This window comes from Sphingomonas sp. RS6 (assembly GCF_054489705.1).
Genome location: NZ_JBTMWM010000005.1, coordinates 54,879 through 112,549, shown reverse-complemented (window position 1 = coordinate 112,549; position 57,671 = coordinate 54,879). Strand labels below are relative to the sequence as shown.

The window sequence follows — 57,671 nt, the reverse complement described above, 5'->3', positions numbered from 1 at the left end:
GGCGGGCACGGCGCGCATATCCATCCGCACAGCGTCGTCTCGGGCACCGTCTATATCGCGCTGCCCCCCGGCGCGCGCGGGCTGAAGCTGGAGGATCCGCGGCTCGCGATGATGATGGCCGCGCCCACCCGGCTCGCCGACGCGCCCGAGCCGCTCCAGCCCTTCATCGAGGTCACGCCCGCCCCGGGCACCGTGCTGCTGTGGGAAAGCTGGCTCCGGCATGAAGTGCCGCCGGGCGCCGCGCGCGACAAGCGGATTAGCGTCAGCTTCAACTATCGCTGGTAAGCGGACGCCGGTGATCGGCGCAGGGAGGATTTGAATGGGTCTGCAAAGCATGGTCGACAAGGCGTTGACGAAGCTGGTGCGCAACCATGAGGAAAGCGCGTTCCTCCGCCGCCGCTTCGCGCGGCTCTACGGGATCGAGATCGGCGACTATAGCTATGGCGTGTTCGATCGCTGGCGCATCCCGCCGGGCACGCGCATCGGCCGCTATTGCTCGTTCGCGGGATCGGCGCTGATCATCTCGGCCAATCATCCGATGGATGCGCTGTCGACCCACCCGATCTGCTACCTCAAGGCGCGCGGGGTGATTGATCGCGATCGTGTCGTCGCGCAGCCGACGATCGTCGAGGACGATGTGTGGCTCGGCCATCACGCGATCATCACGCCGGGCTGCAAGCATATCGGGCGCGGCGCGGTGATCGGGGCAGGGGCGGTGGTGACGCGCGACGTGCCGCCCTATGCGATCGTCGCCGGCAACCCCGCCAAGCTGATCCGCCACCGTTTCGAACCCGAGGTGATCGAGGCGATCGAGCGCACCCGCTGGTGGACGTTCGATCGCGTGGCGCTGGCACAGGCGGCGCGGCTGGCGCCCGATTTCGCGATTCGCCCGACGGTCGACAATGCGGCGGCGTTCGGCGCGGCGCTCCCGGCCACCTAAGCCGCCGGGTGGCGCGCGAGCCAGTCGGCGATCCGCGCGGCCACGCCCGCATCGGCCCTCAGCCCCAGCTTGCTGCGCCGCCACAGCACATCTTCGGCGGTTCGCGCCCATTCCTCGCCCTGCAGCCAGTGCAGCTCGATCTCGTTCAGCCCCAGGCCCAGTTCCTCGCCGAGCCCCGGCGCATCGGTCACGCCGTCCAGCATCTCGGCGAGCCGCGTGCCATAGGCATGCGCCATTCGTGCCGCCCGCGCGTCACCCAGGAACGGCCAGCGTGTGCGGCACTGCTCGACGAACGCGTCGATTCCCGCGATCGCTCCGCCGGGAAACACGCGCGCCCGCGTCATCGGCTCGGCCGCAAGGCCCAGCGCCGGCGCCAGCCGCGCCACCGCCTCCTCGGCCAGCGCGCGCGCGGTGGTGATCTTGCCGCCGAATACCGAAAGCAGCGGTGCGCCCGCCGCGTCGAGATCGAGATGATAATCGCGCGTCACCGCCTGCGCTGCGGCCTTGCCGTCGTCATACAACGCACGCACGCCCGACCAGTCGCTAACGATGTCGCCGCGCCCGATCCGCGCCCGGAAATAGCGATTGGCCGCATCGCACAGATAGTCGCGCTCGGCATCGGAACAGACCGCATCCTCGGGCCGGTCGACCGGCACGTCGGTGGTGCCGATCGCGGTGAACCGATCGGCATAGGGGATCGTGAAGACGATGCGCCGGTCGGGCTGCTGGAGGATGTACGCATGGTCGCCGTCGTACAGGCGGGGTACGACGATATGGCTGCCCTTCACCAGCCGCACCTGCGCAGCGGTGGCGACGCCGATCCGGTCGAGCAGCGCGCGCACCCATGGCCCGGCGGCATTGACCAGCGCGCGCGTCTCGATGCGGCCGCCGTCCGACAGCGTCGCCGTCCAGCCGCGCTCGGTCCGCGTCGCGCCGGTCAGCGCGGTGCGAGTGGCGATCCGCGCGCCGTTCGCGGCGGCGTCCACCGCGTTGGCGATCGTCAGCCGCGCATCGTCGACCCAGGCGTCGAAATAGACGAAGCCGCGCGGCCTCCCGTGCAACGGGCCTGCCAGCGCGTGCTCGCCGCGCCGCAGCGATCGCGAACGCGGCAGCGACGATCGCCCGGCGAGCAGGTCATAGAGCCACAGCCCCGCGCGGATCATCCACCACGGACGCACCGCATGGGCGTGCGGCAGCACGAACGCCATCGGCCGGATCAGGTGCGGCGCGGCGGCGATCAGCCGTTCGCGCTCGTGCAGCGCCTCGCGCACCAGCCGGAACTCATATTGCTCCAGATAGCGCAGCCCGCCATGGATCAGCTTGCTCGACGCCGACGAGGTGTGCGCGGCAAGATCGTCCTTCTCCACCAGCATCACCCGCCAGCCGTTCAGCGCCGCCTCGCGCGCGATCGCGCAGCCGTTGATTCCGCCGCCGATGATGAGAAGGTCCAGGTCCACAAACCCATCCTAGGGCGCGCGCAGGGGCCATGCGAGTCCGCGATTGGTTTGCGTGGGCCGATTCCCTATGTTGGGGCTACATGGCAAAGAACAGAACAAGCGCAGGGCTGCCGTCGCGGCAACAGATCCTCGATTTCATCACCGCGTCGGATACGCCCGCCGGCAAGCGCGAGATCGCGCGCGCCTTTGGCCTGAGCGCGCAGGACAAGATCCGGCTCAAGGCGCTGCTCAAGGACATGAGCGACGAAGGGCTGATCGACATCGCCCCCGGCCGCGCCTTTCACAAGATGGGCGGCGTGCCCAAGGTGACGGTGCTGCGCATCACCGATGCCGATGGCGATACCACCTGGGCGGTGCCCGAGAAATGGGAGGCCGAACACGTCCCCGCGCCCCGGCTGCGCGTGCGCGAACCGCGCGGCAAGCGTTCGGCGCTGGGCGTGGGCGACCGCATCCTCGCGCGCACCGAAGAAGCCGGCAATGGCTGGATCGCGCATCCGATGAAGAAGCTCGCGCGCGGCGAGGAACTGATGCTCGGCGTGCTCCACGAAGAGGGTGGCAAGCTCTGGCTCCAGGGCGTCGAGAAGAAGGAACGGCACAGCTGGCCGGTGTCCGATGCCGGCGCGGCCGAGGTCGGCGATCTGGTGCTTGCCGAAAAGAGCGGGCGGCCGCCGCGGATCAGCGCGAAGGTGGTCGAACGGCTCGGCGATCCGTTCGCGCCGCGCAGCTTCTCGCTGATCGCGATCCACCGCCACGGCATTCCCAACGTGTTTTCGGAAGAACTGCTCGACGAGGCGGGCCGCGTCGCCGCCCAGCCGCTTGGCGACGAGCGCGAGGATCTGCGCCATCTGCCGATCGTCGCGATCGATCCGGCCGATGCGCGCGACCATGACGATGCGGTCTGGGCGATGCCCGACGACGATCCGGCCAATGAGGGCGGGTGGAAGGCGATCGTCGCGATCGCCGACGTCTCCTTCTACGTCCGGCCGGGGTCGGAACTCGACCGCGAGGCGCGCAAGCGGGGCAATTCGGTCTATTTCCCCGATCGCGTCGTGCCGATGCTGCCCGAAATCCTCTCGGCCGATGTCTGCTCGCTCAAGGAAGGCGTCGATCGCGCCGCGCTCGCCTGTCATCTTCAGGTGACGAAGAACGGCGCGCTCAAGCACTGGCGGTTCAGTCGCGCGCTGGTTCGCATCGCCGCCAACATCGCCTATGAAGACGCGCAGGCGGCGATCGACGGCACCGTCGATCACCCGCTCACCGAAACCGCGCTGCGGCCGCTCTGGGGCTGCTGGGCCGCGCTCAACACCGCGCGCGAGAAGCGCGAGCCGCTCGATCTCGACCTCCCCGAACGCCGCATCGTCCTTGACGAAAAGGGCCGCATCCTCTCGGTCGCCCCGCGCGAGCGGCTCGATGCGCACAAGCTGATCGAGGATTACATGATCGCCGCCAATGTCGCGGCGGCCAAGGCGCTCGAGGCGAAGAAGACGCCGGTGATGTACCGCATCCACGAGCCGCCCGCGCGCGAGAAGCTCGTCGCGCTCAAGGAATATCTCAAGACCTTCGGCGTCGAATTCGCGCTCGGCCAGGTAATCCGCCCGGGCACGTTCAACAACATCCTCGCCCGCATCGAGGAGGAGGATTTCCGTCCCCAGGTGATGGAACAGGTGCTGCGCAGTCAGACCCAGGCCTATTACGGCCCCGAAAATGTCGGCCATTTCGGGCTGTCGCTCGGCTCCTATGCGCATTTCACTTCGCCAATCCGGCGCTATGCCGATCTCGTCGTCCATCGCGCGCTGGTCGCCGCCTATGCGCTCGGCCCCGGCGGGCTGACCGCCGAGGAGGCCGGGTCGATGGACCGGATCGGCGACGCGATCTCGAAGCTCGAACGCCGCGCGATGGAGGCCGAGCGCGAGACGATCGACCGCTATGTCGCCGCCTATCTCGCGACGCATGTGGGCGAGGTGATGCCGGCGCGGATCACCGGCGTCCAGAGCTTCGGCTTCTTCGCGACGGTGGAGGGCGTCGGCGGCGACGGGCTGGTGCCAGCGCGTGACCTCGGCAGCGAATATTTCCACTTCGACGAGGCGGGCAAGCGGCTGGTCGGCGAACAGAGCGGCGAGGCATTCACGGTCGGCCAGCACATCGACCTCCGGCTGGTCGAGGCCAATCCGGTCACCGGCGCGCTGCGCTTCGAACTGCCCGACGGCAAGGGTTCGGCCGGCGGCCGTGCCATGCCCGATCGGCGCGGCAAGGCGGTGCCGCGCAACCTCAAGCGGCGCGGTCGTCCGGCCAATATCCGGCATCAGGGGCGCAAGCGCTGAGGACGAAGGCGAGACAGCGCTGTCGAAATCGGTACAATAATGGTTGTATCGCGCTAAAAGGCGCATCGCCCAGCCGAGATTTCGGCTGCCAACCAGACCGGTGCGAGAGGTAAATCGATGGCTAACCGTCCGACGATCAAGGAAGTTTCGAAGATCGCGGGCGTGTCGTTCAAGACCGTGTCGCGCGTGCTCAACAATGAAAAGCACGTCAGCGAGGAAACCCGGCGCCGCGTCGAGGAGGTTGTCGCCCGGCTCAATTTCCGGCCGAGCCATGCCGCGCGCACGCTGGCGGGGCGCAAGTCGTTCCAGGTCGCGCTGCTCTATGACAATCCCAGCCCCTATTATGTCTTCCACATCCAGGCCGGCGCGCTCGAACGCTGCACCGAACTCGGCTATCGCCTGCTGATGCAGCCGCTCGACAGCGGCTCGCCCGGCGTCGTCCAGGACGTGCTGGCGCTGGTCGATGAAGCGCATCTCGACGGGCTGATCCTGTCGCCGCCGCTCACCGAATCCTCGGCGCTGCTCGATGCGCTCGATGCGCGCGGGCTGCCCTATGTCCGCATCGCGCCGGGCGTGCGAAAGGGGCATGGGCTGGCGACCGGCATGGACGATATCGCCGCCGCGCGGGAGATCGTCCGCCATCTGATCGATCAGGGGCATCGCTCGATCGGCTTCATCAGCGGGCCGGAAAGCCATGTCTCGTCGGCCGATCGTCTGGCCGGCTATCGTGCCGAATTGGCGGCGCATGGCATCGCCTTCGATCCCGCGCTGGTCGTCGCCGGCGATTACAGCTTCGCCTCGGGCGGGCAGGCGGCGCGCGCGATGCTCGCGCGCGATCCCCGGCCGACCGCGATCTTCGCCGGTAATGACGACATGGCGGCCGGCGCGCTGGCGGCCGCGCACGAATCGGATGTCGCGGTCCCCGATGCGCTGTCGATCGCGGGCTTCGACGATTCGGATCTCGCCCGCGCGGTGTGGCCGCCGCTCACCACGATCCGCCAGCCGGTGCGCGAACTCGCCTATGCCGCCGCCGGCCTGATGCTCGACGGCACGCCCGGTCGGACGCAGCTGACGCTGGGGCACGAACTGATGGTCCGCGCCACCACCGGGCCGGCGCCCACGCGCTGACCGGCGGCGGACGAGTCCCGATCGGGGACGCCGTTAACCATGTTTTTCAATGGTCCGATTTCTAAACAAAGCGTTAACATCGGGCCATGCAACGCCAACTCGTCATCGAGGGCACGCCTCGTCGCCACCCGTTCCGCCAGCACGTTCGCCGGGCGAGCGCCCGTCAGCGCCGCGCGAGCGAGGACAGCGATCTGCGCCTGTTCGTGCTGAGCTTCACTGCCTTTTTCGTGTGCTTCTACACCTTCCTGCTCTGAGCTTCCCGCCGCGGTAACGGCGCCGGCTCAGTCGGGCAGGTGTTCCAGCGGCTCGCGCGGCACGTCGCCCGCCAGGTGCAGCCGATGCGCGCACCAGGCAGAGGCGAGCGCCAGCCCGACCACGACCCAGATCGCATCCTCGACTGCGATGCCCGGTATCTTGGTGAGGCCCAGGATGCCCACCGATCCCAGCACCATCGCGCCCGAATTGACGATGTTGTTCGCTGCCACCGTGCGTGCCGTCTGCGATTTTTCCACCGTGGTGGTGAGGAACGCATAGAGCGGCACGACGAACATGCCGCCGGTGATCGCGATCATCGCCAGGTCGGCCAGCACGCGCCACGCCGCCGGATGCTCGATGAACAGGATCGTCTTGAGCAGCGGCCCGTCATGCACCGGCCAGAAGCGCGCCGCGAAGTGGAAATCGACGACGAACACCGCCATCGCCAGCACGGACGGCACCGCATAGCGCGCCGAGACATGGCCCTTGAGCAGCCGGTTGATGACCACCGATCCGATCGCGATGCCGACCGAGAAGATACCCAGGAACACGCTCGCCACGTCCTTCTGCGCGTGGAACACGTTCTTGACCAGCGGCGGGAACAGCACTGCCAGCACCGCCGCGATCGACCAGAACACGCTGATCGAGACGATCGCGAGGAACAGGCGGCGGATGTGCATCGTGCCCGAGATCAGGTGCGCCGAGGATCGGAAGATGTTGTAGTCGATCTTCAGCTTCACCAGCGGCGGGGCAGGGGGGATGCGAAGCGACGCGAACCACCCGGTGATCGCCACCAGGATCACGCCCACCGCCGCGGCATGCGCGCTGATCAGCCCGCCGGCGATCGTGCCGCACAGGATCGCGATATAGGTGCCCGCCTCGATCATGCCGGTGCCGCCCAGCACGTCGTCCTCGTTCAGGTGCAGCGGCAGGATCGCGTATTTGATCGGCCCGAAAAAGGTCGAGTGGATGCCCATGCCCACCAGCGCGGCGAGCATCAGCGGCAGGTTCTTCAGGAAGATGCCCGCCGATCCGACGATCATGATGACCACTTCGGCGGCCTTGATGATCCGCATGATCCGCGCCTTGTCGTAACTGTCGGCCAGCTGGCCGGCGAGCGCGGAGAACAGGAAGAAGGGCAGGATGAAGATGCCGGTGGCGATCGCGCTGAACTGCGTCTCCGCCTCGACCGAATTGTAGATCTGGTAGGTCGCGAAGAAGATCATCGCGTTCTTGAACAGATTGTCGTTGAACGCGCCCAGGAACTGCGTGACGAACAGGGGCAGGAACCGGCGCTCCTTCATGAGCCCGAGCGCACCGATCATCCGATAAAAGCTCCCACCAGCGGCTGCGCCGCCCATTGGGGTGCGGCATAGCCGAGCCGGGCCGCGTCCATCAATGGCTTATTCCGGTACGCCGCATCGTCGAACCCCGCGCGGCGGTCGCGCGTTGACCCCTCCCGCTGGCCGCTGGAGGATGCTACGGCTCTGATATGTTGACGCTTCCCAACATCCTCACGCTGTCGCGCATCCTCGCGGTGCCGCTGTTGGTCGGCTTTCTCTGGTGGCCGCACTGGGCGCCGGGTTTCGCGATCGCGTTCGCGCTCTACTGCCTGATGGGGGTGACGGACTATTTCGACGGCTATCTGGCGCGCGCGCAGGGCACGGTGTCGAAACTGGGGGTGTTCCTCGATCCGATCGCCGACAAGATCATGGTCGCCGCAGTGATCCTGATCCTGGTGGCAAAGGGCGCAATCGCCGATTTCCACGTCATCGCCGCGCTGGTGATCCTGCTGCGCGAGATCGCCGTGTCGGGCCTGCGCGAGTTTCTGGGCGGGCTGCGCGTGTCGGTGCCGGTCTCGCGCCTTGCGAAGTGGAAGACGACGTTCCAGCTCGTCTCGCTCGGCGCGCTGATCCTCGCCGGCGCGGTGCCCGAATGGCCATTGGTGCTCGTCACCGGGCTCGTCACGCTATGGGTGGCGGCGGCGCTCACCGCGATCACCGGCTGGGACTATCTCCGCGTCGGCCTGCGGCATATGGACAGCTGATGGCGATGCAGTTGCTCTATTTCGCCTGGGTGCGCGAACGGATCGGCTGCGGCGAGGAGCGGATCGACCCGCCTGAGGACGTGCGCAGCGTCGCCGATCTGATCGCCTGGCTGGCCACGCGCAGCGACGGCCATGCCGCCGCGCTCGCCGAGCCCGATCGGCTGCGCACCGCGATCGACCAGCGCTTCGTCCCGCTCGACGCGCCGCTGGCCGGCGCGCGCGAAGTGGCGATCTTCCCGCCGGTGACGGGCGGATGATCCGCGTCTCGGTCGATCCCGCGCCGATCGAACTGTCGGTCGAGATCGCGGCGCTCGAGGAGCGCGGGGCGGGCGGCGTCGCCAGCTTCACCGGCGTCGTCCGCGGCGATGACGGCGTCACCGCGCTCGAACTCGAACATTATCCCGGCATGACCGAAGCGTCGCTGTGTGCGCTCGCCGAAAGCGCGCTCGCGCGCTGGGATCTGCTCGGCGTCACGATCGTCCACCGCGTCGGCCGGATGGCGGCGGGTGAGCGGATCGTATTCGTCGGCACCGCCGCCAGCCGCCGCGCCGCCGCGCTCGATGCCTGCGCCTTCCTGATCGACCGGCTCAAGACCGAGGCGCCGTTCTGGAAGCGCGAATGGCGCGGCCAGGCGGCAAGCTGGGTCGAGCCCCGCGCCAGCGACGATGCCGCCGCCGCGCGCTGGGGCGAGGGCGAGGACGGGGGTCAGGGCGCGGCATAGCCGCCGAAGGCTACCCGCTTTGGGATTGCCGCCGGCCCCGGGAGGGGGCGTCGCTTGGCGCAACGGGGCGTTTGATGTATGAAGCTAGCTCCAGCAGCAACCTCGCCTGCGCCGCTTGACAGGGTGGCCGCTGGCGCATATGTGCCGCATCTTCCGAAACAGTGATGTCCGGCGACGCTGCTGCGCGTGCGTCGTGCCACCGCATTTCGGATGCAACGCTACGAGATGGGGTGTCTGCGGCCATGCGGCGCCCCGTGGAGCTGGGAGAATAAACTTCATGGCACGTATTGCGGGTGTCAACATCCCGACCAACAAGCGCGTCGTTATCGCGCTGCAGTATATCCACGGCATTGGCGCGGCCAAGGCCAAGGAAATCACCGCCAAGCTGGAAATCGCCCCCGAGCGTCGCGTGCAGGACCTGAGCGATCAGGAAGTGCTGCAGATCCGCGAAGCGATCGACGCCGGCTACACCGTGGAAGGCGATCTGCGTCGCCAGACCGCGATGAACATCAAGCGTCTGATGGACCTCGCCTGCTATCGTGGCCTGCGCCACCGCAAGGGTCTGCCGGTCCGTGGCCAGCGCACGCACACCAATGCGCGCACCCGCAAGGGCAAGGCCAAGCCGATCGCCGGTAAGAAGAAGTAATTCGCGCGGGGCGCCCGTCGCTCCGCCGAAGCCGGTGCTTCCGCGAGTGACCGCTCCACGGATTAGGGATAAAGGTCCAGAAAATGGCACGTGAACCGCAGCGCATTCGCCGTCGCGAACGCAAGAACATCACCGCCGGCGTCGCCCATGTGAACGCCAGCTTCAACAACACCATGATCACCATCACCGATGCGCAGGGCAACGCGATCTCCTGGTCGTCGGCCGGCATGATGGGCTTCAAGGGCTCGCGCAAGTCGACCCCGTATGCGGCCCAGGTCGCCGCCGAAGACGCCGGCCGCAAGGCCGCCGAGCACGGCGTGCGCACCCTCGAGGTCGAGGTGAAGGGTCCGGGTTCGGGCCGCGAATCGGCGCTCCGTGCGCTGCAGGCGGTCGGCTTCCAGATCACCTCGATCCGTGACGTGACGCCGATCCCGCACAACGGCGTGCGTCCCTCGAAGCGCCGTCGCGTCTGATACGTCCTGCTTGTGCCGCGGGCCCTGAGGCGGGCCTGCGGTCTTGCAGTAGTTACCTGGCGGGGGAAGCCTCACCCCCGCCCAACATGAGGAAAGCCCGTGTCGGTCAACGCTAAGAACTGGCAGGAACTCAAGAAGCCCAACGGCCTCGAGAAGAAGCCCGGGGGCGATTCCAAGCGCAAGTCGACCTTCGTCGCCGAACCGCTTGAGCGCGGCTTCGGCCTGACGCTCGGCAATGCGCTGCGTCGCGTGCTGCTTTCGTCGCTTCAGGGTGCCGCCGTCACCTCGATCAAGATCGAGAATGTGCTGCACGAATTCTCGTCGCTCGCCGGCGTGCGTGAGGACGTCACGGACATCGTCCTGAACGTCAAGCAGATCGCGCTGCGCATGCAGGGCGAAGGCGCCAAGCGGCTCCAGCTGTCCGCCACCGGCCCTGCCGAGGTGAAGGCTGGCGACATCGCCGTGTCGGGCGACATCGAAGTGATGAACCCCGAGCTGGTGATCTGCCATCTCGACGACGGCGCGACGCTCAACATGGAACTCACCGCCGACACCGGCAAGGGCTATGTCCCGGCCGTGGCGAACCGTCCGGCCGATGCGCCGATCGGCCTGATCCCGGTCGACGCGCTGTTCAGCCCGGTGCGTCAGGTGTCGTACAAGGTCGAGAACACCCGCGTCGGGCAGGAACTCGATTTCGACAAGCTCACGCTGACGCTCGAAACCGACGGCACCGTCACCCCGGAGGACGCGCTCGCCTATGCCGCGCGCATCCTGCAGGATCAGCTGGCGCTGTTCGTCCATTTCGACGACTCCTCGATCACCCGTGCGGCCCCGGTGGGCGGCATGGCTCCGGCGGCAGCGCCGGCGGAAGGTGGCGCGGGCGATGCCGCGCAGATCAACCGCTATCTGCTCAAGAAGGTCGACGAGCTCGAACTGTCGGTCCGTTCGGCCAACTGCCTCAAGAACGACAACATCATCTATATCGGCGATCTGGTCCAGAAGACCGAGGCCGAGATGCTGCGCACGCCGAACTTCGGCCGCAAGTCGCTCAACGAGATCAAGGAAGTCCTCTCCAGCATGGGCCTGCGCCTGGGCATGGAAATCCCGGGCTGGCCGCCTGAGAATATCGAGGAAATGGCCAAGAAGCTCGAGCAGGAGATCATGGGCTGAGCCTCGCGTCCGGGATTGGCGTTGCCGATCCCGGGCTGATCGCGAGGTGCGGCTGACGACGCGGTTCTGCCGCGTCGGCCATGTGTGAAGTTTGCGACGTTGAAGTTCGCACGAGTGTGAACTTTGGCAACTTTGGGTTTTGGGCGGTGGCCCATATTCGCACCGCCTGGCTGGGGGTACCGTCAAACGGCCCCCTGACGAACGAAGGGAAGATATCATGCGTCATCGTTACGGCGGCCGTAAGCTGCAGCGTACCTCGGCTCACCGCCAGGCCCTGTTCCGCAACATGTCGGCCGCGCTGATCAAGCACGAGCAGATCACCACCACCGTCGCCAAGGCGAAGGAACTGCGCCCCTACGTCGAAAAGCTGATCACCCTCGCCAAGAAGGGTGGCCTGTCGAACCGTCGTCTGGCGCATGCCCGTCTGCTGGACGACGCTCAGCTGGTGAAGCTGTTCGACGTGCTGGCCGCCCGCTATGCCGATCGCAACGGCGGCTACACCCGCATCATCAAGGCCGGCATCCGCGCGTCGGACGCCTCGCCGATGGCGATCATCGAATTCGTCGATCGCGACGTTTCGGCCAAGGGCCAGGATTCGGGTCCGGTGATGACCGATGAGGATTTCGACGAAGCCGCCTGATCGGGCGCGCATCGCTTGCGAAGTAGGAAAGGCCGGGCCATCAGGGCTCGGCCTTTTTCGTTTGTGGAGCCGTCATGCGCCGATCGTCCTTCGTCCTCCCCATGATCCTCGCCGCGGCCCCGGCCTTCGCCCAGACCCAGGAGACCCAAGTGAAGCTCGCCTATCCCGAGACGCGTCGTGTCGACGTGGTCGACGAACAGTTCGGTGTGAAGGTCGCGGATCCCTATCGCTGGCTCGAAAACGATGTCCGCAACGATGCGGAGGTCGCCAACTGGGTCGCGGCGGAAAACAAGGTCACCGACGCCTATCTGGCGACGCTTCCCGGTCGTGACGCGCTGAAGGCGCGGATCAAGCAACTGTTCGACTATGAACGGTTCGGCTTGCCCGAGCGCAAGGGCGGCCATTATTTCTACGCGCACAACAGCGGCCTGCAAAATCAGGCGGTGCTGTTCGTCCGCGATTCGCTCGATGGTCCGGGCCGCGTGCTGATCGATCCCAATGGCTGGTCGCAGGACGGCGCGACGGCGCTCGCCGAATGGCTGCCGAGCGAGGATGGCAAGCTGCTCGCCTATTCGGTGCAGGATGGCGGCACCGACTGGCGCACGATCAAGGTGCTCGATGTCGCCACCGGCAAGGATACGGGCGATACCGTCGGCTGGGCAAAGTTCACGATGGGCGCATCCTGGGCCAAGGACGGCAGCGGCTTTTTCTATTCGCGCTATCCCGAGCCGCCCGCCGACGCCAAGTTCCAGGCGCTGAACGAGAATCACCGCGTCTATTTCCACAAGCTCGGCACGCCGCAATCGGCCGACCGGCTGGTCTATGAAACGCCGGCGCAGCCGAAGCAGAGCCACTATGCCGGCATCACCGATGACGGCCGGTATCTGGTGGTGAGCACCAGCGAGGGGACCGACAACAAGAACCTCGTTCACATCATCGACCTGACCGACCCGGCGTGGAAGGCGCGCACGATCATCGGCACGCTGGCCAATGAATGGTCGGTGGTCGGCAATGTCGGCACCAAATTCTGGTTCGCGACCGATGCCGGCGCGCCGCGCCAGCGCATCGTGACGATCGACCTCGCCGATCCCGCGCTCACGCCGAACGAAGTGGTGCCCGAGCAGAAGGAAACGCTGGCCGGTGCCTCGATCGTCGGCGATCGGCTGATCCTCAGCTACATGGTCGACGCCGCCACCGAGGTGCGCCGCTACCGGCTCGACGGCACGCCCGATGGCAAGGTTGCGCTGCCCGGCATCGGCACGGCCAGCGGCTTTGGCGGCGAGCGCGACAATGGCGAAACCTTCTTCGCCTTCACCAGCTTCAACTATCCGACGACGATCTTCCGCTACGAAGTCGCCAGCGGCAAGGCGACGCCGTGGGCGAAGCCCAAGGTCGCGTTCAATCCTGACGATTATGCCGTCGAACAGCGCTTCTACGCCTCGAAGGATGGCACCCGCGTGCCGATGTTCATCGTCCGCAAGAAGAGCGTCACCGGGCCGGCGCCGACGATCCTCTACGGCTATGGCGGGTTCAACATTCCGATCACGCCGGGCTTCTCGGCCGGGCGGCTCGCCTGGCTGGAGCAGGGCGGGGTGTTCGTCGTCGCCAACATCCGTGGCGGCGGCGAATATGGCAAGGCATGGCACGACGGCGGGCGGCTGGCGAACAAGCAGAATGTGTTCGACGATTTCATCGCGGCGGGCGAGTTCCTGATCGCTGAGGGCTTCACCGGCAAGGGCCAGCTCGCGATCCAGGGCGGCTCCAACGGCGGCCTGCTGGTCGGCGCCGTCACCAACCAGCGCCCGGACCTGTTCGCCGCGGCGCTGCCCGCGGTGGGGGTGATGGACATGACCCGCTTCGATCGGTTCACCGCCGGCCGCTACTGGGTTGATGATTATGGCTATCCGTCGAAGGAAGCCGATTTCAGGCGGCTCTACGCCTATTCGCCCTATCACAATATCAGGAGCGGCATGGACTATCCGGCGATCCTGGTGAGCACGGCGGACACCGACGATCGCGTCGTGCCGGGCCACAGCTTCAAATACACCGCCGCGCTCCAGCATGCGGCGATCGGCGACAAGCCGCACCTGATCCGCATCGAAACCCGCGCCGGCCACGGCTCGGGCAAGCCTACGGACAAGGTGATCGAGGAAACGGCCGACCTCTGGGCATTCGCCGCGAAGTGGACGGGGCTGGCGATCAAGTGAGGGCAAGGCGCGGGTCTTTTCAGGCCCGCGCCCCTTTGACAGCCAGGCGTGCGCTGCCTATCGGCCAGCCATGACGCTCCAGCACACCGACTCCATCCTGATCGTCGATTTCGGCAGCCAGGTGACCCAGCTGATCGCGCGCCGCGTTCGCGAGGCCGGGGTCTATTCCGAGATCGCCCCCTTCACCACTGCTGCCGAGGCTTTCGCCCGCATGCAGCCCAAGGGCGTGATCCTTTCCGGCTCGCCGGCCTCGGTGCTCGACGAGGGCAGCCCCCGCGTGCCGCAGGAAATCTTCGACAGCGGCCTGCCGGTGCTCGGCATCTGTTACGGCGAGCAAGTGATGATGCACCAGCTTGGCGGCGAAGTGGTGCAGGGCGATAGCGGCGAATTCGGCCGCGCTTTCATTGAGATCGCCGATGGCTGCGCACTGTTCGACGGGCTGTGGCAGACCGGCGAGAGCCATCAGGTGTGGATGAGCCACGGCGACAAGGTGGCGAGCCTCGCCCCCGGCTTCCGCCCGGTCGCGGCCAGCCCCGGCGCGCCCTATGCGGTGATCGCCAATGACGAGCGCCGCTACTATGCAATGCAGTTCCACCCCGAAGTGGTCCACACCCCCGATGGCGCGAAACTGCTGGCGAACTTCGTGCGCCATGTCTGCGGCTTGTCGGGCGACTGGACCATGGCCGAGTTCCGCGCCGCCAAGATTGCCGAAATCCGCGCGCAGGTTGGCGACGGCAAGGTGATCTGCGGCCTGTCGGGCGGCGTCGATTCCGCGGTGGCCGCGGTGCTGATCCATGAGGCGATCGGCGACCAGCTGACCTGCGTGTTTGTCGACCACGGCCTGATGCGGGCGGGCGAGGCGGACCAGGTGGTCAGCCTGTTCCGCGGCCATTACAACATCCCGCTCGTCCATGTGAATGCCGAGACGCTGTTCCTGAACGGCCTGGCCGGCGTCACCGACCCCGAGGCGAAGCGCAAGTTCATCGGCAAGACCTTCATCGATGTGTTCGAGGAAGAGGCGCGCAAGATCGGCGGCGCTGATTTCCTCGCTCAGGGCACGCTCTACCCGGACGTGATCGAAAGCGTAAGCTTCACCGGCGGCCCGTCGGTGACGATCAAGAGCCACCACAATGTCGGCGGCCTGCCGGCGCGGATGAACATGAAGCTCGTCGAACCCTTGCGCGAGCTGTTCAAGGACGAGGTCCGCGCGCTGGGCCGCGAACTGGGCCTGCCGGACGTGTTCGTCGGCCGCCACCCGTTCCCGGGGCCGGGCCTGGCGATCCGCATTCCGGGCGAAGTCACCAAGGAACGCTGCGACATCCTGCGCAAGGCCGATGCGATCTACCTCGAGGAGATCCGCAATGCCGGCCTCTATGACGCGATCTGGCAGGCGTTCGCGGTACTCACACCGGTGCGCAGCGTCGGCGTGATGGGCGACGGCCGCACCTATGACAGCGTGCTGGCACTGCGAGCGGTGACCTCGATCGACGGCATGACCGCCGAGGCGTTCGAGTTCCCCGGCGGCTTCCTGCCGCGGGTGGCGACCCGCATCGTCAACGAGGTGCGCGGCGTGAACCGGGTGACCTACGACTATACGAGCAAGCCGCCCGGCACGATCGAGTGGGAATGATCCCACGTCCGCGTCAGGCGCATCCTTAGCGGTGACGGTTGCGTGCGCTGCGTTCTTGTGTGAACGTTCACTCAAGAACGCAGGGAGAGGTTAATGGGCGGTGAGCCGAACGGGTGTCAGCCGGCGCGGAGGCGGTTCCTGGCGGGTATGGGCGGCGTCGGTGTTGCGGCCGCGTTTGGCGCGCCTGCCGGGGCGAAGGCAAGGGGTGGTGCCGACCCCGATTTCGGTCCCAATGTGCTCGTAATCAACCCCGATCTGCCGCGTGAATTGGTGCAGCCGCGCCTCGACGCTATCTTTACTATGCAGGAGCGCGCGCATTTCACTGACCGGCGCTATGCCGTGCTGCTGAAGCCAGGATCCCATGCGCTGGACATTAATGTCGGCTTTTTCACGCAGGTCGCAGGACTGGGGCTGCTGCCGGGCGCGGCGACGGTCAACGGCCACGTCCATGCAGAGGCTGACTGGCGAGACGGAATGGCCCTTGTCAACTTCTGGCGCGGCGTCGAGAATGTCGCCGTACGCCCGCCGGATGGCTCGGATCGCTGGGCCGTGTCGCAGGCAGCTCCCTATCGTCGCGTCGATCTGGCCGGCGATCTGATGCTTGACGATGGCGGCTGGTCGAGCGGCGGGTTCATTGCCGATTGCAGGGTTTCCGGTTCGATACGCTCGGGAACCCAGCAGCAATGGTTCACCCGCAACAGCGCAATCGGCGGCTGGGACGGCAGCAACTGGAACATGATGTTCCTGGGAACGGAAGGCGCACCGCCGACCCGATTCCCGGAGCCACCCTATACCAGCATCGCGCGGACCCCCCGCAGTTGCGAAAAGCCGTTCCTGCATGTCGATGACGACGGGCAATGGGGTGTATTCGTCCCTAAACCGCGGGACGACACGAGCGGGCCAAGCTGGACGGACGCGACACCTTCCGGACAGACGCTGCCGCTAGAGGATTTCCTGATCGCAACACCCGACATGCCGGTGGCGCGGATCGACGCGGCCCTCGCTGCTGGCCGGCATCTGCTGCTTACCCCCGGGATTTACTCGCTCGCCCGGCCGCTACGCGTCACACGCCCGGGAACCGTGGTGCTGGGCCTAGGCCTTGCGACGCTGCACGCGGTGGCGGGAACGGCGGTGCTGCTGGTCGACGACATCCCGGGCGTGCGGATCGCAGGTTTGCTGATCGATGCGGGGGCAAGGCAGTCGCCACTGCTGATGCAGGTCGGCGAAGCCGGCGCAGGCGGCGATCATCGGGGCGATCCGATTGTGCTGTCGGACGTGTTTTTCCGTGTCGGCGGCGCGACGCCGGGTCGCGCCGAGACCTGCCTCGAGATCAACAGTCGGGGCGTGATCGGCGATCATTTGTGGATTTGGCGGGCCGATCATGGCGAGGGGCCCGGCGTGCGCAACCATGTCGGCTGGACCGAGAACGTCGCCGATCACGGGCTCATCGTGAACGGCGACGACGTTACCATCCACGGCCTGTTCGTAGAGCATTTCGAAAAATGGCAGACCTGGTGGCGCGGCGAGCGGGGGCGGACTTATTTTTACCAGAACGAACTGCCCTATGATCCGCCGAGCCAGGCTGTGTGGATGGCGGGCGATGTGCGGGGCTATGCCGCCTACAAGGTCGCCGATGATGTCACCGATCATTTTGCAGTTGGGTTGGGAATCTACGCCAACCTCACTGCGGACCCGCTGATCGTGCTCGATCATGCGATTGAAGCGCCAAAGACACCGGGCGTGCGCTTCGAATCGGTAACGACGATTTCGTTGGGCGGCGGCAAGGGCACGATCGCCCATCTGGTGAACGAAGCGGGCGACGCAGCGCGACCGGGCGCGATTCGCCAGACGCTGCGTCACTACCCGGCAGGAGAGTGAGATGCTGATACTGACCGCATTGCTGCTGCAGACGACGACTCTGGGCGATACCAGCTACAAGGTCGATGTGCCGATGAGCGCGCCGTCCACGGCGCCGACCCGCGCCGACGAGTTCGATGCGCCGAAGGTCGATACGAGCATCTGGCGTTATGAGACCGAGCGCAACGCCCAGGGCTGGTTCAACAACGAAAAGCAATATTATTCGGCCGGCCGGCCCGAGAATGCGCGGATCGAGAACGGGGCGCTGGTGATCGAGGCGCGGCGCGAAGCGTTGAAGGACGCCGGCCTCCCCGATTGGGGCGGCCAGGCCTATAGCTCGGCGCGGCTGATCTCGCGCGAGGGCTTTGGCTATGGCTTCTACGAGATCCGGGCAAAGCTGCCGTGCGGTCGCGGGAGCTGGCCGGCGATCTGGATGCTGCCCGATAGCGGCCAATGGCCGGAGATGGGCGAGATCGACATCATGGAGATGGTCGGCTGGGATCCGAACATGGTCCACGCGACGCTTCACACCGGCTTGTACAACCATTCGCGCGGAACGCAGCGCGGGGCACAGATCGCCATCCCGACGGCCTGCACCGAATTTCATCGCTATCAGATGCGCTGGACGCCGCAGGAGATCGTGATCGGAGTCGACGGCCGGGGCTATATGCGCGTCGCCAATGATCGGCCCGGCGGCGCGGGGGCGTGGCCGTTCACGCGCCCGTTCCACATGATCCTGAACGTCGCGGTGGGCGGCGACTGGGGCGGGGCGAAGGGAATCGATGATGCCGCGCTGCCGCAGCGGATGACGATCGACTATGTCCGATACTGGGCGGTCCCGGACGAGGCGTCGGCGCCGGTCAGCGCCAGCCGCGCACGCCCAGCACGGTAACGCCACCGAGTGCGGTGAGCGCAGCCAGCGCGAGCAGCGCCGCGCCGAAATCCCCTGGCGTTGCCAGCAGCCAGGTCAGCAGCGGGCCGGCAAGGATCGGCAGCGTGTTCGTCAGGTTGAGCAGGCCAAGGTCGCGCCCGCGGTGGCGCGGATCGGGCAGCAGTTGCATGGCGAACGCGGCATGCAGCGAGCGGAAGGCCGAACTGCCGACCGCATAGACGCAATAGGCGGCTGCGCCTGCGACCCAGTCGCGCGCCAGCGTCATGCCCACGAGCCCGAGCGCGGCGACCAGCGCGGCGGCGAGCAGGAACGGCTTGCGACGGGCCCGCCGGTCGGAAATCCGGCCGAGCCCGACGGTCACCGGCACCGCCACCAGAAAGGCCACCGTCAGCAGCGCCGAAACACGCGGCGCGACCTGGGCCGCGGGCGCCGAGGCGATCGCTTCGAACATATAGACGAGGTAGAGCGACAGCACCGCCGCCGAAACCTGGATGAGGATGCGCGACGTCCATGCGATGACGAGGTCACGCCGGAGCATCGCTTCCTGCGCTGGCGGTGGGGCGGACAGCGGCAGCGGCGTCGGTCGGCGTGAAAGTAGCGGCGCGAAGGCGGCGCAGACCAGAGCGAAGACGAGCAGCAGCCGCGATCCGAAACCGAACATCGCGGTGCCGAGGATCAGCGCGGCGACCAGCCCGGCGAGCGGCTCGCCAAGCGAGATGAGGCCGCCGAGCGTGCCCTTCTGCGCGTCCGGCACTTCATCGGCCATCATCGCGAATAGCGGCGCGAGGACGAGGTTGATCGCGGCCTGGAACAGGATGACGCCCAGGATCAGGGCGACCGCGCTGTTCGCCAGCGTGATGAAAGCATAGGCCGGCGCAAGCGAGGTGAGGCCAACCAGCGCCAGGCGGCGGCGGCCGCGTCCGCGCGCGGAATCGCGGTCGCTGAGCCAGCCGAACAGGATGTTCGACAGGCTGGCCGCGATCCCGCCGCCGATCACCGCTGCGGTGAAGATGCCCAGCGACGCATGCCCGGCCACGGCCTCGACCTTGCCCGGGAGCATCAGCGACAGCAGCGGCATATAGGCGATCACGCCACCCGCGTGGGCAATGCCGAATGCGAGCAGGGCAGGCGACAGCCGGCGCGAGACGCCGGGCGACACCGTTGGCGGGGCGGAACGGCCGGCGGTCATCGGCGGCACCCTGCCAGCAAGCGTGCCGCACGGGAACCATATTCGGCCGCCATTTGCCGCGCCGCTGCACGGCGGACGCGGGCGCGACGGCAAGTGCCGGTGACCAGTGTCGGAGCAACGCGTTCGAAGCGACTGCACTGCGTCAACATTCCCCTCCGTGTTATCATCTGCAGCGCCGTGAAGAAACCGGTTCCAGCCTGCTTGACACTCCACCGCAAACTGATCAAGTGAACGTTATCTCGAAAAATCGACTTACTGGCTAATGGCCATTCAGAGGGGAGGAGTTCATGCGAAAATTTTCGTCACGCCGTGCTGCGTCCTTGATTCTGGGCGCTTCGACGCTCGCACTCGCCGCGCCCGGCATCGCCTGGGCACAGGACGACTCGGCGCCCGTCGCTGCCGATGGGCAGGGTGAAGCGTCGCAGGAAATCGTCGTCACCGGCATCCGCGCCAGCCTTCGTGAATCGATGAACATCAAGCGCGATGCGCAGGGTGTCGTCGATGCGATCTCGGCCGAAGACATCGGCAAGTTCCCCGACACCAACCTCGCCGAATCGCTGCAGCGTATCACCGGCGTGTCGATCGATCGTTCGAACGGCGAAGGTTCCACCGTCACGGTCCGCGGCTTCGGTCCCGAATTCAACCTGGTGCTGCTCAACGGCCGCCAGATGCCGACTTCGTCGCTGGGCGACGGCGCCAGCCCGCCCTCGTCGCGCTCGTTCGACTTCGCGAATCTCGCTTCGGAAGGCGTCGCCGCGGTCGAGGTCTACAAGAGCGGCCGCGCATCGGTGCCATCCGGCGGCATCGGTTCGACGATCAACATCAAGACGCCGCGCCCGTTCGACAATCCCGGCCTGCACGGCAGCGTTGCCGTCAAGGGCGCCTGGGATACGTCGCAGAATGATGGCGCCGACCTGACCCCGGAAGTGTCGGGCATCATCAGCGACACCTTTGCCAATGATGCGATCGGCATCATGGTCAACGGTATCTACCAGAAGCGCAAGGCGAGCAACAACCAGGCGTCGGTCGGCTGGCTCGACGGCTATCTCGGGTCGAACCCGGCCGGTCAGCTGCCGCAACCGGGCGGCACGGGCTATGAAAACATCACCAACCCGCCGGGCGCGAATGACGTCTATGCGGTGCCGCAGAGCGCGTCGTACAATCTGAACGACATCAATCGCGAGCGTATCAACGCGCAGGCCGCATTGCAGATTCGGCCCATCGATTCGCTCGTCGCGACGATCGACTATACCTATTCGCAGAACACCGTCGAAGTTCGCAACAACAGCGTCGGCATCTGGTTCAACAACGGCAATGATTCGAGCGAATGGGGCGACGGCCCGGTTGCCGCTCCGATCGTCTATTCGGAAGCGTTCGGCGCCACGCAGGGCAAGGATCTGTCGTACAGCGGTTCGCTGACCGCTAATCGCACGATCAACCGCTCGATCGGTGGCAATCTGAAATGGGAAGCGCCGGGCGGCGTGACCGTCGAACTCGACGCGCACCATTCGACCGCCGAATCGAAGCCAACCAACAAATATGGCTCGAGCACGTCGATCGGCACTGCGGTGTTCGGCGTTGCCAACCAGTCGATCGACTTCACCCAGGATCTGCCGATCATCTCGGTCGCGATGAACCCGGGCATCGATGCGCTGGACGCATCGCTGATCACCCCCACCGGTAACTCGTTCCGCAACGCCTATTTCCGCGACGAGATCAACCAGGTTCAGCTGTCCGGCCATTATGATCACGATGGCGGTGTGCTCGACGCTCTCGATTTCGGCTTCACCTATACCGAAAACGATGTCCGTTCGGCCTATGGCTATATCCAGAACGACACCTGGGGCGGCGCCGGCCCGGCGTCCGACATCCCCGACGACATCTTTGAGCTGGCAACGTTGCCAGACAAGTTCAAGGGCGTTGGCGGCGCCGGCGATCCGGCGATGATCCAGCAGTTCTACCGCTTCGATTTCGAGCGGCTGGCCGATCAGCTGAACGATCTGTACGGCATCTGCTCCAACCCGGCGACCGGTTCCGCCCAGGCGAATACCTGTCTTGCGAACTACACCGTCGATCGCCGGATCAAGGAAAAGACGATCGCCCCGTTCGTCCAGGCGCGCGGCCATTTCTATGCGATGGGTGCCGAGGCGCACGTCATCGCCGGGCTTCGCTATGAGCAGACGATCGTCGATTCAAAGGCGCTCGTGCCGATCCCGACCGGTACGGCATGGGTTTCGGCGGGCGAGTTCAACATCCGCTATTCGAACGAAAGCGACTTCACCCAGTTCAAGGGCAGCTACGACAACTGGCTGCCCGCGATCGACTTCGACATCGAACCGATCCGCAACGTGAAGCTGCGCGCGTCGTACAGCCACACCATCACCCGCGCCGATTACGCCAGCCTGCAGGGCGGGCGCACCATCGACTCGCTGTTCCGCATCACCAACGGCACGGGCAGCCAGGGCAATCCGGGGCTGGAGCCGTACAAGTCGAAGAATATCGATCTGTCGGCCGAGTGGTACTACGGCCCGTCGAGCTATATTTCGGTCGGCTATTTCAACAAGAACGTGTCGAACTTCATTTCCTCGACGCGCGTCGACACGTCGGCGTTCGGGCTGACCAACCCGGCATCGGGCCCGCGTTACAACGCCGCGGTCGCGGCGCTTGGTGCCGATGCAACACCGGAGGCGATCCGCAACTATATCTTCGCCAACTATCCGGACTCGGTGATCGTCACCGGCACGGACAGCAACGGCAACACCACCGGCCAGATCCTTGGCCTGCCGGAAGACGACCCCGTCACCTTCCAGATCACCACGCCGGTCAACAGCGACCAGACGGCCAACCTGCACGGCTGGGAGTTTGCGGTTCAGCACAGCTTCTGGAACACGGGCTTCGGCGTCATTGCGAACTATACGATCGTCAATGGCGACGCGACCTACGACAACACGCTGCCCGCCACCGCCACCCAGTTCGCGCTGGTCGGCCTGAGCAACAGCGCGAACGTGGTCGGCTTCTTCGACAAGTATAACATCCAGGCGCGCGTGGCCTATAACTGGCGCGACAAGTTCCTGTCGGGCAGCGGCCCGAACCCGTTCTATGTCGAAGCCTATGGCCAGGTCGATGCGAGCGCGAGCTACGAGTTCATGCATGGGCTCACCGTGTTCGTGGAAGGCATTAACCTGACCGGCGAAAGCCGTCGCGGGCATCGTCGCTCGGACAACACGGTCACCTTCGCCGCGCCGGGCTATGCCCGCTACACGGCAGGCGTGCGGTTCAACTTCTGAACCGTTCCGTCCTTTCTCCTGTGCCTTGCGGAAGCCACGCTCGTCGTGGCGTGGCTTCCGCGCTATTTCGGCCGGGAACAAACATGCGATCCACGGGAGATACGATCTGATGGAGCGGCCGGTTACCCGCGTCACGATCGTCGGCGGGGGTACCGCCGGGTGGCTGGCGGCGTGCGTGATCGCCGCCCGCGCCGATCCGAAGGCGGCAGCGCCGTTGGCCGTGACGCTCGTGGAATCGCCCAATGTGCCGACCATCGGCGTTGGCGAAGGAAGCTGGCCGACGCTGCGGCGCACGCTGGCCCGGATCGGCATCGGCGAACGCGAATTTCTCTGCGCGTGCGATGCCGCGTTCAAGCAGGGCTCGCGGTTCGATGGCTGGCGCACCGGCGCAGCCGACGATCGCTATCATCATCCCTTCACGCCTCCCGCCAGCAGCGACGCGCGGCGTCTGGTGGCCGCCTGGGCGGCGAGCGGCGACACGCCCTTTGCCAGCGCCGTCTGTCCGCAGCCGGCGATCAGTGACCGGCGGCTCGCGCCGCGTCAGCGGGCGATGCCCGATTATGCGGGGGCGTTGAACTACGGCTATCACCTCGATGCCGGCAAGCTCGCGGCGCTGCTGATGCGCCATGCCGAGCGGCTGGGCGTTCATTACATCTGCGATCATGTCGATGGCGTCGAACGGGCGCCCGATGGCGATATCGCGGCGCTGCGCACGCGCGCGACCGGGCGGATCGAGGGTGATCTGTTCATCGATTGCACCGGCCATGCGGCGCTGCTGATCGGCGGTGCGCTCGACGTGCCGTTCGTCGACCGTGGCGACGTGCTGTGCAACGATCGCGCGCTGGCGGTGCAATTGCCCACCGCGCCCGATGCGCCGATCGCCTCGGTCACGGTGGCGACGGTGCATGATGCCGGCTGGATCTGGGACATCGGCTTGCCGACGCGGCGCGGGATCGGCTGCGTCTATGCCTCGGCCTTTTGTGACGAGGCGACGGCGGAGGCGACGCTGTCCGCCTATCTGCGTGCGGCGGGCGCAGAAGGGCCATTGCCGCCGTTCCGTGAACTGCGGTTCCGCTCGGGCCACCGCGCGCGCTTCTGGGAGCGCAATTGCCTCGCCATCGGCTTGTCGGCCGGCTTTCTGGAGCCGCTGGAGGCCTCGGCGATCGTCCTCATCGAATTGTCGCTCGGCTGGCTGCTCGACAATTTCCCGGCCGATCGCGCGGTGATGGAGATCCAGGCAGCGCGGTTCAACGACCTGTTCCGCTATCGCTGGGATCGGACCGTCGAGTTCCTAAAGCTCCATTATGTCCTGAGCGAACGCCAGACGCCCTATTGGCTGGCGCAGCGCGACCCGGCGAGCGTGCCCGCCCGGCTGCGCGAGCTGTTGCAGCTATGGCGTCATCAGCCCCCGTCCGACGCGGATTTCCCGATGGTCGACGAGATATTCCCCGCTGCCAGCCATCAGTTCGTGCTCTATGGCATGGGCTTTCCCCCACCTGCGGCGGGGGCGCTGCTGGGGCCGGAAGCTGCCAGTGGGGCGTCGCTTGCCGGCGAGGTGCGCCAGCGTGCGCGGGCGCTGGCCGCCGGGCTGCCCGATCACCGTGCAACGCTGGACGCGCTGCGCGCGGACGGCCATGATCTGCCAAAAGAAATGACCCATTGATATGTCAAACCATGTTTCGCTGACCGCCGAAGCCCATCGCGACCTGCGCGTCCGGACCGATTGCGGTGCGGATCTGGGCGATGCGGTGATGCATTGCCTGACCGTGCCCGACGAATTTCGGCGCGTGCAGAACGAATACCCGATCCTGTTCCGCTATGATGCCGTGCGCGACAGCTATGCCGCCTTCGCGATCTTCGGTTTTGCGGCCGGCGAGAATCTGTTTCTTCAGGGCGATCGGTGGGACGCGCGCTATCGGCCACTGGCGATCGACATCCAGCCGTTCCTGATCGGCCGCGCCGCGCCCGATGCCCCCGGCAGCCAGGTGCATGTCGATATGGCCAGCGCGAGGCTCACCACCGGCGAGGGCATCCGCGTGTTCGACGAAGACGGTGCGCCGACGCCCTATCTGGAGCGCGTTGCGGCACAGCTGGGCGAACTGGAGGTCGGACTTCGCGGTGCCGATGCGTTTTATGCTGCGCTGCGACGCCACGAACTGCTCGAGCCACTGTCGGTCGATGTGACGCTGGCGGATGGCTCGACCAACCGGCTGGTCGGCTATCATGCGATCGACGAGGATCGGCTGCGCGCGCTTGATGGTGCGGCGATGGCCGAGCTGCACGATGCCGGCCATCTGATGCCGCTGTTCATGGCGCTGGCGTCGCTGTCGAATTTCGATGCGCTGGTGGCGCGCAAGAACCGCCGGATGGCGCATGGCTGAACGCGATCCGGGCATATTCGAGGCGATGCCCTGCGTGCGCGAAGTGGTGGCGGGCGATGCGGGGGCGCTCGACGCCGAGTTGCGCGCGGCGCGCGAGCCGATCGTGCTGCGCGGACTGGTGGCCGATTGGCCGCTGGTTGCGGCGGCGCGGGACGGCGGCGCCGCGGCGCGCGCCTATCTGCTGCGGTACAGCCGGGACGTGCCCTTTGCCGTCTCGGTGGGAACGGCGGGGACCGACGGGCGGTTGTTCTACGAAGGCGACGCCACCTCGATGAACTTCCGTAGCTATCGCGGCCCGCTTGCCAAGATCTTCGGCCAGATCGACCAGGTCGAGACGATGGACGATCCGCCGCCCATTTATCTCGGCTCGATCGACGTCCAGCGCTTCTTCGACGGGCTCGATACCGCCAATCCGCTCGATCTCGGCGGGCGGGACGCGCCGCCGCGTATCTGGATCGGCACCCGCACGCGCATCGCCGCGCACAACGACGTGCCGGCCAATCTTGCCTGTGTCGCGGCGGGGCGTCGCCGCTTCACGCTGTTTCCGCCCGAACAGTTCCGCAACCTCTATCTCGGTCCGCTCGACCATACGCCTGCCGGCCGATCGATCAGCATGGTCGATTTCCACGCACCCGATTTCGCGCGGTTCCCCCGGTTCCGCGAGGCGCTCGCCCATGCCCGCACCGTCGAGCTGGCGCCCGGCGATGCGTTGCACATCCCGCCTTTGTGGTGGCACCATGTCGAGGGGCTCGACCGCTTCAACATCCTCGTCAACTATTGGTGGCGCGAAACGCCGGGGTTCCTGGGCGATCCCCAGGATGCGCTCAACCACGCCATCCTCGCGATCCGCGATCTGCCGGCGGAGGAGCGCCGATATTGGCAGGATGTTTTCGACCACTATGTGTTCAGCGGCGGTGATGATGCAGCCGCGCACGTACCGCCGCCGGCGCGCAGCGTGCTTGCGCCGCTGACGCGTGAAACCGCCGGGCGCATCCGTGCCTTTCTCTTGCGGCAGCTGACGCGGTGAGCGGCATGGCACCGGCGCGGCGGATCGTCATTGCCGGCGGCGGCACGGCCGGCTGGATGACGGCGGCGGCCATCGCCCATGCGATGGGCAGGACGGCCGCAGTGACGCTGGTTGAATCCGACGCAATCGGCACGGTGGGCGTGGGGGAATCGACCATTCCGCCACTCGCGACCTTCAACCGCGCGATCGGCATCGACGAAGCCGATTTCATGCGCGCCACCAATGCCACGTTCAAACTGGGCATCTGGTTCGAAGGCTGGCGCACCGGCGGCGCCCACGACCGCTATTTCCACTCGTTCGGCCTCACCGGCAAGGATCACTGGTCTGCCGGCTTCCAGCATTTCTGGCTCTATGGCCGCGAACGCGGGCACATGCAGCCCTATGACGATTATTGCCTGGAACTGATGGCGGCGCGCGCCGGGCGGTTCGCCCACCTGCCCGACGGCCGGATGAACTATGCCTATCAGCTCGACGCCACGGCGTTCGGCCGGTTTCTGCGGCGCCATGCGGAGGCGAACGGCGCCACCCGCATCGAAGGCAGGATCACCGGCGTCGCGCTGGACGGCGAGAGCGGTGACATCGCGGCACTCCAGCTTGAATCGGGCGAGAGGATCGAGGGCGATCTGTTCGTCGACTGCACCGGCTTTCGCGCCCTGCTGATCGACGGCGCGCTGCACGCCGGGTTCGAAGACTGGACGCACTGGCTTCCCTGCGATGGCGCCGTCGCGGTGCAGACCGAAAGCGCCTGTCCGCCGCCGCCCTATACCCGCGCGATGGCGCACGATGCCGGCTGGCAGTGGCGCATTCCGCTCCAGCACCGCACCGGCAACGGTCTGGTCTATTGCGAGCGCTATCTGTCGCGCGACGCGGCGCTCGATCAGCTGCTCGGCAAGCTGGCGGGCGCGCCGATCACCGAACCCAACTTCCTGCGCTTCGCCGCGGGCGCAAGGCGGCGGCAGTGGCACCGCAATTGCGTTGCGGTCGGGCTTTCCGGTGGCTTCCTCGAGCCGCTTGAGTCGACCAGCATCCATCTGATCCAGCGCGCCGTCCTGCGGCTGATCCGAATGATGCCGGCCGGCCCGGTGAGCGAACGCGACATCGCCGAGTTCAACGATCAGCAGCGGCAGGACATGGAGCAGATCCGCGACTTCCTGATCCTGCATTACAAGGCGACCGAGCGGCGCGACAGCGGCTTCTGGCGGCAGTGCGCGGACATGGAAATTCCCGACACGCTCGCGCACCGCATCGCCCTGTTCCGCGAAACCGGGCGCGTCTTCCGCCGCAACGAGGAACTGTTCGCCGAAAACAGCTGGGTACAGGTGATGATGGGGCAGGGGATCGTGCCGCAGACCCATCATCCGATCGCGGCCAAGCTGGGCGACCAGGAACTGGACAGGCTGCTATCCGGGCTACGTACGCAGGTGCGCCAGACTGTCGACGCGCTGCCGCCGCATGCCGATTATGTCGCGCGCTATTGTGGTGCCGGCGACGGTGGGGCAGGCTGACGCGATGGCGAGGCGCAAGCAGGCTGTCACGATCCGTCATGTCGCCGCCGATGCGGGGGTTTCGCTGCAAACGGTGAGCCGCGTCGTCAACAAGGTGCCGACGGTCAGCCCGGAAATCGCCGAACGCGTGCGAGGGGCGATCGCGCGGCTGGGCTATGTCCCGTCGATCGCCGCGCAGCGGATGAGCGGATCGCGTTCGTACCTGATCATGGCGCTCAACGACCGCGAACGCACGATCGCGGACTGGCGGAAACAGGACGGGCGCGACTGGGTCGATCAGATGCTGCTGGGCGGCATGCTGAAATGCGCCGAGAATGGCTATCGCATGATCGTCGAGCTGATCGACACGCACAGCGACCATATCGAGCGCGAGCTGCGTGCGGCGATCGCGGCGCTGCAGCCGGACGGCGTGATCCTGACGCCGCCGCATTCGCAGAACCAGACGATCCTGCGCGTGCTGGATGACCAACGGATCAGCATCGCGCGCATCGGGTCGCTGGAAGCGGGGCCGGGTTTCCAGCTCACGATGGACGATGAACGGGCAGCGCGACTGGCAACCGAGCATCTGGCCGGGCTGGGCCATCGCCGCATCGGCTTTATCGGCGGCGATCCCGAATATGAACTGAGCGGCTGGCGCGAAAGCGGCTGGCGGGCGGCGATGGAGGCCGCCGACCTCGACACCGACGGGCTCTTCGCGCCGGGTGATTTCGGCTATACAAGCGGCTGCGATGCGGCAGTCCGCCTGCTGGCGGGCGACGAACCCGCCACCGCGATCATCGGCAGCGCCGATGCGGTGCTCGCCGTTCGCGACGTCGCACAGGCGCGAGGGCTTTCGGTGCCGACGCACCTGTCGCTGATCAGCTTCGATGACACGGCGATCGTGCGGTTTGCGCATCCGCCGATCACGGCCGTGCATCAGCCGATCGCCGAGGTGTCGGAGCGCGCGGTAGAACTCATCATCGGCGCGCGGTCAGGTGACGATAGCCCCGCGTTGCCGGTGGTGGTTCCGGCACGCCTCGTCACACGCGCATCGGTCGCACCTCCGTCCGGCCCTTGTTCTATCCGGCCGTGAGTGCCGCCCCCTCGATCCGCAACGATCGGCCGGCGATGAGCGGCAGCGTTCGTTCGGTTCGGCCATATCGCAGAAGCCGGCTGCCGCTGTGTTCCGGCGAGAGCACTGCATGGGTAAGCAGACCGTTTCGCCACGCGATGTCGACGGTGCAGGCGCCGCGCGTCCGCAGTCCCCTTACGCTGCCGTGTGGCCAGGCAGCGGGCAGCGCCGGCAGCAGTTCGATCGTATCGCCGCGGCTGTAAAGCAGCATCTCCACGATTCCGGCCGCACCGCCGAAATTCCCGTCGATCTGAAACGGCGGATGCGCGTCGAACAGATTGGGATAGGTTCGCTCCGGCCCGAGCAGGAAATTGAGGATGGAGTGGGCTCGATCGCCATCGCGAAGCCGGGCCCACAGGTTGATCCGCCACGCCGTTGCCCAGCCCGTCGCCTTGTCGCCCCTGATTTCCAGCGTGCGCTTCGCGGCGGCCGCGAGGTCCGGCGTCGCGTCGACGCTGATCTGGTGCGATGGGTACAGCCCATAAAGGTGCGAGACGTGGCGATGCTGTTGTTCTGTCGCATCCGCATCCCAGTCCGCCTGCCATTCCTGAAGCTGGCCCTGGCGCCCGATTTGATAAGGCGCGAGCCGCGCCGATGCCGCCTGCAGTTCCGTTACTAGCTCGGCGTCGGTGCCAAGGATCGTCGCTGCCTCGGCCGTCTGCGCGAACAGGTCGCGCAGGATTGCCATGTCCATCGTCGGGCCGGCGCACAGCGCGCCGCCATGCCCATGCTCGTTCTCGGGGCTGATCGAAGGATTAGTGACGAGATGGCCGGTGCGTGGATCGGGCATCAGCGTGTCGAGAAAGAAGCGCGATGCGCCCGCCATCAGCGGATAGGCAGAGGCGAGAAAGGCTCGATCGCGGGTATAGTCATATTGCTCCCAAAGATGGGTGCAGAGCCACGCGCCCCCGGTCGGCCACATGCCCCAGCGCGCACCATCAATCGGCGCAGTGGCGCGCCAGCCATCAGTGTTGTGATGGCACACCCAGCCGCGCGCGCCATACATGTCACGCGCCGTCCTCGTGCCGGTCAGCGCCAGTTCGCGTATCATCGTCGCCAATGGGGCGGCGCACTCGCTGAGATTGGTGCTGTGGGCGGGCCAATAGTTCATCTCGGTGTTGATGTTCACCGTGTATTTCGAGCCCCAAGGTGGATTGAGGCTGTCATTCCATAGGCCTTGAAGCGTGGCCGGCTGCCCGCCCGGTTGCGAACACGCGATCAGCAGATAGCGGGCATAGGCGAAATAAAGCGCAGCAAGCGCCGGATCGGCCCGCGCCTGCGATTGTTGCACGCGTAGGTCGGTGGGCTCGCTGGCCGCGGGCGTGGTGCCCAGATCGAGCGACACCCGCCGGAACAGGCGGTGATGGGCGGCGCTCGCTTCGTCGGCGATCTGCGCGAACGGCTTGCGGCGCACCGCCGCCAGTGTTTGCGCGACCAGTGCCTCGGGGTCACCGGAGACGTCGTCGAACCGGCGATAGCTCGTAGCCATTGCGATCAGCAGCGTCACGGCGTCGGCGCCTCGCACGCTCAGGCCGCCGGTAGCGTTTGGCATGATTTTACCGCCTTCGGGCAACACCAGCAGCTGTGCTGCAAAACGAAGCGCGCTCGCTACGTCCGCGGCACTGCCGTTGCGGCCGGTGAGCAACAGCTGGTTCGCGCCAAATGGCCGCGCGATCGCGTCGGCATGTTCGCTTTCCAGAGCGAAATCGGCATCGACCCTGCCCCGCGCCGACGCTTCGATGCGCACGGCAATGACCTGATCGGGAGTGGAAGCCACCACCCGCCTGACATGCTCGACACTGTCCGCGAGGAATCGGGTTGTCGCCACAGCGGAGTCGAGGTCAAGCGCGCGACTATAGTCGTTCGCTTCCGTGAGGCCGGGAAACAGGATGACCAGGTTCCCGAATGCCTGATACGGCATCTGCGTCTTGGGCGTGCCGAGCAGCGCTTCATTGGTCAGAGCTTCGGCTTCGGCGATCTTGTCGGCGAAGACCAGTTCGCGGACGCGGGGTAGCGCTTCGCGAGCCTTGGGGTTAACCGGATCATAGGGCCCTCCCGCCCAGAGCGTCGCCTCATTGAACTGGAGCCGTTCCCTGTCGGTGCCGCCAAACACCATCGCGCCGATCCGCCCGTTCCCCACGGGCAGCGCCTCGGTCCATTTGGCGGCGGGCTGACGATACCAAAGCGTCGGATGCGCTGCCTGGGCCTTTGCTGCCCGAGCGCTCTGTAATGAGAGCGCCAGCGGGCCGGCAGCGATCGCGCTCATCGTTTCACGGCGGGTCCAGTCGGGCATCATCCGCTCCAGCAAAGGGGGGCGCCGCCGGTGCGTCGGCGGCGAAGGATCAGCGGTGTCGGTGGCGCGTCACTGCGCCCAGGCCATCGGGCCGATGATCGTGCCGACGAAGCCGCCGGCTTCATGCGTGCTGAGGAAGCGGCCATCGAGATCGCGCTTTAGCGTGCCGGAGGCAGCGCCTGTGGCATAGTCGAACGTCATGCTGCCGCCGTTGATCCGCAGCGTCAGCGTCACCGGCGCGTCGCCCGGCAGCGTCGTTGCCGCGATCAGCCGCTCGTCGCCCTTGTCGCGCGTGTAGAGCGCCAGCGTCCGCGCGCCGCCGACTGTGGTCAGGCCATAGAACAGATAGTTCGCATCGCTTTGCACCGCGGCCAGCCCGGCGCGGTCGCCATCCCTTGCCGGCGTGTAGCGCACCGTCACGCTGACCGTGGCGTTGGCATGTTGCTGGCGGCGGCCGACAAAGCCCGGCACTTGGTCAAGATCGCCCAACCGTCCGCCGCCGGTGATCACCAGCGCGCCATTTTCGACGCGGTAAAAGGGCGATTTGGGCGTGCGAATGCCCACCCACTGCATCGACAGCGCATCGCCGGCGAACTGGTCGACGTAGCTGAAATCGCCGCTGGTCGGCAGCACGGGCCGGGGCTGGGCGGGCAGGGCCGGGGCCTTGGCGACCAGCGGCACCGGCTTGCCCTTGGGCAGGATGATCGGCCAGCCGTCCTGCCACGTGACCGGCAACAGGAACGTCTCGCGCCCGATATTGTAGAAATCGTCGGCATAGGGGCGCACGCCGAGGAACGTCGCCCACCAGTCGCCATTCTGGGTCTGCACCAGCTTGGCGTGCCCGGTCGACGACACCGGGTTTCGACGGCTCGGATCGAGGTCGCGCTGGGTGAGGATCGGGTTGCCGGCAAAGGGAACATAGGGGCCGCGCAGTGCCTTCGACCGGAATACCACCTGCGAATGGTTGACGCTGGTGCCGCCCTCTGCGGCGGTGAGATAATACCAGCCGTCCTTGCGGAAGATATGCGGCCCTTCGATCCAGACCGGCTTCTGGCTGATATCGACGCCGCCGTTGATCAACTGTGTGCTCGGGCCGACCATCTTGCCCGCGCGCCAGTCATATTCCTGCACCCAGATCGCGCGGTGGCCGTCATAGCGGGGCGTTTCGTCCGGCGCGCGATTGTTGACGATATAGGCCTTGTCGCCCTCCCAATAGATCGACGGGTCGATCCCCTCGAAGGGCAGCCAGATCGGATCGGACCAGGGGCCGCGCGGATCCTTGGCCGTGATGACGAAATTGCCTTTGCAGCCGACACAAGTGTTGACGATGTAGAAAGTGCCGTCGTGCCAGGAAATGTCCGGCGCGAACACGGCCTGCGAGGTGCGCATGCCGGTGAAATCGAGCTGCCCCGGCCGGTCGATCGCGTTGCCGATCTGCGTCCAGTTCACCAGATCCTTCGAATGGAAGATCGGCAGGCCCGGATAATGGGCAAAGGACGACAGCACGAGATAATAGTCGCTGCCCACCCGCGTCACCGACGGATCGGGATAATAGCCGGAAAGGATCGGATTGCGGTACTCGCCGGGGCGTGCCTGAACCGGCTCCAGCGCCCGGCCGGCATAGCGGAAATCGCTGAATCGTGCCGGTGTCTGCGCCCATGCCGGCGCGGCAAGGCCGGCGACCAGCGCCAGCGCTGCCGTGAAACGTGCAATCATGCCATCCTCCCTGCCTCGCCCGGTTGCTCGAGCCGTCGGCTCGGGGACAAGATCGCCGCTTACCATAAGGATAGCGGCGGGGATGACCACCCCGAACCTGCGCAAGCCGGCCGGGGGGCGGTTCAGATCACCATGCGCCCGCCATACAGCAGCAGGGCGAGCCCGAGCGAGGCCCATAGCGCCAGCCGCCACAGCCGCGCATGGGCAGCGGGACCGCCGCCTCGCCAGAGCGCGGCACCCGCGATCGCCAGCACCGTCATCCCGAGCCACGCCTGCGTCAGCGGCGCGCCCGGCGCGAAAAAGGCGAGGATGGTGGTGAGCGTCAGGATCACCGGCTGCCCCCAGCAGACCGCCGCCCATATCCGCTCCCAGCCCGGCGCCGCCCGTCCCCGATCGCGGCGACGCGCGAGCCAGATCGTCACGCCGCTCGACGTCACGACGCACAGCGCCAGGCCCAGCAGGCCATAGCCGATCCGGACCGGCCAGCCGCCGAACCAGCCGAAATGCAGCTGGCCGATGCCAGCCAGGATGCGGGTGCCGACAACTAGGTCGCGGGGATGCTCCTCTTCGACGATGTGGCCGCGCGCATCGAACTGCACCTCGTCCTGCACCACCAGCAGCGGCGCGCGGCGCCCGTGCACGGTGATCCGCATGTCCGAGCGGGCGGGGCGCTGGATCTGCACGCTGTCGATCGCCGCGCCGGGCATGCGCGCCTGCGCGCGGGCGATCAGCGTGGCGAGATCGGGCATCGGGGCGGCGCGCGCGTTGACCGGCGGCGGCTGATCGATGAACATGGCATAGACCTGCGCCGTGTCGCCGCGATAGAGCAGCAGCGCCAGCACCGCGACGATGAGCGTGCTGAGACCGAGCAGCGCACCGGTCAGCGCCAGCGTGAAGTGGAACGGCAGCGCCCAGATGCCCAGCCGATTGTGCAGATCGGCCTCCTGCAATCGCCGCGAGCCGCCAAGCCGCAGATGGAATGCGTCGCGGATCACCCGCGGATGCGCGAGAATGCCCGAAACGAGCGAGGACAAGAGCGCCACGCCGGTGAGCCCGACGATGAACCCGCCCCAGGTACGTGGCAGATGCAGCGCGATATGGAGGTCGATCAGGAACTCGGTCCAGGCTGCCTCGACGGTAGAGAGCGAGCCGTTCTCGGCGATTGCCCAATGCCGCTCATAGTCGCGTTTGTATGCGACGATGCTCGCGCCCTCGTCCGCCGAACCCGGCATCGCCAGATGGATCGAGACGTCGTTCGGCACTTCGGCGGCGGCGGTGCTGAGCGCGCGCGCGGCGGCACCCGGCGTCAGCGTCGTCGCCATTGTCGCGCGGGGCGACTCCAGTCGTCGCAGATCGGGCGTGAACACCGCGATCGTGCCGGTGAGGCAGACCAGATAGATGATGGCGGCAAAGGCGAGCCCCAGCACCGAATGGCTGCTGAGCACCGAGCGCACCGTGTCGGCCGAAATCGGCCAGCGCCACTGCTTCCTGCGCGTATTGCTCATGCGCCCACTCCCAAGATCGTTCCGCCCGCGAACGCCATGCCGAAGCCGATCACGCTGGTGCCGACGAGCACGGCGGTGGCGCGCAGCAGCCGGCGATCGGCCAGCGTCCAGGTCATTGCCAGCCCCCAAAGCACCGGCATCAGCAGCCCGCCGGTGACGATGCGCGTGCGCGGATCGCCGGGCATATAGACGGTGACGCAGAAAGCGACCGCCATTGCCGCCAGCATGCCGAGCGGCCCCGCCAGCAAGGTCCGCAGCACGCCGCGCCACAGCTTGCCCGGTTCGTCCAGCGGTTCGGGGGCGACATCGCCGCGTTCGCGAGCTACCTTGCGCCGCACCCGGCCTTCATAGACGACCAGCAGCACGCCGATCGCCTCCATCGCCAGCGCCAGCGCGACGCCCTTTACCGGGCCGATCCACCACGCCGCGCCGAGCAGCAGGGCGAGCAGCACCGCCCAGCCGCTCCACAGCAGCACCGGCACCGCACCGTCGCGCCGCCGCCATGAACGCCGCAGCAGCCACGCGCCGGCGCCGCCGCCCGCGACCAGGATCAGGCTGGCGAGCGCAATCACCAGTGGATGCCCGCGCCGACGCCAAAGGTCTGCGGTTCGCCAAGGATCGCCTGGTTCACCGCCGTATACTGATACTGCTTGTACTTCTCGTCGAACAGGTTGCGGGCGAACACGAACAGCTTCCAGCTGCCGGTCTCATAGCCGATCTGGCCGTTGACCAGAGTGCGACCGGAAACGGCGTAGCTGCTCTGATCCTGACCGACGCCGGTGAACATTGACGAACGGTAATTGGCGTTCAGATTGGCGGTGAAGCCGCCGCCGAACCGCACATTGGCGCCGCCCGCCAGCGTCCAGCTGGGCGCATAGGGGAATTGCGTGTCGGTCAGGTCGATCGTGCTGGTGGCGCCGCTGGGCAGCTGGAACTCGTCGTATTTGGTGCGGACATGCCCGATCGAGGCATAGGCGTCGATCGCGGGCGTGATCCGCGCATTCGCCTCGACCTCGAAGCCATAGAGGTGCGAGCCCGCCGCGTTGACGGTGTTGTAGTCATAGGAATTCAGCCCGAAATAGGCCGTTACCTGCTGGTCGCGCCACTTCATGTAGAAGGCGTTGGCGTTGATCGTCAGCCTGCCGCCGAACCATTTCGATCGCAGCGCGCCTTCATAGTTCCAGCTATATTCGGGGTCATAGGGCACCAGTTCGGCCCGCGCCGGATTCTGGCTCGATCCGCCCGAGCGATAGGCACGCTGCACCGTGAAGGTGGTGATCAGGTCCGGCGTCCATTCCATGCTGATGCCCATCTTGGGCAGGAAGGCGTTGAACGTCCGGCTGTTCGACGCGAGCGGCGAGGAGGCGTCGTCGACCAGCCCGACCACGCCCTGGTTGATCAGCCCGATGATCGACGCATAGGGCGCGCCGAGGAAGTTCACGTCCGGCAGCGTGCCGTTGAACGTCGCCAGCGTTTCCGCAGTGTAGCGGTTGCGCTCGTGATCGAACCGGAAGCCACCGATCAGGACCAGCCGGTCGGTGACGCGGAAGCGGCCGTCGCCGAACAGCGCCATCGTTTCCACCCGCTCGGGCTGGGTCGCGTCATACAGTACCGGGATCACCGGCAGCTGCGCGGCATAGGCGGCGGAAATCATCTGCGCCTGCGCGGCGGTCGCGCCATTGGCCTGCAACAGCCCGGCGATCGTGCCGGTGGGGGTTGTGACATTGACATGGCTGTTCTGCCAGGCGCTGCCGCTGCGGCGATAATACCAGGCGCCCAGCAGCCCGCTGAGCCGATCGCCGTCGAAATTCAGGCGCAGTTCCTGGGTCAGGGTGCGATAGAGATAGCGGTTGTCGATCGTCTCGATGTTCTGCGGCGTATAGTCGCTGTCGGCGATCGAATGGACCTCCGATCGGTTCCACGACGTGACGCTCGACAGCTTGAACCCCGTACCCAGCGGATAGCTGATGTTCAGGACGGCGATGTCGCTGGCGATCTCGCCGCGCGTCGGCTGATCACCTTCGGTGACGCGATGGTCATAGTAATCCGGTCGGTCGGTGCGGGCATATTGATACAGATAGCCGCCGTCGCGCCGCACGCGATTGTAGCTGGCAACCGCCTCCAGCCCGGGGATCGCGCTTGGCGTCCATTTGAGCTTGCCGCGCAGATTGAGCGACTTGAGCGCATCGTCATAGCCGCCGCGCGTGATGTTTTCGATGATGCCGCGATCCGCGCGTCGCTCGGCGGACAGACGGATGCCCAGTTCGTCCTTGATGATCGGGCCGCCCAGCGCCGCCGAAAAGGTGCGGCTGTCATATTCGGTCCACAACACTCGAGCGTCGCCGCTCCAGTGATCGACCGACGGGTCCTTGGTCGTGATCACGACGCCGCCGGCGAGCGCATTCAGGCCCTGAATGGTCGATTGCGGGCCACGCAGCACCTCCACCTGCTGGACGTCCCACAGGTCGGTCGGGCCGCCATACAGCGCCTTGTTCGAAATCGGTGCGCCGTCGATATAGACGCTGGCCGCATCGGCTTGGCCGCTGCCGCCAATGCCGGTATTGGTGATTCCGCGGATCGTGAAGCCGGCGGCGCCATAGGTTTCGGACAGGTTGGCGGTCCGGTTGTAGACGTCCTGAATCGAGATCAGTGTTTCGCGCTGGATCTTCTCCGCCGTCGCGACCGCGACGCTCGTCGGTGTTTCCTGCAACGTCCGCGCGGACTTCTCGCCCGTCACGATGATCTCGTCCGCGCCGGTAGCGCTTTCATTCTGCGCATCCGCGCGCTGCGCGTGAACCGGTACCGAAACGACCGCCAGAATAGCGGTGGATAGAAGAAGATTGAACCTGGCCATACGCCCCCCGAAAAACGCGGCGGCTATGCCTGCTAAGATAATGCAAGTCAATCGCATCTGCATAGAGGCTGAGCCTTCGGGTGGGCTCGGTCGCTTCGGCTGCTCAGTCCGCTTCCGAATTCGCCCTGGCGGCAGCTTGCAGCAGTTCGCCGACCAGCGGGTTGGCGAAGCGGCGGCTGACCATCACCGCGTAGAATGCCTCATGCACCTGCGGCAGCTGCGCCAGTTCGGCCAGGCTCCCCTCCGCCAGCTCGTCGCGCACCACGATCGGCGGCAGCACCGCCAGCCCGACGCCGTCGCGCGCGAGCAGGCGCATCATCGCCATGTCGTCCACCTCGGCCGCGATTTGCGGGCGCACGCCCAGCGTCGCCACCAGCGAATCGAACGCGGTCCGCACGCTGCTTTCCAGCGTCGGCAGCACCACCGGCTGCGTCGACAGCAGGCCCGCCAGGCTGGTGTCGCCGGCCTGCCGGGGCCGGCCGATCAGGCTCACGCGCTGTTCGGCGATCTTGTGCGCCAGATAGGGGGTGATCGCGTCGCGCGCCGGCGGGCGATTGGCGAGCACCACGTCGAGTTGCAGCGCCGCCAGCGCCTGCATCAGTTCCGCCGAACTGCCCGAACGCAGCACCAGCTCGACATCGGTGCGATGGAGCAGCGGCCGGACGAACCCGATCTGGAAGTTGCGCGACAGCGTGGCGAGCGCGCCGATCCGCACCGCCTGCCGCGCGCGCCCGGTTTCGCGCAGCACGTCGAGCAGCTCGTCGCCGGTGGCGAAGATCGAATCGGCATGGTCCAGCGCGATGCGGCCCGCCTCGGTGAGCACCAGCCGGCGCCCCTCGCGCTCGAACAGGGCGTGGCCCAGCCGTTCCTCCAGCTTGCGGATCTGGGTGGACAGCGCGGATTGCGAGACCGCCATCCGCTCGGCCGTGCGGGTGAGGTTCCCGTCATGCGCCACCGCCCAGAAATAGCGCAGATGGTTGTAGTTCAGATCGCGCATGATCGTTCTTATAAAGCGAACGATATCCGCCAAACAATGAATTTTATCCGATCGTTCCGCACGCCTAACGCTCCCGCCAGACAAGAAGGAGAATAGGTGTGGGACTGTGGTGGTTGGCCAATGCCGGGCCGGCGATCCTCGCCGCGGCGGCGGTGGCAGCGGGCGCCGGGCGCGGGTTCCGGCCGGGCTGGACGCTGCACGCGGTGTCGCTGGCGGCGCTGGTCGCGCTCGTCGCGTCGATCGCGCTTGCCGGCTGGCTCGCTGTGGCCGGGCCGTGCACGCTGGCGCTGCCGGGCGCGGCATCGCTGGTCGCGATGCGGCTCGACGTGGTGAGCGTCACGATGCTCGTGCTGGTCAGCTTCGTCGGCTGGGTGGTCGTGCAGTTCGCCGCGACCTATCTCGATGGCGAAGCGCGGCAGGGACCGTTCATGGCGTGGCTGGCGGTAACGCTCGCCAGCGTGATGCTGCTGGTGACGGCCGGCACGCTGCCGCAGCTGGTGTTCGGCTGGATCGCGACGGGGCAGGGGCTCCGCCGGCTGCTGCTCTTCTATCCCGATCGCGCCGCAGCGCGCCGTGCCGCCCGCAAGAAAGCGCTGAGCACCGGTCTCGCCGATCTGCTGCTGGTCGGGTCGGCGCTGCTGCTCTGGCGCGCGACCGGCACGACCGACATCGCCCAGCTGCTCGCCGCCGCGCGTGCGGGCGTGGCGCCCGAGGCAATGGCGCTCGCCGCCTGGGGGATCGCGATCGCGGCGATGCTCAAATCGGCACAATTCCCGCTGCATGGCTGGCTGACCGAAGTGATGGAGGCGCCGACGCCCGTGTCCGCGCTGCTCCATGCCGGCGTCATCAATGCCGGCGGCTTCCTGTTGATCCGGCTCGCCGATGTGATGCTGGCCTCGCCCGCCGCGCTTGCGCTGCTGGTGGTGCTCGGCGGCTTCACCGCGCTGTTCGGCAGCCTGGTGCTGCCCACCCAGCCGGCGATCAAGACGCAGCTGGCCTGGTCCACCGTCGCGCAGATGGGATTCATGATCATGCAGTGCGGGCTCGGCCTGTTCTATCTCGCGCTGCTCCACGTCGTCGCCCATTCGCTCTACAAGGCGCATGCCTTCCTCTCGTCGGGTGGCGCGGTCGAGCGGGTCGCGACCGCGCGGCGGCTGGGGCCGGTGGCGAAGCCCGACGGCCTGGCGATCGGCCTGGCGATGCTGGGCGCGGCGATCCTGTACGCGGCGCTCGCGATCGGCTTCGGGGCGTGGAACAAGCCGCCCCAGGCGGTCGCGCTCGGCGCGATCCTGGTGTTCGGCGTCGCCTATCTGATCGTGCAGGGGATGAGCCCCGCCGCGCCGCGGCCGCTGCTCCAGCGCACGCTGGGCTTCGCGATCCTCGCTACCTCGGCCTATTTCCTGCTGCACAATGCGGCCGAGTGGCTGACTGCGGGCACGCTGCCGCCGGTGCCGGCGCCGGGGCCGTTCCAATGGGCGCTGCTCGCCTTCGCGCTGCTCGCCTTCGGCAGCATCGCGGCGGCGCAGGCGATGCTGCCCTTGTGGTGCGATCATCCCGCCGCGCAGCGCCTGCGCATCCACCTCGCAAATGGTTTCTACGTCAACGCGCTGCTCGATCGGGTGATCGGCGGCCGGACTCTCGGAAAGGCTTGATCCCATGTATCGTAGTGCCGACCCGCAATCCCACACGCCGCAGCCCAGCTATGTCGGGCTGCTGCTCGAAGCCGCCGAACTGGCCGCGCGGGGCATCCCGCCGCTCTGGCCGCTGGCGACCAGTGTCGCGGTGAACCCGTTCCTCGGCCATACTGGCCGCAGCCTTGCCCAGGCATCGGCCTGGCTGGCACGGAGCGGCGGCGCCCGGGCGACGATGCCGCGCACCTGGTATCGCGCGCGCCTCGCCGAAAGCGCGATCTACGAAAGCGATCTCCACGCCGCATGGCAGGCGACGCCGGCGGACGAGCGGCCGGCGCGGTTCGAGCAGCTGGTGCTCGCGCTGGCCGACGAGAGCGCCGATCCGGTCGCGCATCCCACGCTTGCCGAAATCGCCGCCGTGCCGGGCGGAATCGACTGGCCCTCGATCGTCGCCGATCAGATCGGCGGCTGGGCCGGCAGCTATTTCGACGCCGGGCAGGCGCTTTGGGCCGCGCCGCAGGGCGAGGGCGCCTATGCAGGCTGGCGTGCGCAGGCCGCGCTTGATCGCACGCCGGAAATTGCCGGCTTGGCCGGCTTTCGCGCTTTCGTCGCCAGTGCGCCGGCGACCGCCAGCGACACGATCGCGGTCAGCGCGGCGCGGCTCGGGCTGCGGGCGGAGGCGGCGGCACGCTATTTCGAGCGGTTGTTGATGAGCATGGGCGGCTGGGCGCAATTCGCCCGCTATCGCCGCTGGCAGGCCGAACTGACGAACAGCGTCGATACCACGCTGGTCGATCTGCTCGCCGTGCGGCTGCTGTGGGACGCCGCCCTGTGGGCGCTGGGCGACGCGGCCCTGCGTGAACGCTGGGCGGAGGCTGCCCGCGTCTATGAGGCGCCGGCGCGTGCGAGCGAGGACGCCTGCATCGACGTGATCCTTCAGCACGCCGCCGAGATCGCCGAGCAGCGGCGGCTGGCCGATCGGCTCCGCGCGCCGGTGCAGGGGCAGGGCGAGAGCGCGACGATCGCGCAGATGGCGTTCTGCATCGACGTGCGCTCGGAGCCGATCCGCGCTGCGATCGAGCGGGTGGCGCCGGGCATCCGCACCAGGGGCTTTGCCGGCTTTTTCGGCGTCGGCACCGCGCATCGCCCGCATGGCGCCTGTGCGGGCGAAGCGCGGCTGCCGGTGCTGCTGCGGCCCGGCCTGACCAGCGACGATGGCGGCGACCCGCATCTGGAGGCGCTGGACCACGCCAATGCGCGCGGCGATCGCGCCTGGGGGCGGTTCAAGCAGGCGGCGGTCTCATCGTTCGCCTTCGTCGAATCGGCCGGGTTCGTCTATGCGGCCAAGCTGCTCAAGGGCACGCTCGGCCTGGGCGCCGCCGCACCGGCAAGCCACAAGCCGCGCTTCCACCCGCCGCTCGCACCCAACGACGCGATCGATGCGGCCGAACGCATCCTGAGGGCGATGTCGCTCACCCGCGACTTTGCGCCGCTGCTGATCCTCGTCGGGCATGGCGCGGGCGTGACCAACAATCTGCACGCCAGCGCGCTCCAGTGCGGTGCCTGCGGCGGCCATGCCGGTGACGTCAATGCGCGGCTGCTGGCCGGACTGCTCAACGATCCGGTGGTGCGCAAGGGGCTGGCCGCGCGGGGCATCGAGATTCCCGACGAGACGGTCGCGATCGGCGCACTGCACGATACGACCAGCGATCGGATCCGGCTGTTCCTCGACGACTCGCCGGTTCCCGCCGCATTGCTGGCCGAGGTGGAGCAGGGGCTGGCCCGTGCCTCGGTCGAAGCCGCCATCGCCCGCGCCGCGCGGCTGCCGCATGCCGATGGCGTGAAGCAGATCGTCGCGCGCGGCCGTAACTGGGCGGAGATACGGCCCGAATGGGGGCTCGCCGGATGCAGCGCCTTCATCGCCGCGCCGCGCGCCCGCACCGCCGGCCGGTCGCTGGGGGGCAGGGCGTTCCTGCACGATTACGACTGGCGGGCGGATGCCGATCTGTCGGTACTCGAACTCATCCTCACCGCGCCGGTGGTGGTGGCGAGCTGGATCAGCCTGCAATATTATGGCTCCAGCGTCGCGCCGGGCGTGTTTGGGGCGGGCAACAAGCTGCTCCATAATGCCGTCGGCGGCATCGGCGTGCTGGAGGGGAATGGCGGGATGCTGCGCGGCGGCCTGCCGTGGCAATCGGTGCATGATGGCGAGCGGCTGGTCCATGATCCGCTGCGCCTGACGGTGGTAATCGAGGCGCCGACCGCCGCGATCGACGAGATCCTGGCCCGCCACGGCGAGGTCCGCGCGCTGTTCGACAATCGCTGGCTGCACCTGCTGGCGATGAACGAGCGCGGCCGGATCGCCGCGCGCTATGCCGGCGGCCTGCGATGGCAGCCCTATGCCGGGCGGGAGGTCGACGCATGACCGTCCAGACCGCAACCCTGCGCACCCAGGCCGAACCCGAGGTGGAGATCGCCGCGATCGACCAGCGAATCGCCTGGGTGCTGTCGCATCCCGGCACCAGCCCGTGGCTGCGCGCCGCGCTGGAATCGGCGCTTGCCGAGGACCCGCTCGACGTCGCCAACGATGTCGAGATGCTTCGTCACCTGCTGCTGCCGCGCAGCACCGCGCACGCGATCCTCGCCGCCGCGAACCTCGCCTGAGCCGGCCCGGCTGTCGCTCAGGCGGGGCCGGCGCCGGCGTGCCGCCGCAGGCCCTCGCGCAGCCAGATCAGCCCGCGATCGCTCGCCCGCGCCCGGTTGAACTGGATCATCTCGCGCATCTTCGGCACCGGGAAGGGGGCGGGCGCCATCGCGAGCGGCAGCTTGTCCATGAACAGCCGGGCGAGGCGGGCATGGACCAGTGCGATCCGCATCGTCCCCGGCAGCAGCCACGGCACCAGCGTGAATGCCGTCACCGTCACCTCGATCCGGCGCGAATCGCCACGCGCCCGGACGATCTGCTCGGCAAAGGCGGGCGTGTTGGACAGTTCGACGACGACATGGCCCGCCGCCTTGTAGTCGGCCTCGGTGATCGGCTTCGCGAAAATCGGGTTTTCCGACCATCCGAGCACGACATGGTCTTCCTCGAACAGCAATTCGCTGGGATGGCCCTGCTCCTGGAACTGTTCGGGGGAGACGATGCAGTCGACCTCGCCGCGCTCCATCTGGTCGGCGACGCCCGTGTGCGGCGCGATTACCGAGCATCGGATGCCGGGCGCCGTGGTCGCGATTTCCGCCAACAGCGGCTGTACCGCGATCGAGGTCACATAGTCCGATGCCGCGATCCGAAACCGCCGCCGCGACGTCGCGGGATCGAACAGCGTCGAACTGGAAATCAGCGCCTGGGCGTTCGCGACGATTTCCGCCACGCGCGGGGCCAATTCCTGCGCATGCGGGCTCGGCACCATCTGCTTGCCGTTCGCCACCAGCAGCGGATCGTTGAACGAGTCGCGCAATCGCCGCAGCGCCGCGCTCATCGCCGGCTGCGTCAGCCGCAACCGTTCGGCGGCGCGGGTGACGCTGCGTTCCTCCATCAGCGTGTGAAACGCCACCAGCAGGTTCAGATCAAACCGGTCGAGGCGCATGGCATAAATCCCGTGATTGATTGATCATAAAATATAACAATTTTGATTGATGTCAAAAGGCTCGCATCATGCGCCCCAACGAATGGCCGAAAATGGCCGCGATCAATGGGAGGGTGAATGTGAGCAAGGCATGGCGATTGACGAGTTCGGTTCTGGCGCTGGGCATTGCCGGTCTCGCCGCGCAGGCGCACGCGCAGGATGCGGCAGCGGCCAGTGAAGAGGCACCGGCGGCATCGACGCAGGACGCATCCGGCACCGATCAGCAGCAGGGCCTTCAGGAAATCATCGTCACGGCGCAGCGCAAATCGGAGAATCTGCAACGCGCCGGCATTCCGGTCGCCGTCGTCACCGGCGATCAGCTGGTCAGTCGCGGCCTGACCAGCGCCAACGAACTCGGCGGTTCGGTTCCGTCGCTCAGCGCCCAGCCGCAAGGCGGCGCGAACACGGTGTTCTTCCTGCGCGGCGTCGGCAACTTCACCGTCAACGGCTACAGCGATCCGGCGGTCGCGTTCAATTATGACGGCGTCTATCTCGGCCGCGCCACCTCCACCTCGGGCATCTTCTATGATCTCGAACGGGTCGAGGTGCTGAAGGGGCCGCAGGGCACGCTCTATGGCCGCAACGCCACGGCCGGCGCGATCAACGTGCTGCCGACGCGGCCGAAGCTGGGCGAAAACAGCGGCTTCGTCACGGCCAGCTACGGCAATTATAATGCGTTCAACGTCCAGGGCGCGGTCAACATCGCGATGGGCGAGCATGGCGCGATGCGCGTTTCCGGCAACCTCGTCAGCCGCGACGGCTATCAGACCGACGGGACCAACGACGAGAAGACGCAGGCGTTGCGCGTCCAGTTCATGAGCGAACTGACCCCGGACCTGACCGTGCGCCTCGGCGGCGATTTCGCGCATAGCGGCGGCAAGGGGCCTGGCTCTACCTATGCCGGCAGGATCGTCTATAACGGCACCGCCAACCAGTTCGTGCCATCGGGCCTCAGCGAGAATAGCGGCCTGTTCTCGCCCGAGGCGCAGGCCTATCGCCAGACGCTGTTCAGCGGACTCTCCGGGCGCACGCTCGATCCGCTCGACGTCGAGCCCTATCTCGACAACAACTATTATGGCGCCAATGCCGAAATCACGCTCAACACCGGTGCCGGCACGCTGACGGTGATCCCGGCCTGGCGCTATTCGAAGCTCGACAATCGCTTCGCAGTGCCGGCCTTTTACGGCAATGTCGCCGAAACCGACGAGCAGAAGAGCCTTGAAGTCCGCTTCGCCGGCAAGCCGATCGGCATGTTCGACTATATCGTCGGCGCTTACTATTTCGACGAGTCGGTGGATGCCACCTATCTCTTCTCGCAACAGGCGCTGAACGCCTATCAGTCGTTCACGTCCAACACCAAATCCTATGCCGGGTTCGGCCGCCTCACCGCCAATTTCACCGATCGGCTGCGGCTGATCGGCGGCCTGCGCTATACCAAGGACGACAAGGATTTCGACGGCCGCGCAGACGTGTTCCTCGTCCGCTGCACCACTGTCGTTCAGGGCCGACCGAGCTGCCCCGATGCGCCCTTGCTGCCGTCCACGGGGCGCTACCAGGATCTGCCGACGTCGATCTTCCCGAGCGTGCCGGATAACCAGGCCCGGCCGATCGGCACCACCGGCGCGCTGCTGATCCACGCCGTGACGCCGGTGAACACCACGATTTCCAACGATCGTTTCACCTATCACCTCGGCGCCGAATTCGATGTCGGTCCCCGCTCGCTGCTCTACGCCAATTACGAAACCGGCTTCCGCTCGGGCGGCTTCGCGCTGGCCGCCGGCTATGAGACGTTCGAGCCCGAATATATCGACGCCTATACGATCGGCATGAAAAACCGGTTCTTCGACAACCGGCTTCAGCTCAACCTTGAGGCGTTCCTCTGGAAGTACCGCAACCAGCAGGTCAATCACACCGGCGTCGATCAGAACGGCAACCAGGGCCAGATCACCGAAAATGTCGGCAAATCGACCAACAAGGGTGTCGAGGTCGATGCGCAGTTCCTTGCCACGCCGAACACGCTGCTCAGCGTCAATGTTCAGTATCTCGACGCGAAATACGATGATTTCGTTTATCGCGAGCCGATCGGCGCCACGCCGCCGGTTACCGGCTGTCCGTATCGCGCAAGCGCGGTGGCGGGCATGTACGACATCGATTGCTCGGGCCGCACGGCCTATCAATCGCCGAAATGGACGATGAACCTCGGCGCGCAGCAGACCGTGCCGCTGGGCGACTACAAGCTTGTCGTCTCGGGCGACACGCAATATCGCTCCAGCCGCGTCGTCGGGTTCGAATATATGCCCAACCAGCTGGTCGGCGCCACCTGGGTCAGCAACGCCCAGATCAGCTTCGGCGCCTTTGACGATCGCTGGTCGATCGCCGCGTTCGTCCGCAACATCGAGGATGAGCGTTACCAGGCCAGTGCCCAGATCTACAATGCCGGCTCTGCCGCGCTCGCCGTCTATTCGCCGCCGCGCACCTATGGCGTGCGGGCAACCTCGAAGTTTTGAGGGGGCGGGGAATGGTGTCGATCAACCGCGCGTTGCTGACCGGCCTGCTGCTGATGGCAGCGGGTTCGGCCCCGGCCCGGGCGCAATCGCCCGAAACGCCCAGCTGGATCACGCTGGGGACGATGGGCGGTCCGGTGCCGGAGCCTTCCCGATCGCAGCCGGCCAATGCGCTGGTCATCGGGCGTGACGTCTATCTCGTCGATGTCGGCGACGGTGCGGTTGAGCAACTCGCCAAGGCCGGCCTTCAGGCGTCGCAGGTAAAGGCGGTGTTCCTCAGCCATCTGCACTTCGATCATACCGGCGGGCTCGCGGCGTTGCTGGGGCTGCGTTACCAGACCTATGCGCCGGGGCCGCTGCACATCTACGGTCCGCCTGGCACCCGGCAGCTCGTCGACGGCCTCGTCGCGTCGATGAAGCCTGCGGCGGCGGCGGGCTATGGCCTGCCGGGTGCGCCGGTGATCGATCCGGCGAGCACCGTCATGGTGACCGAGATCGCCGACGGCGGGAAGGTGGCGACCGGCGGCTTCACCTTGCTCGCCGCCAAGAACAGCCATTACAGCTTCGCACCCGGTTCGGCGGATGATCTACATTATCAGTCGCTGACCTACCGGTTCGATCTGCCGGGCAAATCGATCGTCTACACCGGCGATACCGGGCCGAGCCCGGCGGTCGAGCAGCTCGGCCGCGGGGCCGACATGCTGGTGAGCGAGATGATCGACGTGCCCGCGACGATGGCGGCGATCGGCCGGCTTCAACCGGACATGCCGGCCGGGCAGCGCGAAGCGATGCGCGAACACCTCACCCGCCATCACCTGACGCCGCAGCAGGTGGGCGAAATGGCCAAGGCGATGGGGGTCAAGCAGGTGGTGCTCACCCATCTGGTGATCGCCCGCGCCGATCAGGCGGCGATCGATCGCGCGATCGCGGAAATCCATCAGTCCTTCTCCGGGCGGGTCACCGCCGCCCATGATCTGGAACGGTTCTAATCCCATGCAATCCCTGAAAACCCTGGTTATCGGCGGTGGCATCGGCGGGCTCACCGCTGCCATCGCGCTTCGGCAAAAAGGCTTTCCCGTCGAGGTGATCGAGCGCGATCCCAGCTGGTCGGTCTATGGCGTCGGGATCATCCAGCAGGCGAATGTGCTCCGCGCGATGGCCACGCTGGGCCTGCTCGACGACTATATCAGCGCAGGCGTCGGGTTCGACGCCGTCGAAATCTATCGGCCCGACGGTGTGAAGGTCGCCCGTGTGCCGGCGCCGCGCCTGCTCGAAGGCTATCCGGCGAACATGGGGATCGGCCGTCCGGCGCTGCACAAGGTGCTGGGCGACCGCACCATCGCGCTCGGAGCCGAGGTGCGGCTGGGGATCACCGCCGAAAGCATCGTCGATGACGGTGAACAGGTTGCCGTTACCTTCTCCGACGGCACGGCTGGCATTTACGACATCGTGATCGGCGCAGACGGCGTCTATTCGCAGACGCGCGCCACGCTGCTTCCCGATTCGGAGACGCCGCAATTCACCGGCCAGGCGGTGTGGCGCTACAACTTCCCGCGCTGGCCCGATCTCGATGCGCTCCACGCCTATAACGGGCCCACAGGTGTCGGCTTCGTGCCGATCAGCGACGCGCTGATGTACATGTATGTCACCACGCCGGAGCCCGATAATCCCCGTTACCCGCGCGAGGGTCTGGCCGCGGCGATGCGTGGCAAGCTTGCCAATTGCGCCCCGGCGATCCGCGAGCTCGCTGAACAGATCACCGATGACGACGGCGTCGTCTATCGCCCGCTCGAAGGCATGCTGGTCGAAGGGCCGTGGCACAAGGGCCGTGTGGTCCTGCTGGGCGATGCGGTCCACGCCACAACCCCGCATCTGGGCCAGGGCGCCGGCATGGCGATCGAGGACAGCATCGTGCTGGCCGAGGAGCTTACCCGCCACGACGCGGTCGAGGACGCCTTCACCGCCTATCGCGCTCGCCGCTTCGATCGCTGCGCCTATATCGTCCGGGAAAGCCTGGCGATTTGCTACGGCCAGCTCGGCAAGGCGCCGCCCGTCGATAACGCCAAGGCCACCGCGGAAATGTTCGCCGTGACCGCCCAACCCATCTGAGTAACCGAGGAACCTGTTATGAGCCGCGTGACCGAAATCCGCTATGTCGGCTACGGCGTGACCGACTTCGACGCCGAGAAGAAATATTACGAAGAAATCTGGGGCCTGGAGCCGGTGCCGAGCGACGACGGCATGGCTTGGTTCAAGGCCCAGGGGCATGACGAGCACCAGGTCGTTCGCCTCCGCAAGGCCGAGGAAAACCGCATCGACGTGATCGCACTGTCGGCCGACAGCCGCGCCGATGTCGACGCGCTGCGGGCCAAGGTGGCAGACGCCGGCTGCCAGATCGTGCGCGAGCCGGCCGCGCTGACCAGCCCCGGCGGCGGCTATGGCTTCCGCTTCTTCTCGCCGGACGGCCTGATGTTCGAAATCTCCAGCGACGTCGCCCGCGGCCAGCGCCGCGAGATCGAACGCTGGGACGGGGTGCCGGTGAAGATCAGCCATATCGTGCTGCACTCGCCCGACCATCAGGCGGCCGTGAAGTTCTTCACCGAGGTGCTGGGCTTCCGAGTCAGTGACTGGCTGGGCGACTTCATGTGCTTCCTGCGCTGCAATTCGGCGCACCACCGCATCGCCCTGCTGCCGGGGCCGGCCTGCCTCAACCATGTCGCCTATGACATGGAAGGGATTGACGGCATGATGCGCGGCGCGCACCGGCTGAAGCTGAACGACGTGAACATCGGCTGGGGCCCGGGCCGCCACACCGCCGGCAACAACACCTTCAGCTATTTCGTCACGCCCAGCGGCTTCGTCACCGAATATACCGCCGAGCTGGAGGAAGTGGATTTCGAGCACCATCAGGCCCAGGTCCGCGCCCCCGCGCCGATGGTCATGGACCAGTGGGGCATCGGCACCGGCGGTCCGCAGACGCTGCCGCATCCCGCGCCGAACCCCGGCCTGTTCACGGCGGTGGAGGCCTGATCCGATGGCGCTGTTCGAATATTTCCCCAATTACATCTGGAACCTCTCCGTCGCGATCGCGATGGAGAGCGGGGGCCAGATTGGCGAGCTGGTTGACATGTGCCAGCCGATCAAGGACGCCGCGGCCTCGGGCGCCGATGCCGGCACGCCGCAGTTCATGGCGCAGTGGGTCGCGATGGCCGAAAAGCTGATCGAGCTTGCCGCCGAGGACGAGGCACGGGGCCGCGCCATCTCCGCCTCGAACAAGCTGGAGCGCGCCGCGCTCTACATGTTTACCGGCGAGCGCATGCAGGGTCACGGCCATCCCGGCCGCAAGGAAACCTACGCCAAGGCGCGCGCCGCGTTCGACAAGTCGACCGCGCTCGGCAAGATCAACCGCGAGCGCGTGGAAATCCCCCTCGCCACCGGCACCATGCCCGCGCTCTACACCCGCGCACCCGGCGAAGGCCCCAAGCCCGTCGTCGTCTATTGCAACGGCCTCGATAGCTGCAAGGAGCTGCTCTACTGGTCCCGCCTGCCCGAAGCGCTGGCGCGGCGCGGCATCTCCACCCTATGCGTCGACCAGCCCGGATCGGGCGAGGCGCTGCGGCTGCAGAACCTGCCGGCCGATCCGCATTCGGAGAACTGGGCATCCAAGGCGGTCGACTGGCTGGAACAGCAGGCGGACGTCGATCCGAAGCGGATCGGCATGACCGGCATTTCGCTGGGCGGGCACTTCGCCCCACGCGCGGTCGCCTACGAACCCCGCTTCGCCTCGGGCGCCTGCTGGGGCGCCAACCATAATTGGGCCGAGGTGCAGCAGAAGCGGCTCAACCGCGAGGGCGAGAATCCGGTTCCGCATTACTGGGCCCATGTGATGTGGGCGTTCGGCGCCAGCGACATGGACGATTTCTTCGTCAAATGCGCCGACATGAACCTCAACGGCCATATGGGCGGCGTGAAGGTTCCCTTCCTCGTCACGCACGGCGCCGAGGATCGCCAGATCAGCGTCCAGTACGCGCATGACTGCTATGACCAGCTGGTCAACAGTCCCAAGCGCGAGCTGAAGATCTTCACCAAGCGCGAGGGCGGCGTGGAGCATGTCGGCGCGGACAACATGTCCTACGGCCGCGACTATATCGCCGACTGGTTCGCCGAAACGCTGGACGGACACACCGCATGAGCGGGGCAGCAGGAACGCAGGTCGCGTCCACCCGGCACGCGATCATGCTGATCCTCACCGCGATCATGCCCACCATGGGCATCGTCGCGCTGGTGCCGGTGCTGCCGCTGCTGCTGCGGGAATTCGCCGCCGTGCCGGGATCGGCGGTGCTGGTGCCGGTGGCGCTGACCGTGCCGGCGCTGTGCATCGCGCTGTTCTCGCCGGTGGCAGGTGCGCTTTCCGATCGGCGCGGGCGCAAGCCCGTGCTGATCGCGGCGCTGATCCTCTACGGCGTCGTCGGCGCGCTGCCGCTGCTGCTTGCCAATCTCTACGCCATTCTTGCCTCGCGCGTGGTGCTGGGGCTGGCCGAAGCCGCGATCATGACCGTCTCAACGGCGATGCTCGGCGACTATTTCGAGGGGCCGCGACGCGAGCGCTGGATCGCCACCCAGATGGCGGCGGTCAGCGTCAGCGCAATTGCGCTGGTCGCGATCGGCGGCGCGCTGGGCGAGGCGCTGGGCGCGCGCGGGCCGTTCCTGCTCTATGTCGTCGCCCTGCCGATCGCAGCGGCGGTGGCGGCCATGTTGTTCGAGCCGGTCCATCGCAGTGCCAGCCGACAGGCGAAGGCGCGCCTGCCGCTGGGCGCAATCCTGCCGGTGCTGCTCATCACCATTGCGGTCGGCGTGCTGTTCTACACGATCATCGTCCAGGTCGGGCCGATCATCGAACGCAGCGGCGTCACCTCGCCGGGCCTGATCGGGCTGGCGGCGGCCGGCACCAATCTGGGCGTGGCGATCGGCAGCATCCTGTTCGGCCGGGTCAAGGCCCATGCCGGGCCGCGGCTTCTGGCGGCCGGGCTGGCGCTGGTGGCCGCCGGCTATGCCGGGGCGGCGCTGGCGCCAGGCTTGGGCGCGATCACCGGCTTCGCCATCCTCGCCTGTGTCGGCAGCGGCCTGATGCTACCTAACATGCTCGCCTGGGTGATGCGCCGCCTGCCCGCCGCCGCGCGCGGTTCGGGCACCGGCGCCTGGACGGGGGCTTTCTTCCTCGGCCAGTTCGCCGCGCCGCTGATCACCACGCTGCTGGTGCCCGTCACCGGTGGCCTGTCGCAGACGCTTCTCCTCTACACCGGGCTGGCGCTCGCCGGCGCGCTTGCCGCGCTCGTTGCCGGCACGCGGTCCGCCACCCCAAATCCCGCTTGAAGGAACCAGAACATGGAAAAGCCCGTCCGCCGCGTCGTCACCGGCCATGATGCCCAGGGTCGTGCGATCATCCAGGAAGACGGCGCCGTGCCGCGCGTCCAGCGCGTCGGCGGCGCCATCGGCCCGATGTTCCACGAAGTGTGGAACACCCAGGCGACACCCGCCCCGATTGATGCCGCTTCGGGCGAGCCGCAGGAAGATGGCATCGTCCTCGCCCCGCCGAAGAACGGCACCCGCATCCGCGTGCTCGACATTCCCCCCGAAGGCGACGGCATCCGCACGATGACGCCCGAAGAGGCGCGCGCGCACTTCGCCGAAATCGGCGCCGGCGACGCCTCGGCACATGGCGAGGGCTCGCGCCATGCGCTGATGCACCGCACCGAGACGATCGACTATGGCATCGTCCTCGAAGGCGAACTCGTGCTCATCATGGACGAAGGCGAAACCACCGTGCGCGCCGGCGACATCGTCATCCAGCGCGGCACCAATCACGGCTGGTCGAACCGCTCGGACAAGAATTGCCGCATCGCCTTCATCCTGATCGACGGCGAATTTGAAGCCAGCCTGAAGCGCTGACCATGCGGCTGACGATCACCGGCGCGGACGGCTTTGTCGGCCGGGCGGTCGTGCGGCGGCTGCGCGAAACGGGCGCGGCCGCCGAGCTGCTACTGGCCGACCGCGCCTTTGCGGAGGATGGCCCGGAACGGCGGCTGGCCGGTGACTTGACCGATCCGGCGGTGCTTGCCGCCGCCACGCAGGGTTGCGATGCGCTGCTGCACCTGGCCGCGCTGCCCGGTGGCGCTGCGGAGCGTGATCCGGCCGCCTCGCGCGCGGTCAATCTCGACGTCCCGCTCCGCCTGATCGAGGCGATGACGGGTCGGCGGCTGATCCTTGCCGGTTCGATCGCGGTGTTCGGCGCGGCACCTGCGGGACCGGTGGACGATACGACCGTCCCGACGCCCGACAGCGTCTATGGCACGCACAAGCGCATGGTCGAACTCGCCTTTGCCGATGCCGTGCGGCGCGGGGCGGTCGGTGGCGCGGTGCTGCGCCTGCCGGGCATCGTCGCGCGTCCGGCCGCGGCGGGCGGTTTCGGTTCCGCCTTTCTGAGCGATGTCTTTCACGCCGCGCGCGAGGGGCGCGCCTACGCCGTCCCCGTCGCGCCCGATGCGACCAGCTGGGTCTGCTCGGTGCGCGCCTGCGCCGCAAATCTTGCTGCCGCGCTTCTGGGAGAGATGACCGAGCGTGATCCGCTCACCCTTCCTGCACTGCGGGTGCGGATGGGCGATCTCGTCGCGGCCCTTGCCGATCGCTTTCCCGCAGCCGCCATCACCCATGCCGAAGACGCCGGCCTTCGGCGCACCTTTGGCAGCTATCCGGCGCTGAAGACCGAACGCGCCGACGCGCTGGGCTTCGCGGCCGAGACCGACATCCCTGAACTGGTGGAGACGGTGCTTGGCGATCTCTGACCTGTTCCGCCTCGCGGGCCGCACTGCGCTGATCACCGGACCGGCCAGCGGCATCGGCCTCGCTTGCGCACGCCTGTTCGCGGCGGCGGGCGCGCGGCTGGTGCTGGCCGATCGCGATGCCGCTGCCTGCGATGCACTCGCGAGCGAGCTTGGAGGCCTGTCGCTGCCCACCGACGTCGCCGATCCCGCCGCGCTGGCCCGGCTTGCCGAGATGGCCGAGCGCGAGACCGGGGGGATCGACGTCCTTCTCTGCAACGCCGGCATTGCCGGTCCCGCCGGGCCGATGCACGCGCTTGCGCCTGCCGACTGGGACGCGCTCCGCCGGATCAATCTCGACCATCCGATGCACCTGACCGGCCTCGTCGCCCCGCGCATGGCCGAACGCGGACGCGGCAGCATCGTGCTGCTCTCCAGCATCGCCGGTGCGCGTGGCAATGCCCGGCTGGGCGCTTATGGCATTACCAAGGCCGCCGTATCGCAACTGGCCCGCAACCTCGCGGTCGAGTGGGGGCCACACGGCGTCCGCGCCAACGCGGTCGCCCCCGGCCTGATCGACACAGCCTGGGCGGACGCGATCCTCGCCAACCCACAGGCGGCCCAACGCCGGCTCGGGCTGACGCCGCTCCGCCGCATCGGTCGGGTCGAGGAAGTCGCCGCCACTGCGCTCTACCTCGCCAGCGATGCGGGCGGCTTCACCACCGGCCAGACCATCGTCGTCGATGGCGGCACCCTTGTTTCAGACGGCAATTAGGAACCGACTTCATGCGCATTGCAACCCGCGACAACGGCACGGCCGATGGCGAACTGATCCTGGTTTCGGTGGATTCCAGCCGGTGCCTTGCGGCCGGCAGCGCCTGGCCCAACCTGCTCGGCGCGCTCGAGGATTGGGACAATGCGCTGCCGGCAATGCACGCCGCCGCCGCGTGCCTGGCGGCAGGCGAGGGCGACCCGCTGGACCCGGCCACGCTGCGCGCGCCGCTGCCGCGCACCTGGCAATGGCTCGACGGCTCGGCCTTTCCCAATCACGGCGATCTGATGCAGCAGGCGTTCAATCTGCCGCCTATCGAAACCGATGTGCCGCTGATGTACCAGGGGATGAGCCACCAGTTCCTGGCGCCCGGCCAGGACGTGCCGTTTCCTTCGGCCGCCGACGGCATCGATTTCGAAGGCGAGTTCGGCGTCGTCACCGGCCCCGTGCCGATGGGCTGCCGCGCCGAAGACGCGCTGGCGCATGTCCGGCTGGTGCTGCTCATCAACGACTGGTCGCTCCGCACGATCGCGCCGATCGAAATGAAGACCGGCTTTGGCTGGGTTCAGGCCAAGCCCGCGTGCAGCGTCGCGCCGTTCGCGGTGACGCCCGACGAACTGGGCGAGGGCTGGCGCAACGGCCGGGTCTGCCTGCCGCTCAAGGTGGAGGTCAACGGCGCCTGGTTCGGCAATCCGAACGGCGAGGCAATGGCCTATGGCTTTCACGAACTGATCGCCCATGCCGCCCGCACGCGCAGCCTGCCCGCCGGCACGATCATCGGATCGGGCACGGTATCCAATGTCGATCATGCGGTGGTCGGGTCGACCTGCATTTCCGAACGCCGCGCAATCGAAAAGATCGCGCATGGCGAATTCCGGACCGCGTTTCTTGGCGATGGCGATCGCGTGTGGATGGGAGTGGGCGATGATGCCGCCTTTTTCGGCAGCATCGATCAGCGGGTGGCCGTCACCGGCTGAGCGCCGGCCGGGCGCTGCGCCCGATCGGTGCCTCGTCACGGGCGTGTCATTCCGCGACCCTAACGCGCCTGCGACAACCGACGAGGGACGCCATGGCCACGACGCAGGATCGACGCAGCTTCATCCGGACGATGATGGCGGCCGCTGGCGGCGCCACGACAATTCATCCGTCGATTGCACGCGCGCTCGCGATCCCTGCGGATCGTCGTTCGGGCACGATCGCGGATGTCGCCCATGTCGTCATCCTGACGCAGGAGAACCGCGCTTTCGACCATTATTTCGGGACGATGCGCGGCGTCCACGGCTTTGGTGACCGCTTTGCCGTGCCAGCGCCGCCGCTTCCGGGAGCGCCCCGCCGCACCGTACTGGTCCAGCCGAACGAGCATGACGGCGCCACGCCCGCGCTGCTCGCGCCGTTCCGGCTCGATACCGCCACCGATTTCCGCCTGTACCGGCCGCTGGGCACACCGCATGGCTTCACCGACAGCCAGGCCGCGTGGGACAATGGGCGGATGGGCGAATGGCCGCGCCACAAGCACAACCACGCGATGGCGCATTTCACCCGCGACGATCTGCCCTTCCAGTTCGCGCTGGCGGAGGCGTTCACCATCTGCGACGCCTATCACTGCGCACTGCACCTGAGCACCAATCCCAACCGTCTTTACCTGTGGTCGGGCACGCACGATCCGCTCGGCCGGCGCGGCGGGCCGGCGATCGACAATGGCTATGACACGCTTGCCGCCGATCCGCGCGGGCATGGCGGCTATGCCTGGACGACCTATCCCGAACGACTGATGGCGGCGGGGATCGACTTTCAGCTCTATCAGGACATGGACGACAACTTCACCGACAACCCGCTGGTCGGCTTTGCCCGCTATCGCCAGGCGGCACGGGCGGCGGATGCGGACGGCGAACCGGGCTCGCTCGCCGTGCTGGGCCGGCGCAGCGTCAAGACCTGTCCGGTCGCGCAGTTCGTGGAGGACGCGAAGAATGGGCGGCTGCCGGCGGTGTCGTGGATCATCGGCCCGGCCGAAACCACCGAACATCCCAGCGCCTCTACCCCGCTCCAGGGTGCCGATTACATCGCCGGCATCCTCGATGCGCTGACCGCCAATCCCGAGGTCTGGGCGCGCACCGTCTTCCTCGTCAATTTCGACGAGAATGACGGGCTGTTCGATCATGTGCCGGCCCCGGCACCCCCCGCCCGCACGACCTCGCACGCCGAGGGGCTGGCGGGCGGGACCACCGTTTCCGCCGACGACGAATATCACATGGTCTCGCAAGGCGCCGAGGATGCCGCCTATCTCGGCCGCCCCTATGGGCTCGGGCCGCGCGTGCCGATGTATGTCCTCTCGCCGTGGAGCAAGGGGGGCTATGTCGCGTCGGAGGTGTTCGATCATACCAGCGTGATCCGCTTCCTCGAGGCGCGCTTCGGGGTGCACGAGCCCAATATCAGCGCGTGGCGCCGGGCGGTCTGCGGCGATCTGACGAGCTGCTTCGACTTCGCCAGTCCCGATCGCGCCGATTTCCGCGACGCGCTGCCGCCGACGCGGGCCCTGTCCGAACGGGCCGCCGCGCTCCACGAGGTCGCGCCGCCGGTGCCGGGCGCGCTGGCCGCGCCGGTGCAGGAGGCGGGCGTCCGACGCCGGCGTCCGACGCCCTATCGGCTCGACGTCCGGCTCGCGCACGATGCCGGTACGCCGACGATGATCTTTGCCAATGCCGGCACCACGCGCGCGGCGGTGTTCCACGTCTATGATGTCGATCGGCTCGATGGCCCGCCCGCGCGCTACACGGTCGAGCCCGGCAAGCAGCTCGAAGCGAGGTTGCCGGGGCAGGCGGGCGCGCGCGACCTGTTCGTCGTCGGCCCCAACGGCTTTCACCGCCGGCTGCGCGGCGCGCCGGACCGCTTCGCCGTGCGGTTCGATGTCGTCGCCGGCCGCCCGGTGCTGACCATCACCAACGTCGCTGCGACGGCCATGACGATCCGGCTCGGCGATTGCGCCTATGGACAACCCGATCGCCGCTTCGAGATGGCGCCGGGCAGCAGCCGACCGCTCGAGCTTGATCTTGCCGACAGTCACGGCTGGTACGATGTCGAGCTCGTCACCGAGGGGCAGTCATGGCGCCTGGCGGGGCATGTCGAGGATGGTCAGCCATCCTTCTCCGACCCGGCGGCCGGCGGGGCAGGGGCGCTGACCGTCTGACATCGCGGCCTCGCGGCCGCGAGGCCAAGGCAGCGCCGTCGCTCGGTCAATGCCTTGGGCGCCCGCTGCCGTCAGCCGGCCGGCCCTTGCGTCATGCGTCGACGTTCCGGCGATAGGTTTCGGGCAGGAACAGCAGCCCGATCACGAAGGTCGCGGCTGCCACCGCCACCGGATACCAGAAGCCGTGATAGATGTTGCCGTTCGATGCCACCATCGCGAACCCGATCGCCGGAAGCAGTCCGCCCAGCCAGCCATTGCCGACATGATAGGGCAGCGACATCGACGTGTAGCGGATGCGGCTGGGGAACAGCTCGACCAGCATCGCCGCGATCGGGCCATAGACCATCGTCACCAGCAGGACGAGGTAGAACAGCAGCGCGATGACCAGCGGCGTGTTGATCGCCGCCGGATCGGCCTTGGGGGGATAGCCGACGCGCGCGAGTTCGCCCGTCACCGCCGGCTGGTCGCCCTTGGCGGGTGCGCCGACGATCCGGGCGGTGAAGGCGGCGATCGCTGCCGCTCGCGCGTCCGCCGACAGCCCGGCGGGATCGGGCGCCGCAAAGGTCTGTCCGCCGATTGTCACCGAGGCGGTGGCACCGGGGGCGGCGGCCGCGTTCTCGTAATTGACCCCCGCCTTGGCGAGCGCGTTCTTGACGATGTCGCAGCTCGATGAGTCGAACTTGTTCTGCCCCACCGGATCGAACTGCGACGAACATTCGGCCGGATCGGCGGTGACGGTGATCGGCGAGGCGGCGAGCGCCCGCGCCAGCGCCGGGTTGGCGGCGCTGGTGAGCGCGTGGAAGGTGGGGAACAGCGTCAGCGCGGCGAGCGCACAGCCCGCCATGATGATCGGCTTGCGCCCGATCTTGTCCGACAGCCAGCCGAAC

The 57,671-nt window shown here is 67.2% G+C and carries 47 protein-coding genes (2 of these 47 cut by a window edge); 36 read left to right on the top strand and 11 right to left on the bottom strand.

Annotated features, from left to right (window positions below; genetic code table 11):
* Both ACX40Y_RS11280 and ACX40Y_RS11275 read left to right on the top strand, forming a co-directional pair.
* Nucleotides 1–285: the 3' end of a TIGR02466 family protein gene (locus ACX40Y_RS11280; RefSeq protein ID WP_459119660.1), read on the top strand. 315 nt of this gene lie to the left of the window's left edge; the window shows 285 of its 600 coding nt (coding positions 316–600); the start codon falls outside the window, past its left edge; it ends in the stop codon at nt 283–285.
* 34 nt (nt 286–319) lie between these two features.
* Nucleotides 320–940 (top strand): CatB-related O-acetyltransferase, encoded by a 621-nt coding sequence (locus ACX40Y_RS11275; protein WP_459119659.1) that lies wholly within the window; start codon nt 320–322, stop codon nt 938–940.
* Here ACX40Y_RS11275 and glpD read toward each other — a convergent pair.
* Entirely contained in the window at nt 937–2,397 is a 1,461-nt protein-coding gene (gene glpD, locus ACX40Y_RS11270) for a glycerol-3-phosphate dehydrogenase (protein ID WP_459119658.1), read from the bottom strand. The genes ACX40Y_RS11275 and glpD overlap by 4 nt on opposite strands.
* Before the next feature lie 80 nt (nt 2,398–2,477).
* Between glpD and rnr the strand changes: the two genes are divergently transcribed.
* From rnr to ACX40Y_RS11255, 3 genes are all read left to right on the top strand, one after another.
* Nucleotides 2,478–4,718 carry a ribonuclease R gene (rnr, locus tag ACX40Y_RS11265; RefSeq protein WP_459119657.1) on the top strand — a complete coding sequence of 747 codons (2,241 nt, stop codon included), beginning with the start codon at nt 2,478–2,480 and terminating at the stop codon, nt 4,716–4,718.
* A gap of 117 nt (nt 4,719–4,835) precedes the next feature.
* A complete protein-coding gene (locus ACX40Y_RS11260) occupies nt 4,836–5,846 on the top strand; it encodes a LacI family DNA-binding transcriptional regulator (protein WP_459119656.1) in 1,011 nt (336 codons plus the stop codon).
* An 86-nt stretch (nt 5,847–5,932) separates the two neighbouring features.
* Nucleotides 5,933–6,100, top strand: coding sequence for a hypothetical protein (locus tag ACX40Y_RS11255; protein WP_459119655.1), 168 nt, complete (start codon nt 5,933–5,935; stop codon nt 6,098–6,100).
* A 27-nt stretch (nt 6,101–6,127) separates the two neighbouring features.
* Here the strand turns inward: ACX40Y_RS11255 and ACX40Y_RS11250 are convergent, their stop codons facing one another.
* Nucleotides 6,128–7,426: an MFS transporter gene (locus ACX40Y_RS11250; protein WP_459119654.1), complete on the bottom strand. Its 1,299-nt coding sequence runs from the start codon at nt 7,424–7,426 to the stop codon at nt 6,128–6,130.
* A gap of 167 nt (nt 7,427–7,593) precedes the next feature.
* Between ACX40Y_RS11250 and pgsA the strand changes: the two genes are divergently transcribed.
* From pgsA to ACX40Y_RS11195, 11 genes are all read left to right on the top strand, one after another.
* Entirely contained in the window at nt 7,594–8,148 is a 555-nt protein-coding gene (gene pgsA / locus ACX40Y_RS11245; RefSeq protein ID WP_459119653.1) for a CDP-diacylglycerol--glycerol-3-phosphate 3-phosphatidyltransferase, read from the top strand.
* Nucleotides 8,148–8,405, top strand: coding sequence for a molybdopterin converting factor subunit 1 (gene moaD, locus ACX40Y_RS11240; protein WP_459119652.1), 258 nt, complete (start codon nt 8,148–8,150; stop codon nt 8,403–8,405). Before pgsA ends, moaD begins: the two co-directional genes overlap by 1 nt.
* Nucleotides 8,402–8,869, top strand: a complete 468-nt coding sequence (locus tag ACX40Y_RS11235) for a molybdenum cofactor biosynthesis protein MoaE (protein WP_459119651.1) — start codon at nt 8,402–8,404, stop codon at nt 8,867–8,869. The genes moaD and ACX40Y_RS11235 overlap by 4 nt, the downstream gene beginning before the upstream one ends.
* A gap of 277 nt (nt 8,870–9,146) precedes the next feature.
* Entirely contained in the window at nt 9,147–9,515 is a 369-nt protein-coding gene (rpsM, locus tag ACX40Y_RS11230) for a 30S ribosomal protein S13 (RefSeq protein WP_459119650.1), read from the top strand.
* A gap of 83 nt (nt 9,516–9,598) precedes the next feature.
* A complete protein-coding gene (gene rpsK, locus ACX40Y_RS11225; RefSeq protein WP_010545745.1) occupies nt 9,599–9,988 on the top strand; it encodes a 30S ribosomal protein S11 in 390 nt (129 codons plus the stop codon).
* A 99-nt stretch (nt 9,989–10,087) separates the two neighbouring features.
* Nucleotides 10,088–11,158 carry a DNA-directed RNA polymerase subunit alpha gene (locus ACX40Y_RS11220; protein WP_459119649.1) on the top strand — a complete coding sequence of 357 codons (1,071 nt, stop codon included), beginning with the start codon at nt 10,088–10,090 and terminating at the stop codon, nt 11,156–11,158.
* A gap of 217 nt (nt 11,159–11,375) precedes the next feature.
* A complete protein-coding gene (gene rplQ / locus ACX40Y_RS11215; RefSeq protein ID WP_459119648.1) occupies nt 11,376–11,798 on the top strand; it encodes a 50S ribosomal protein L17 in 423 nt (140 codons plus the stop codon).
* Nucleotides 11,799–11,872: 74 nt separating this feature from the next.
* Nucleotides 11,873–14,005 (top strand): prolyl oligopeptidase family serine peptidase, encoded by a 2,133-nt coding sequence (locus ACX40Y_RS11210; protein ID WP_459119647.1) that lies wholly within the window; start codon nt 11,873–11,875, stop codon nt 14,003–14,005.
* A 70-nt stretch (nt 14,006–14,075) separates the two neighbouring features.
* The gene (gene guaA, locus ACX40Y_RS11205) at nt 14,076–15,635 is read left to right on the top strand and encodes a glutamine-hydrolyzing GMP synthase (protein WP_459119646.1); all 1,560 of its coding nucleotides are present in this window, start codon (nt 14,076–14,078) and stop codon (nt 15,633–15,635) included.
* A 234-nt stretch (nt 15,636–15,869) separates the two neighbouring features.
* Nucleotides 15,870–17,513 carry an adenylyl cyclase gene (locus tag ACX40Y_RS11200; protein WP_459119645.1) on the top strand — a complete coding sequence of 548 codons (1,644 nt, stop codon included), beginning with the start codon at nt 15,870–15,872 and terminating at the stop codon, nt 17,511–17,513.
* A 1-nt stretch (nt 17,514) separates the two neighbouring features.
* Nucleotides 17,515–18,384 carry a glycoside hydrolase family 16 protein gene (locus tag ACX40Y_RS11195; RefSeq protein WP_459119644.1) on the top strand — a complete coding sequence of 290 codons (870 nt, stop codon included), beginning with the start codon at nt 17,515–17,517 and terminating at the stop codon, nt 18,382–18,384.
* On the opposite strand, the gene ACX40Y_RS11190 is transcribed toward ACX40Y_RS11195, so the two are convergent.
* Nucleotides 18,353–19,573, bottom strand: coding sequence for an MFS transporter (locus ACX40Y_RS11190; protein WP_459119643.1), 1,221 nt, complete (start codon nt 19,571–19,573; stop codon nt 18,353–18,355). The genes ACX40Y_RS11195 and ACX40Y_RS11190 overlap by 32 nt on opposite strands.
* Before the next feature lie 287 nt (nt 19,574–19,860).
* On the opposite strand from ACX40Y_RS11190, the gene ACX40Y_RS11185 reads away from it, so the two are divergent.
* From ACX40Y_RS11185 to ACX40Y_RS11160, 6 genes are all read left to right on the top strand, one after another.
* On the top strand, nt 19,861–22,860 hold the full coding sequence (locus ACX40Y_RS11185; protein WP_459119642.1) for a TonB-dependent receptor: 3,000 nt from the start codon (nt 19,861–19,863) through the stop codon (nt 22,858–22,860).
* A 109-nt stretch (nt 22,861–22,969) separates the two neighbouring features.
* Nucleotides 22,970–24,523, top strand: coding sequence for a tryptophan halogenase family protein (locus ACX40Y_RS11180; protein ID WP_459119641.1), 1,554 nt, complete (start codon nt 22,970–22,972; stop codon nt 24,521–24,523).
* Nucleotide 24,524: 1 nt separating this feature from the next.
* Entirely contained in the window at nt 24,525–25,241 is a 717-nt protein-coding gene (locus ACX40Y_RS11175) for a SapC family protein (protein WP_459119640.1), read from the top strand.
* Nucleotides 25,234–26,268, top strand: coding sequence for a cupin-like domain-containing protein (locus ACX40Y_RS11170; protein WP_459119639.1), 1,035 nt, complete (start codon nt 25,234–25,236; stop codon nt 26,266–26,268). Before ACX40Y_RS11175 ends, ACX40Y_RS11170 begins: the two co-directional genes overlap by 8 nt.
* A 5-nt stretch (nt 26,269–26,273) precedes the next feature.
* Complete coding sequence (locus tag ACX40Y_RS11165) at nt 26,274–27,773, top strand: tryptophan halogenase family protein (protein ID WP_459119824.1); 1,500 nt, start codon at nt 26,274–26,276, stop codon at nt 27,771–27,773.
* 4 nt (nt 27,774–27,777) lie between these two features.
* Entirely contained in the window at nt 27,778–28,845 is a 1,068-nt protein-coding gene (locus ACX40Y_RS11160; protein ID WP_459119638.1) for a LacI family DNA-binding transcriptional regulator, read from the top strand.
* Here ACX40Y_RS11160 and ACX40Y_RS11155 read toward each other — a convergent pair.
* The 6 genes from ACX40Y_RS11155 to ACX40Y_RS11130 all read right to left on the bottom strand — a co-directional run bounded on the left by ACX40Y_RS11155 (nt 28,832) and on the right by ACX40Y_RS11130 (nt 38,249).
* Nucleotides 28,832–31,177, bottom strand: a complete 2,346-nt coding sequence (locus ACX40Y_RS11155; RefSeq protein WP_459119637.1) for a glycoside hydrolase family 95 protein — start codon at nt 31,175–31,177, stop codon at nt 28,832–28,834. The two genes, ACX40Y_RS11160 and ACX40Y_RS11155, sit on opposite strands and share 14 nt — an antisense overlap.
* Before the next feature lie 69 nt (nt 31,178–31,246).
* A complete protein-coding gene (locus ACX40Y_RS11150) occupies nt 31,247–32,893 on the bottom strand; it encodes a glycoside hydrolase family 43 protein (protein ID WP_459119636.1) in 1,647 nt (548 codons plus the stop codon).
* A 122-nt stretch (nt 32,894–33,015) separates the two neighbouring features.
* Entirely contained in the window at nt 33,016–34,398 is a 1,383-nt protein-coding gene (locus tag ACX40Y_RS11145; protein WP_459119635.1) for a PepSY-associated TM helix domain-containing protein, read from the bottom strand.
* Nucleotides 34,395–34,970 carry a hypothetical protein gene (locus ACX40Y_RS11140; protein WP_459119634.1) on the bottom strand — a complete coding sequence of 192 codons (576 nt, stop codon included), beginning with the start codon at nt 34,968–34,970 and terminating at the stop codon, nt 34,395–34,397. The genes ACX40Y_RS11145 and ACX40Y_RS11140 overlap by 4 nt, the downstream gene beginning before the upstream one ends.
* The gene (locus tag ACX40Y_RS11135; RefSeq protein ID WP_459119633.1) at nt 34,967–37,252 is read right to left on the bottom strand and encodes a TonB-dependent receptor; all 2,286 of its coding nucleotides are present in this window, start codon (nt 37,250–37,252) and stop codon (nt 34,967–34,969) included. The genes ACX40Y_RS11140 and ACX40Y_RS11135 overlap by 4 nt, the downstream gene beginning before the upstream one ends.
* Nucleotides 37,253–37,355: 103 nt before the next feature.
* Entirely contained in the window at nt 37,356–38,249 is an 894-nt protein-coding gene (locus ACX40Y_RS11130; RefSeq protein WP_459119632.1) for a LysR family transcriptional regulator, read from the bottom strand.
* 98 nt (nt 38,250–38,347) lie between these two features.
* Here ACX40Y_RS11130 and ACX40Y_RS11125 point away from each other — a divergent pair, with 98 nt between their 5' ends.
* Genes ACX40Y_RS11125 through ACX40Y_RS11115 form a run of 3 tightly spaced genes read left to right on the top strand, consistent with a single transcriptional unit; the run spans nt 38,348 to nt 42,544 of the window.
* Nucleotides 38,348–39,901, top strand: coding sequence for a proton-conducting transporter transmembrane domain-containing protein (locus ACX40Y_RS11125; protein ID WP_459119631.1), 1,554 nt, complete (start codon nt 38,348–38,350; stop codon nt 39,899–39,901).
* 4 nt (nt 39,902–39,905) lie between these two features.
* A complete protein-coding gene (locus ACX40Y_RS11120) occupies nt 39,906–42,305 on the top strand; it encodes a YbcC family protein (protein WP_459119630.1) in 2,400 nt (799 codons plus the stop codon).
* Nucleotides 42,302–42,544 carry a hypothetical protein gene (locus tag ACX40Y_RS11115; protein WP_459119629.1) on the top strand — a complete coding sequence of 81 codons (243 nt, stop codon included), beginning with the start codon at nt 42,302–42,304 and terminating at the stop codon, nt 42,542–42,544. The genes ACX40Y_RS11120 and ACX40Y_RS11115 overlap by 4 nt, the downstream gene beginning before the upstream one ends.
* 17 nt (nt 42,545–42,561) lie before the next feature.
* Here ACX40Y_RS11115 and ACX40Y_RS11110 read toward each other — a convergent pair whose 3' ends face one another.
* Nucleotides 42,562–43,467 carry a LysR family transcriptional regulator gene (locus tag ACX40Y_RS11110; protein WP_459119628.1) on the bottom strand — a complete coding sequence of 302 codons (906 nt, stop codon included), beginning with the start codon at nt 43,465–43,467 and terminating at the stop codon, nt 42,562–42,564.
* A gap of 137 nt (nt 43,468–43,604) precedes the next feature.
* Between ACX40Y_RS11110 and ACX40Y_RS11105 the strand changes: the two genes are divergently transcribed.
* The 11 genes from ACX40Y_RS11105 to ACX40Y_RS11055 all read left to right on the top strand — a co-directional run bounded on the left by ACX40Y_RS11105 (nt 43,605) and on the right by ACX40Y_RS11055 (nt 56,784).
* Nucleotides 43,605–46,013 carry a TonB-dependent receptor gene (locus ACX40Y_RS11105; RefSeq protein ID WP_459119627.1) on the top strand — a complete coding sequence of 803 codons (2,409 nt, stop codon included), beginning with the start codon at nt 43,605–43,607 and terminating at the stop codon, nt 46,011–46,013.
* 11 nt (nt 46,014–46,024) lie between these two features.
* Nucleotides 46,025–46,999 (top strand): MBL fold metallo-hydrolase, encoded by a 975-nt coding sequence (locus tag ACX40Y_RS11100; protein WP_459119626.1) that lies wholly within the window; start codon nt 46,025–46,027, stop codon nt 46,997–46,999.
* 4 nt (nt 47,000–47,003) lie between these two features.
* Nucleotides 47,004–48,119 carry an FAD-dependent oxidoreductase gene (locus ACX40Y_RS11095; protein WP_459119625.1) on the top strand — a complete coding sequence of 372 codons (1,116 nt, stop codon included), beginning with the start codon at nt 47,004–47,006 and terminating at the stop codon, nt 48,117–48,119.
* Nucleotides 48,120–48,137: 18 nt separating this feature from the next.
* Nucleotides 48,138–49,040 (top strand): VOC family protein, encoded by a 903-nt coding sequence (locus tag ACX40Y_RS11090; RefSeq protein ID WP_459119624.1) that lies wholly within the window; start codon nt 48,138–48,140, stop codon nt 49,038–49,040.
* Nucleotides 49,041–49,044: 4 nt separating this feature from the next.
* Nucleotides 49,045–50,202 carry an alpha/beta hydrolase family protein gene (locus tag ACX40Y_RS11085; protein ID WP_459119623.1) on the top strand — a complete coding sequence of 386 codons (1,158 nt, stop codon included), beginning with the start codon at nt 49,045–49,047 and terminating at the stop codon, nt 50,200–50,202.
* Nucleotides 50,199–51,383, top strand: coding sequence for an MFS transporter (locus ACX40Y_RS11080; protein WP_459119622.1), 1,185 nt, complete (start codon nt 50,199–50,201; stop codon nt 51,381–51,383). Before ACX40Y_RS11085 ends, ACX40Y_RS11080 begins: the two co-directional genes overlap by 4 nt.
* Nucleotides 51,384–51,395: 12 nt before the next feature.
* Complete coding sequence (locus ACX40Y_RS11075) at nt 51,396–51,959, top strand: cupin domain-containing protein (protein ID WP_459119621.1); 564 nt, start codon at nt 51,396–51,398, stop codon at nt 51,957–51,959.
* A 2-nt stretch (nt 51,960–51,961) separates the two neighbouring features.
* Complete coding sequence (locus tag ACX40Y_RS11070) at nt 51,962–52,852, top strand: NAD-dependent epimerase/dehydratase family protein (protein WP_459119620.1); 891 nt, start codon at nt 51,962–51,964, stop codon at nt 52,850–52,852.
* On the top strand, nt 52,839–53,603 hold the full coding sequence (locus tag ACX40Y_RS11065) for an SDR family NAD(P)-dependent oxidoreductase (RefSeq protein WP_459119619.1): 765 nt from the start codon (nt 52,839–52,841) through the stop codon (nt 53,601–53,603). The genes ACX40Y_RS11070 and ACX40Y_RS11065 overlap by 14 nt, the downstream gene beginning before the upstream one ends.
* Before the next feature lie 11 nt (nt 53,604–53,614).
* Nucleotides 53,615–54,577, top strand: a complete 963-nt coding sequence (locus ACX40Y_RS11060) for a fumarylacetoacetate hydrolase family protein (protein ID WP_459119618.1) — start codon at nt 53,615–53,617, stop codon at nt 54,575–54,577.
* Between the two features lie 92 nt (nt 54,578–54,669).
* Nucleotides 54,670–56,784, top strand: a complete 2,115-nt coding sequence (locus ACX40Y_RS11055; protein WP_459119617.1) for a phosphocholine-specific phospholipase C — start codon at nt 54,670–54,672, stop codon at nt 56,782–56,784.
* Between the two features lie 91 nt (nt 56,785–56,875).
* On the opposite strand, the gene ACX40Y_RS11050 is transcribed toward ACX40Y_RS11055, so the two are convergent.
* Nucleotides 56,876–57,671 carry the end of an MFS transporter gene (locus ACX40Y_RS11050; protein WP_459119616.1) on the bottom strand. The gene runs 920 nt beyond the window's last position, so the window shows 796 of its 1,716 coding nt (coding positions 921–1,716); its start codon lies off the right edge, out of view; it ends in the stop codon at nt 56,876–56,878.

Coding starts and splice junctions, on each gene's coding strand:
- ACX40Y_RS11110 (WP_459119628.1), bottom strand. CDS start 43,467: ATGCGCCTCGACCGGTTTGATCTGAACCTGCTGGTGGCGTTTCACACG.
- ACX40Y_RS11075 (WP_459119621.1), top strand. CDS start 51,396: ATGGAAAAGCCCGTCCGCCGCGTCGTCACCGGCCATGATGCCCAGGGT.
- ACX40Y_RS11120 (WP_459119630.1), top strand. CDS start 39,906: ATGTATCGTAGTGCCGACCCGCAATCCCACACGCCGCAGCCCAGCTAT.
- pgsA (WP_459119653.1), top strand. CDS start 7,594: ATGTTGACGCTTCCCAACATCCTCACGCTGTCGCGCATCCTCGCGGTG.
- ACX40Y_RS11095 (WP_459119625.1), top strand. CDS start 47,004: ATGCAATCCCTGAAAACCCTGGTTATCGGCGGTGGCATCGGCGGGCTC.
- ACX40Y_RS11260 (WP_459119656.1), top strand. CDS start 4,836: ATGGCTAACCGTCCGACGATCAAGGAAGTTTCGAAGATCGCGGGCGTG.
- ACX40Y_RS11165 (WP_459119824.1), top strand. CDS start 26,274: ATGGCACCGGCGCGGCGGATCGTCATTGCCGGCGGCGGCACGGCCGGC.
- ACX40Y_RS11170 (WP_459119639.1), top strand. CDS start 25,234: ATGGCTGAACGCGATCCGGGCATATTCGAGGCGATGCCCTGCGTGCGC.
- ACX40Y_RS11115 (WP_459119629.1), top strand. CDS start 42,302: ATGACCGTCCAGACCGCAACCCTGCGCACCCAGGCCGAACCCGAGGTG.
- ACX40Y_RS11195 (WP_459119644.1), top strand. CDS start 17,515: ATGCTGATACTGACCGCATTGCTGCTGCAGACGACGACTCTGGGCGAT.
- ACX40Y_RS11250 (WP_459119654.1), bottom strand. CDS start 7,426: ATGATCGGTGCGCTCGGGCTCATGAAGGAGCGCCGGTTCCTGCCCCTG.
- ACX40Y_RS11185 (WP_459119642.1), top strand. CDS start 19,861: ATGCGAAAATTTTCGTCACGCCGTGCTGCGTCCTTGATTCTGGGCGCT.
- ACX40Y_RS11100 (WP_459119626.1), top strand. CDS start 46,025: ATGGTGTCGATCAACCGCGCGTTGCTGACCGGCCTGCTGCTGATGGCA.
- ACX40Y_RS11210 (WP_459119647.1), top strand. CDS start 11,873: ATGCGCCGATCGTCCTTCGTCCTCCCCATGATCCTCGCCGCGGCCCCG.
- ACX40Y_RS11135 (WP_459119633.1), bottom strand. CDS start 37,252: ATGGCCAGGTTCAATCTTCTTCTATCCACCGCTATTCTGGCGGTCGTT.
- moaD (WP_459119652.1), top strand. CDS start 8,148: ATGGCGATGCAGTTGCTCTATTTCGCCTGGGTGCGCGAACGGATCGGC.
- guaA (WP_459119646.1), top strand. CDS start 14,076: ATGACGCTCCAGCACACCGACTCCATCCTGATCGTCGATTTCGGCAGC.
- ACX40Y_RS11180 (WP_459119641.1), top strand. CDS start 22,970: ATGGAGCGGCCGGTTACCCGCGTCACGATCGTCGGCGGGGGTACCGCC.
- ACX40Y_RS11080 (WP_459119622.1), top strand. CDS start 50,199: ATGAGCGGGGCAGCAGGAACGCAGGTCGCGTCCACCCGGCACGCGATC.
- ACX40Y_RS11145 (WP_459119635.1), bottom strand. CDS start 34,398: ATGAGCAATACGCGCAGGAAGCAGTGGCGCTGGCCGATTTCGGCCGAC.
- ACX40Y_RS11150 (WP_459119636.1), bottom strand. CDS start 32,893: ATGATTGCACGTTTCACGGCAGCGCTGGCGCTGGTCGCCGGCCTTGCC.
- ACX40Y_RS11160 (WP_459119638.1), top strand. CDS start 27,778: ATGGCGAGGCGCAAGCAGGCTGTCACGATCCGTCATGTCGCCGCCGAT.
- rpsK (WP_010545745.1), top strand. CDS start 9,599: ATGGCACGTGAACCGCAGCGCATTCGCCGTCGCGAACGCAAGAACATC.
- ACX40Y_RS11175 (WP_459119640.1), top strand. CDS start 24,525: ATGTCAAACCATGTTTCGCTGACCGCCGAAGCCCATCGCGACCTGCGC.
- ACX40Y_RS11275 (WP_459119659.1), top strand. CDS start 320: ATGGGTCTGCAAAGCATGGTCGACAAGGCGTTGACGAAGCTGGTGCGC.
- ACX40Y_RS11190 (WP_459119643.1), bottom strand. CDS start 19,573: ATGACCGCCGGCCGTTCCGCCCCGCCAACGGTGTCGCCCGGCGTCTCG.
- rpsM (WP_459119650.1), top strand. CDS start 9,147: ATGGCACGTATTGCGGGTGTCAACATCCCGACCAACAAGCGCGTCGTT.
- ACX40Y_RS11055 (WP_459119617.1), top strand. CDS start 54,670: ATGGCCACGACGCAGGATCGACGCAGCTTCATCCGGACGATGATGGCG.
- ACX40Y_RS11130 (WP_459119632.1), bottom strand. CDS start 38,249: ATGCGCGATCTGAACTACAACCATCTGCGCTATTTCTGGGCGGTGGCG.
- ACX40Y_RS11060 (WP_459119618.1), top strand. CDS start 53,615: ATGCGCATTGCAACCCGCGACAACGGCACGGCCGATGGCGAACTGATC.
- ACX40Y_RS11255 (WP_459119655.1), top strand. CDS start 5,933: ATGCAACGCCAACTCGTCATCGAGGGCACGCCTCGTCGCCACCCGTTC.
- ACX40Y_RS11085 (WP_459119623.1), top strand. CDS start 49,045: ATGGCGCTGTTCGAATATTTCCCCAATTACATCTGGAACCTCTCCGTC.
- ACX40Y_RS11235 (WP_459119651.1), top strand. CDS start 8,402: ATGATCCGCGTCTCGGTCGATCCCGCGCCGATCGAACTGTCGGTCGAG.
- rplQ (WP_459119648.1), top strand. CDS start 11,376: ATGCGTCATCGTTACGGCGGCCGTAAGCTGCAGCGTACCTCGGCTCAC.
- ACX40Y_RS11070 (WP_459119620.1), top strand. CDS start 51,962: ATGCGGCTGACGATCACCGGCGCGGACGGCTTTGTCGGCCGGGCGGTC.
- ACX40Y_RS11090 (WP_459119624.1), top strand. CDS start 48,138: ATGAGCCGCGTGACCGAAATCCGCTATGTCGGCTACGGCGTGACCGAC.
- ACX40Y_RS11155 (WP_459119637.1), bottom strand. CDS start 31,177: ATGCCCGACTGGACCCGCCGTGAAACGATGAGCGCGATCGCTGCCGGC.
- rnr (WP_459119657.1), top strand. CDS start 2,478: ATGGCAAAGAACAGAACAAGCGCAGGGCTGCCGTCGCGGCAACAGATC.